Here is a 55521-nt window from a genome sequence, read left to right as displayed (position 1 = left end):
TCCTCGATCAGGTTGTCGAACGGAACATAGGTGAAGTAGCAGGCCGGCGTCGCGCCCGCGAAGCCGGGGAAGTTGCCGACCGCGGCGCAGTTGGCGTCCCGTTGCACGCCCGCCGTGGGCGTCGCGCCGTTGCGCGGCAGGAACGAGCCGGGCTGGCCCAGCACGGAATAGCCGGACGGATTGACCAGGTAGTCCTGATTGGCCCAGTCGCGCTCCGTCGTGCGCAGCTCCGATCGATGCTGGTAACCGGCGCTCAACAGAATGTCGGCCCGGTCCCCGGTCCAGCCGTAAAGCAGACTGGCCGTGTAATCGCCGTCCGATCCGTCGACGAACCGGTAGTCGGCCGCCACTTCGGCCCCGTCGAAGTTGCGGCGGGTGATGAAGTTGACCACGCCCCCGATGGCGTCGGAGCCGTAGGTCGCTGCGGCGCCGTCCTTCAGCACCTCCACCCGACCGATGGCGGCCACCGGCAGGAGGTTGGTGTCGACCCCGCCCGAGCCTGCGCCCGGGGAGGGCGTGGTCCGCCGGCCGTTCAGAAGCACAAGCGTGCGCAGCGAACCGATGCCGCGCAGGTTGACGGTGCCCGCGCCCACCTGACCTTGCGCCGTGGTCGAGAACTGGTTGCTGTCCCCCAGCACCGGTCCGCTGACCGGCAGGGACTTGATAAGGTCGACCGTGGTCGGCGAGCCGCGCCGGGCGAGTTCCTCGCTGGAGACCACCTCCACCGGCAGGGCAGCGTCCTCAGGGGTGCCGCGGATGAACGAGCCGGTGACCACGACCTCTTCCACGGTCGTCGACTGCTGGGCGTTCGCCTGGGCGGCGGACAGGGCGAGAACGACGGCCATGGCGCAGCCGCCGCAAAGATGGGCACGTGTCATTAGCATCCTCCCTTGCCGCCCGATCGGTACGCCGGACGGTCGTGTAACGGAGGTATAGGAACGTCGTTATCCGCCTCGGCCAAGGGGGCTGGAACTGAACGCTGTTCGAATTTCGCAAGACCGTGCGTGCGCGCAACACCTCAGGTCAGGGCGCGTCCCGCGGCACGTCCCTGGGCGTTGTGGGAGTTCAGGCTGCCTCGCGGCTGCGCGCAGCGATTTCCAGAGCTGCGAGCGCTTGGTCGATCACCTCGAGCCCCGCGCCCTTTCGGATGGCCTCGACGGTAAGGAGCCGGCGCCAGGCCCGCGCCCCGGGACGCCCGTGGAAGAGCCCCAGCATGTGCCGTGTCATCGCCGCCAGGGGCACACCCTCCGCCAGCCGCCGGGAGAGGTAGGGTCGGTAGCTCTCGACCGCCTCGAAAGGCCCCACCGCCTCCCCATCGCCGAACACCTGCGGATCCACGGCGCCGAGCACCTCGGGCGTATGATAGGCGGCCCGCCCGAGCATCACGCCGTCGACGTGCGCCAGGTGCTCCATCGCCGCGGGCAGGTCCGGCACGCCGCCGTTGATCGCGATGGTCAGGCCCGGCCGCTCCGCCTTCAGACGGTAGACCAGGGGATAGTCCAGCGGCGGGACGTCCCGGTTCTCCTTGGGCGACAGGCCCTTCAGCCAGGCCTTGCGCGCATGGACGATGAAGGTGTCGACCCCGGCCTTGGCGCAGAGATCGACCAGGGTGAAGAGGCTCTCCTCCGGATCCTGGTCGTCGACGCCGATGCGGCACTTCACGGTGGCCGGAACTTTCACCGCCGCGCCGATGGCGGCCATGCACTCGGCCACCAGGTCGGGCTCGCGCATCAGGCAGGCGCCGAAGCGTCCGCTCTGCACACGGTCGGACGGACAGCCGACGTTGAGGTTGATCTCGTCATAGCCTAAATCCTCGCCGATGCGCGCGGCGGCGGCGAGTTCGGCCGGATCGGAGCCGCCAAGCTGCAGGGCCACCGGATGCTCCACGGCGTCATAGCCCAGCAGCCGCTCGCGGTCTCCGTGCAGCACCGCGCCCGTCGTCACCATCTCGGTATAGAGCAGCGCCCGCCGCGACAGCGTCCGGTGGAAGGCGCGGCAATGCCGGTCCGTCCAGTCCATCATCGGAGCCACGGAGAAGCGGCCGGTGAAGGCTTGCGGCGGCGCGGTGTCGGATACGGCGTCCATCGGTTCCCGGGCGGTGGCGGAGCAGGCGTTGCGCCACTTATGCTCCGCGGGCGGTCACCGCAACCGCGTGCGCCCCTGGGCCGCGGCCGCCGTGTCGGTCCCCTAGGCCGGAACCTGCCCGCCCACGGCCTCGACGACCGGGGCCAGGCGGGCGTCGGCCTCGCCCTTGCGGACCTCGGCCTCGGCGAAGGAGGCGCTGGCGACGAGCGGCCGGCCGCAGAGCGATTGGATCTCACCGCCCACCCCGCCATAGGGCTGGCCGCTGCCCGAGACCCAGACCGCGGCCAGGGCCTTCGCCCTCTGGCCGGGGCCCCGGAGATAGGCCCGCATCGGGGCCGACAGGCGGCCGGCCCAGACCGGCCCCGCGACCACCAGGAGCCGATAGGCGGCAGGATCGCGGCCGGGCTCCAGGGCCGGGGTTCGCTTCAGCAGCGCGTGCCAGACCGCCTTCAGAGCGCCGCCGCCGCCGTTATAGGCCACCTTCGGCCGGATGGGCTCGAGGTCGGCGTTCAACTGCTCCGCCAGGCGGCGGGCCAGCAGTTCCGTCGCGCCGGAGCGCGAATAGTAGCTCACCAGCACATCGGCCACGGTCGATCTCCTCAAAGCCGCCGGCCCTCTCCTCGCACGGCCGGCGCGGCTCAGCGTTGACTTGGCGCAAGTCGCGCTCGCCGCCCTTAGCGAACGGGTCCGTGACGCCGGCGCCAGTGCAGGCCATGGGCGACGGCGAGCGCCAGGCCTCCGGACGTGTTGAGCACGATCTCCGCCTCGTGCGAGGGCCAGTGCAGGGCGGCCAGGACCATGGCGGCCAGCCCGGCCAGGGCGAGGCCGAGCAGGGGCCGGGCCGCCTTGCCGCGCAAGGCGAAGAGCGCCAGCGGCAGGGCCAGGGCGATCACCAGCAGATGGACCCATTCGGCCTCGGCCCAGGCGCCGAGGACGGGCAGGACGACGGAGAGCATCGGCAGGGCCAGGCAATGCACCAGGCACAGGCCGGAGAGCGTGATGGCGGCCGGGTCGGCCAGACGTGCGGTCGATTTCATCCAACGGGTCCTTCAGTCGGGCCCGACCTCTTGCATGTAATGTTATAATATAGCAACTCTCCCTCGGAGAACTCAGGAGGCTGCGTGACGCCCGATCGCCGCACTGCGCCCCGCCGGGCGCCGAAGAAATCCGCACTCCGGCCGGCGGCCCCGCCGACTCCCGCCCGGAGGCTTGACCGCAAGGGCGGCCGCGCCACGGATCGCAGCGTGTCTGTTGACCCCCATTCCGTCGAGCGCGCGGTCGCATGTTGATCCAGGTTGAGGCCCTGACCCACAGGATGGGCGGGCGGACGGTGCTCGACCTGCCCGCCTTCGCCATCGACCGCGGCGAGCACACCTTGCTGCTGGGCCCCTCCGGCAGCGGCAAGACCACCCTCATCAACATCCTGACCGGCCTGCGCACGCCCAGCGCCGGAGAGGTCCTGATCGACGGCCGGCCCATGTCGCGCCTGTCGGCCGCCGAGCGCGACGACCTGCGCCGCCGCACCATCGGCCTGGTCTTCCAGACCCTGCGCCTGGTCTCGGCCCTGACCGTCCGGCAGAACCTGTCGCTGGCCCAGCACCTGGCGCTTGGCCGGGACGACGCCGCCGAGGTGGAGCGCCTCATCGCCCGCGTCGGCCTCGCCCATCGCGCCGACGCGCGGCCGCGCCAGCTCAGCCAGGGAGAGGCGCAGCGGGCGGCCATCGCCCGCGCCCTGTGCGCCCGCCCCGCCCTGATCGTGGCCGACGAGCCGACCTCGGCCCTGGACGACGCCAACGCAGCGGCCATGGCCGACCTGCTGCTGGCCAGCGCGGAGTCCAATGGCGCGACCCTGCTGATCGCCACCCACGACAACCGGCTGCGCGGCCGCTTCCCCCGCACGCTGGAGCTCACGCCGCCGAAGGCCCTGGCCGCATGACGCTCGCCGGCCTCTCCCTCGCCTATCAGCGCGACCGGGCCCTGAACACGGCCCTGAACGTCCTGCTGCTGACGCTCGGCGTCGCCACCATGGTGATCCTGGTGCTGTTCTCGGCCCAGCTCGGCGAGCGGTTCGAGCGCGACGCCCGCGGCATCGACCTCGTCGTCGGGGCCAAGGGCTCGCCCCTGCAGCTCATCCTGTCGAGCATCTACCAGGTGGACGTTCCGACCGGGAACATCCCGCTCTCGACCGTGGAGACGCTGCGGTCCGATCCGACCATCGGCGCGGTCATACCGCTCGCCCAGGGCGACAGCTTCCGCGGCTTCCGCATCGTCGGGACCGAGCCCGCCTATGTCGAGCACTACGGCGGCGAGACGGCGCAGGGCCGCCTCTGGCAGGCGCCCTCCGAGGCGGTGCTGGGCGCGGAGGTGGCGCGACGCACGGGCGCGGGTCTGGGTCAGGCCTTCGTCGGCTCCCACGGCATGGCCGGCGACGGCCAGGCGCACCAGGAGACGCCCTTCCGCGTGGTCGGCGTCCTGGCGCCCACCGGGACGGTGCTCGACCGGCTGATCCTGACCTCGGTGGAGAGCGTCTGGGACGTCCACGGCATCGCCCACGCCGAGGCCGGCGGCCACGAGGAGGCGCACGAGCACGAGCATGCGGCGCCGGCGGCCAACGCCTCCATCCGCGGCGACCATGGCGAGGCCGAGGTCACGGCCATGCTGGTCAAGTACCGCTCGCCGCTCGCCGCGGTGCGCCTGCCCAACTTCATCAACCGCCAGACGGAGCTCCAGGCCGCCGCTCCGGCGGTCGAGACCGCCCGCCTGCTCTCGCTGGTGGGCGTCGGCGTCGACGCCGCCCGCGGCTTCGCCCTGCTGCTGATCCTGACCAGCGGCCTTTCCATCTTCGTGGCCCTCTACACCGCGCTTCGCCAGCGCGAGGCCGATATGGCGCTGCTGCGCGTCATGGGCGCGCGCCCCGTGGCGATCTTCGGCCAGATCCTCCTGGAGGGTCTCCTGCTGGCCGCCGCCGGCGCCTTGCTCGGGGTCGCCGTCGGCCACGGCGTGGTCGCCCTCGCCGCCGGCGCCTTCGACCAGCTCGGCGACCTCGGCCTGTCAGCCTTCGCCTTCGAGCCCGCGGAAGCCTGGATCGTCGCCGGCGCCCTCGCCATGGGCGCCCTCGCCGCCCTGATCCCGGCGGCCCGCGTCTTCGGCGTCGACATCGCCGACACCCTTCAACACGCAAGCTAGGGACCAAAGACGGGATGCGCCTCCTTCCCCTTCTCCTGACCGGCCTGACCCTCCTGGCCCTGGGCGGGCCGGCCGCCGCCCTGTCGCAGTCGACCCGGCCGGCCGCGCCGACCGAGAGCGTCTGGAAGCCGGCCGACACGCCCAAGGGCGGCGTGTCCTGGGCCACGCTCGAATCGACGAAGGAGATCACGCGCAAGGGCAAGGACGGCTACATCTATTCGAAGCCCGCCTTCTCGCCGGCCGTACAGGCTCTCCGCGGCAAGACGATCAAGGTCTCCGGCTACATGATGCCCCTGCAGAACGGAAAGGCGCAGACCCACTTCGTGCTGCTGGCTTATCCACCCGACTGCCCGTTTCACCTCAATCCTGCCCCGATGCAGTTCATCGAGGTGAAAACCAGCCGCCCCGTCGCTTTCGACTATGGCGTCAAGACGATCGAAGGCACCCTGCAGCTGGCGGGCGAGGACGAAGGCGGCGTCTTCTACCGGATCTATGACGGCCGCGCCCTCTAGGCCGGCCGGAGGAGGAATGACGATGCGCAGACTTCTGGTGATCACCCTTTCGGCGGCCGCGGTCGCCCCGACGGCGGCGCTGGCCTGCGCCGACTGCGACGGGGCCTCCTACGCGCCGAGCACCGCCTACATCCAGTACAGCGGCATGACCCCCGAACAGCAGCGCCAGGCCGACGCCGAGGCCCTGGCGGCCGACCAGGATCGGGCCATGGAGCAGGCGCGCCGCGCCTTCGTCACCCGTTTCGCCATCCAGGTGGAGCCTTCGCCCGAGGACCGGGCCGTCGACGCGCCCGGCGCCCTGACGCAGGTGGCCGAGGTCGCGCGGTAGGGCCGAGCCTCGCGCCGGCCGGGGCGGTCCCCGTCAGGCGGCTGCGGAGGCGGCGGCCGAAGCGCTCGCCTCGTTCTGCACGATGCAGCCGTACCAGCCGAGGCCCTTATAGGTTTCGTAGCCCGGCGTGAGGGCGTAGCCGACCGTGGCCGCCTCGGTCCGGTAGCTGCCCATGGCGCCGACGTCGCCCGGCAGGGCGAAGACCTCCGCCAGTTCTCCACGGCCATCCGACGCGGCCAGCACACGCCCGGCCGCATCCAGCAGCAGGACCCGCGAGCGCGCGCGTTCCTCCTCCGTCAGGCGCACCCCGTCGACCACGGCCTTCGCCTGGGGCCGCCAGTCGAAATGAATGCCGAGGACGCCCAGCACCTCGCCCTGCGCCTCGCCGCCCCGGCGGATGGCCGCGGCGTAGGTGGCCACGGGCGCGTTCGCCAGCAACTGTGAGCGCGCCACGTCGCAGGCCACGAACTCGTCCCCGGAGGCGGTCCGGCGCGCGCGCTCGAACCAGTCGACGCCCTTCACGGACGAACCGGACACCTGCGGGTAGGCCTGCGGACGGCCGTTGGCCACCACGCGTCCCTCCCGGTCGCAGATCCAGAGGTCGAGATAGACGGTGTAGGCGTCGAGGATGACCTTCAGCCGGTCGCTGGCGTGGCGGGAGGCCTCCGGCGAAGGATCGGCCACGCAGTCGACCACGGCCGAATCCGTCGCCCACCAGCGCACGTCGCAGGTGCGCTCATAGAGATTCCGGTCGATGATCTCGATGGCGTTGAGGGCCAGGTCGGCCAGTCTCTGTCCGCGCATGTGCGAGAGGATGGCGCCGCCCACGCCGGCCAGTTCGGCCAGGTCGGCCTGGACCTTGCTCTCCAGCGAGTGGGCCACCTCGTCGATTTCGGTCGAGATGCGCTTGAACTCCTCGGCGACGAGGGCGAACCCCTTGCCCGCCTCGCCCGCCCGCGCCGCGGTGATCAAGGCGTTGATCGCCAGCATCTTGGCCTCGCGGTTGATCAGCGAGATCTCGGCGATGCTGGCTCCGGCGACCTTCGAGAGCCGCTCGGAAAGCTCCAGGATCCGCTCGGGTACGAGCCCCTCTTGCCCGGACATCACGCGCCTCCCGAACGCGACTCACGACTTCCGCTGACGCGGTTCGCGATCATGACCGGTTTCAACTGCAACGACACCGAAAGACTGACCTCAACTTGGCGCCGTCCGGCGGGCGCCCCGGCCCGAGGCGTCCCGGCGCGGATTTGCGCAGACCCGCCGCGCCGTCTGCTCAGGAATCGCCCATGCGGACCGCGCCAAGGCGGCGCTCGATCAGCAGCAGGACGAGAATCACCGCGAAGCCGAAGGCGACCAGCAGTCCCGCCAGGGCGTGGGCCCGGCCCCATTCGAGGGATTCGACCAGGCGGTAGATCTCCGTGGAGACCACCGCCGTCTCTCCTGGAATGGCGCCCCCGATCATCAGCACCACGCCGAACTCGCCGACCGTGTGGGCGAAGGTCAGAATGGCGGCCGTGACATAGCCCGGGGCGGCGAGCGGCAGGGCGACGCGAAGGAACACAGAGACCGGTCCGGCCCCGAGGGTGCGGGCCGCCTCCAGAGGCTCGGCGCCGACGCCCATGAAGGCGTTGCGCAGGGGCTGCACGGCGAACGGCAGCGAATAGACCACCGAGCCGATCACCAGCCCCTCGAAGGTGAAGGCCAGCGTCCGCACGCCGAAGAGCTGCAACGGCGCCATCAGGGGACTGTCGGGCCCCATGGCGATCAGCAGGTAGAAGCCGAGCACGGTGGGCGGCAGCACGATGGGCAGGCCGACCAGGGCCCCGGCCACGCTGGCCCGCACCGAGCGGTCGCGCGCCAGCCACCAGGCGAGCGGCGTCGCCAGGACGAGCAGGACGATGGTGGTGAGCCCCGCCAGCCTGACGGTGAGCCAAAGAACCTCGGCCATGGTCCGCCGAGCTTAGCAAGCCGAGGCGGCGGCGGTCACCAGCGCAGAAGGCGCGCGCCGGCCAGGGCCCCCAGCAGGGCGGTCAGCAGCACGCCGGCCGTGTACCAGACCACCAGAAAGCTCACCGCCTGCTCGCCGCAGTGCAGGCCATAGGCGGTGGCCGCCAGGCCGCCGGCGAACAGGCCCGCCGCCGCGCCGGCCAGGGCGGGGCTGAGGGGGGCGAAGCGGCGCGCGGCCAGCAGGGCCGGGGGCAGCACCAGCAGGCCGAGGCCTGCGATGCGCCAGGGACAGACGCTGGCGGTGGAGCCCATCAGGGTTCCCATCCGCGCCTCCGCCGGCAGCGGGGCCAGTTCGAGGATCGCCGCCGCGACCGCCGCGAGCGCCAGGAGCGTCAGGGCGAGCGCCGGGGCGCGGACTGCCGCCCCGGGCCGACCCAGCCGGTCGAGCAGCCAGAACCCCACCGCGGCGAGCATCACGGTGTAGCCCGCCTTTCCTGCGAAGGAGGCGAGGCCCGTCGCTTCGGCGAGGTCCGGACGCGGGCCCATCAGCCAGAGCGTCGCGGCGACGGCGGCCGCCGTCCCGGCCAGGGCGAAGGCGAGCACGCGCCGGTCCGGCGCGGCGCGCGCCGCCGGCTCCAGCGCCAGGGCCTCGATCAGGTCGTCAGTCTTCATCGGCGGCCACCCGGGCGGTCAGGGACTTCATCGTTCGGTGCAGCGCGACCTTGGCCGCGCCTTCGCTGTAGCCATGGCGCTGCGCCGCTTCGGCCACGCTCATGCCCTTGAGCTTCACGTCCTCCAGCAGGGCCCTCTGGCGCGCCGGCAGAGGCGCCAGCAGCCGGTCGAGATCGCCGCGGGCGAGGCCCGCCTCGGGGTCCGCCTCGTCGAACAGCACGCCGGCTTCCTCGAGAGGCACGTGCCGGCGCACGCCGCGGCGGCGCAGATGGTCGATCAGTTTGTAGCGGGCGACGGCGTAGAGCCAGGGCGCGAAGGCCAGCCGGGCGTCGTAGGTTTCGCGCTTGGTATGAACCGCGATGAGCGTCTCCTGCACCAGATCCTCGGCTTCGGCCGGCTCGTGCAGGCGCCGGGCGAAGTACCGCCTCAGGCGCGGGGAGATCTCGGCCAACAGACGGCGATAGGCGCCGGCGTCGCCCGCCAGGGCCTGCGCCATCCACCGGTGCAGTTGCTGGTCGATCTCGTCCACGCCTCTCTCGCCCCGGGTTCGCGCGTGCGGCGGCAAGGGTTACATCGCCGCCCGGCCTGCGGTGCAGAAAAAATCCGCCGGCTTGGCCGTAACCGCTCCGCGCGCCGCTGCGAAAGGTTGAGGACCCGGCGTTCACGGCCGGGCCTCAAGAGAAGGATCGCCCCATGACCTCCACCAAGACCCTGGCCGCCGGCGCCGCCCTGCTCGCCGTCTCCGGCGCCGCCGCCCTGGCCCACGCCGAGGAAGGCAAGATGGCCAAGACCGACGGCGCCAAGGAGAAGTGCTACGGCGTCGCCCTGGCGGGCCAGAACGACTGCGCCGCCGGTCCCGGCACGAGCTGCGCCGGCACGTCCAAGGTCGACTATCAGGGGAACGCCTGGAAGCTGGTGCCCAAGGGCACCTGCACCTCCATCAAGACGCCCAAGGGCGAAGGCTCCCTGACGCCGAAGGCGGCCTGAGGCCATGGCCGCCCGCCCCGAGCTCTCCGCAGGCCTCGGCCTGAAGCCGCAGCACTTCGCCGAGGCCCTGGCGGCCGAGGCGCCGGGCCTGTGGTTCGAGGTCCATGCGGAGAACTACATGGTGGAGGGCGGCCCCCGCCTGGCCTGGCTGGAGGCGATCGCCGAGCGTCATCCGCTCTCGCTGCACGGGGTCGGTCTGTCGCTCGCCGGCGCAGAACCGCCGGACGCCGCGCACCTCGAACGGCTGCGCGCGCTTTGCGATCGCTTCGCCCCGGCCCTGGTCTCGGAGCACCTGGCCTGGTCGCGCGCCGGCGGCGCCTACATGCCCGATCTCCTGCCCTTCCCCCGGACGCGCGAAGCGCTGGCGATCGTCTGCGCTCATGTGGACCGGCTGCAGCAGGCGTTGGGGCGGAACGTGCTGATCGAGAACCCGGCCCTCTACGCGCCGCTCCCGGGCCACGAGCTCACCGAACCCGACTTCCTCGCCGAGCTTGTGGCGCGCACCGGCTGCGGCCTGCTGCTCGACCTGAACAACGTCCATGTTAGCGCCAGCAATCTCGGCTTCTCCGCGCGCGCCTATCTGGACGCCCTGCCGCTCGATGCGGTGGGAGAGATCCACCTGGCCGGCCATGCCGAGGACGCCGGGCGCTCGGGCCTGCTCATCGACGACCATGGCGCTCCGGTCTGCGAGGCGGTCTGGGCGCTCTGTTCCGCCCTTCTCGATCGCACGGGACCTCGGCCGACCCTGATCGAGCGCGACAACAATCCGCCGTCCTTCGCAGAGCTGATGGCCGAGCGCGATCGCGCCGCCCGGCTGCTGGACCAGGCGAAGCGCCCCCTCGCCGCCCATGTCTGACCTCGCCCGCTTCCAGGCGCGCTTCGCCCGCGCCCTGCTCGACCCCGAGGACGACGGCGCCGGGCTCGGTCTTGGACCGGCGCTGGCCGTCTATCGCAACAATGTCGCCGCCGCCGGCGTCGAGGCCCTGGCCGCCGCCTTCCCGACCGTGCGCCAGATGGTGGGCGAGGACTGGTTCGACGCCGCCGCCCTCGCCTTCCTGCGCGAGCGGCCGCCAGAAGACCCCCGCCTGAGCGCCTATGGCGGCGACTTCCCCGACTGGCTCGCCGCCTTCCCGCCGGCGCGGGACCTGCCCTATCTCGCCCCGGTGGCGCGGCTCGACCGCGCCTGGCTGGAGGCGCACCTGGCCGCAGGGCCGCAGAGCCCGCCCGCGGCCCTGCGGCCGCCGGCCGATCTCTCCGCCCATCGCGGAACGCTTCACCCGACGCTGCGCCTCTTTCGCTTCTCCACGAGCGTGCCAAGCCTCTGGCTGGCTCATCGGTTTCCGGCGGACACGCCTGGGGACCTGGCCTTCGTCGCCGCCGACGAGCCGCTCGCCATCTGGCGGCCGCAGCACGAAGTCCGCGCCCGCAAGCTCGATCCGCAGGCCTATGCCTTCCTGGCCGCCTGCCGCGACGGCCGATCCCTGGCGGCCGCTCGCGCCGCCGCGCTCGCCGCCGGACCGCCCGGCCCCGCCCTCGCCCTGGCCGAGACCCTCTCCGCCGAGGGGCTCCTCATCGGCTTCACCCCCCTGGATCCTCGCCCATGAGCCGCAATCGACTGAACCGCCTCACGGCCGGCCTCGCCCGGGCGCTGGAACGCCTCGCGCCGCTCGCGCTGCTGACGCTTGCGGCGCGGGTGTCGCTGGCGGCGATCTTCTTCCTATCCGGCCGGACCAAGGTTGACGGCCTCTTCACCATCAAGGACACGACCTACTACCTCTTCGCCGAGGAATACCGCCTGCCGCTCGTCCCCGCCGACATCGCCGCCGTGGCGGCGGCCGCGGCGGAACACGTCTTCCCGGTCCTGCTGATCCTGGGCCTGTTCACGCGGATCTCCGCCCTGGCCCTCCTGGGGATGACCCTGGTGATCCAGCTGTTCGTCTATCCCGACGCTTGGCCGACCCATCTGTCCTGGGCCACACTGATGCTCGTTCTGCTCCGCTTCGGAGCCGGACCCATATCGATCGACCGGCTCCTGGGCGTTCGCTGAGCCTGAGAGGGCCGGCGCCAGGGAGACCGACATGCGCGCCGCCGCACTCACCGTCCTCGCCGCCCTTTCGCTCGCCGCCTGTTCGCCCGGCAGTTCCTCGCCCCTGGTCGGCTTCGGCCAGGACCCCGAGTTGCCCGAGCCGGAGAAGGACCTGCTGCCGCGCGTGAACCCGGCCAAGGCGGTGGGCTGGCCGGACGGCGCCGCGCCCGTCGCGCCGGAAGGCTTCACCGTCACCCGCTTCGCCGGCGACCTCGCCCACCCGCGCTGGCTGCTCGTCCTGCCCAACGGCGACGTCCTGGTCTCGGAGGCCAGTTCAGAACCCAAAGAGCCGGAAGGCTTCATGGACTGGTTCGCCCAGAAGGTGCAGGCCCGCGCCGGCGCCCTGAAGCCCAGCCCCGATCAGATCGTGCTGCTGCGCGACGCCGACGGCGACGGCGTGGCCGAACTCCGCCAGGTGTTCGCCGAGGGGCTGAACCGGCCCCAGGGCATGGCCCTGATGGACGGCATGCTCTACATCGCCAACACCGACGCCCTGGTCCGCGCGCCCTATGCCGACGGGCAGATGCGCTTGGAGGGCGAGCCGGAAAAGGTCGTCGACCTGCCGGCTGGCCCCATCAACCACCACTGGGTGAAGAACGTCGTCGCCGACCCCGCCGGAGCACGGCTGTTCGTCACCAGCGGCTCCAACAGCAACATCGCCGAGAACGGCATGGAGGCCGAGGAGAACCGCGCCGCCATCCTCGCCGTGGACCCGGCCGCCAAGACCTACAGCCTCTACGCCTCAGGCCTGCGCAATCCGAACGGCATGGCCTTCGAACCCGTCACCGGCGCCCTTTGGACGGCGGTGAACGAGCGCGACATGCTGGGCGACGACCTGGTCCCCGACTACATGACGAGCGTGCGCCAGGGCGGCTTCTACGGCTGGCCCTACAGCTATTTCGGCGACCATGTGGACGAGCGGGTGAAGCCGCAGCGGCCTGACCTCGTCGCGACCGCCATCAAGCCGGACTATGCGCTGGGTCCCCACACCGCGTCGCTGGGCCTGACCTTCTACACCGCGCAGGCCTTCCCGGCGGCCTATCGCGGCGGCGCCTTCGTGGGCCAGCACGGGTCCTGGAACCGGGCGCCGCTGAACGGCTATCGCGTGGTCTTCGTGCCCTTCGCCGGCGGCAGGCCCAGCGGCGAGGCGCAGGTCTTCCTCGACGGCTTCCTGAACGCGGACGGAGAAGCCATGGGCCGGCCGGTCGACGTGCAGGTGGACCGGGCCGGCGCCCTGCTGGTCACCGACGACGCCGGCGGGGCGGTCTGGCGCGTCGCCGCCGCCCCGGCGGCTCAGGCCGCGGAGCGGTAGCCGCCGCGGGCCGCCGCGGCGGCCGCCGGCGCCTGGCCGGTGCGGAAGCGGGCGACCAGTGCGTTGAGCTGGTCGGTTTCCTTGCGAAGGGAATGGGCGGCGGCCGTGGCCTGCTCCACCATGGCGGCGTTGCGCTGCGTCACGCCGTCCATCTGGCCGACGGCGGAGTTCACCTCGCTGAGCGCCCGCGACTGCTCCTCGGCCGAGGCGGCGATCTCGGCCACGCTGCGGTCGATCTCCACGACGCGGTCGACGATGCGGCGCAGGGCGTCGCCCGTCTCGGCCACCAGGGCGACGCCGGACTGCACCTGACCAGCGCTCTGGGTGATCAGGTTGCGGATTTCCTTGGCGGCCTCCGACGAACGCTGGGCGAGGGCGCGCACTTCCGAGGCGACGACGGCGAAGCCGCGGCCGGCCTCGCCCGCGCGGGCGGCTTCGACGCCGGCGTTGAGCGCCAGCAGGTTGGTCTGGAAGGCGATCTCGTCGATCACGCCGATGATCTGGCCGATCTGCTTGGACGAGCCGTCGATCTCGCCCATGGCGGCCACGGCGCGGTCGACGACCTCGCCGGAACGCACCGCCTCGCCCTTGGCCGCATCGACCATGGAGGCGGTGTCCCGGGCGCCGCTGGCGGCCTTGCGGACGCTCTCGGTGAGTTCGTGCAGGGCCGCGGCGGTCTCTTCGAGGCTGGCCGCCTGCTGCTCGGTGCGGCGGGACAGGTCGTCGGAGGCGGCGGAGATCTCGTCGGCGCCCGTGCGGATGCCGCCGGTGGATTCCGCCACCGCCAGCATCGCCGTCCGCAGCCGCTCCACGGCGGTGTTGAAGTCGGACTTCACCCCTTCGAACTGGGGCGCCAGGGGCGCGCTCAGCGGCCGCGTCAGGTCGCCCTCGGCGAGCTGGCCGAGCGCCTCGGCCAGGGCCGTCATGGCGGCGGTCTGCTGCTCTTCGGTCTGACGGCGGGCCGCCTCGGCTTCCTGCCGCTGGGCCTCGAGCGTGTCGAGATAGATGGAGATGGCGAGGTCCATGTCGAGCATGGTCGCCTTCATCAGGGCCGAGAGCGCCTCGGACACCTCCTCGGGACGGGTGCGGCGCGTAAGCGTCGGCCACTGCTTGCGGACGGCCGCGTGGATCAGCTGCTCCAGGACGAGGGCGTAGCCGCCGATGTACCAGCGCGGCTCCAGACCGAGCCGGGCGTGAGTCTCGCCGATCGCGCGCACGCCGCGGGCGTATTCGTCGCCGAACTGGCCCTCGGAGATCACGCCCCAGTGGCGCGCCTGCCGGCTCTGGGCGCCGGACATGTGTCTGTCGTCCTTGAAGAACCGCTTCACTTCCGGGGTCTGGCGGACCTTGCCGTAGAAGACGTCGAGGGCCGGGCCGATGGCCTCGGAAACGAAGCCCCCCAGTCCGCGAAGGGTCTTGAGCGCCTTGGCGTCCAGGCCGATGAAATCCAGACGCTGCTGCATTTGTGAAGATTGATTGGCCATGGCGGGCTCCCCCCTGTCCATCTGGCCTATCACCGTTCGACGAAAGTTCGCGCAGCTGGCCGTTCGACCAGGGAAATGCTCCCGCCATCTCTAAAGATGGCTTAACCGTGTGGGGTTGCAGGCCACGCGCTATGGTGGCGGATTGTCGCAGGGGGCCTCCCGCCTCCGCGAAGGAGGCGGGAGGCCCGCCGCAGTCGTCCCGGTCCTACTGGAACCGGTAGGTGACGCCCAGGCCCCACATGCGCGGCGCGCCGGCGATGAAGGTCGGCAGGCCGAGCGAGTCGCCCGTATTGCCGGCGTCGATGATGTAGGTCTCGTCGGTGACGTTGGTGACGAAGGCCTCCAGCGTCAGCGGATAGGCGTCCGGCGTCCAGGAGGCGCGCAGGTTCAGCAGGCCATAGCCCTCCTGCACCTCGTCCTGGATGTTGTCGGCGACGAAGACCCGCGGCGGCTGCTGGAAGCCGGGCAGGTCGTTGCTGTCGTCGAAGAAGGTCTCCGACTGCCAGCTGTAGGACGGGTTGAAGGCGAAGACGCCGCCCGCCAGGCCGAACTCCCAGTTGGCCGAGAGGCTGACCTGGTGGTCCGGCGACAGACGGAAGCTGTTGCCGTCATAGGCGCCGCCGTCGAAGCGGGCGTGGCTGTAGGCGTAGGTGCCGTGCAGGGTCAGGCCGGGGGCGGCGGAAATCTCCGCCTGGCCTTCGAAGCCGTAGGCCTTGGCCTTGCCGGCGTTGGTGGTGACGAACAGCGTGCCCTGCTGCTCGATCGTCTGGAAGTTGTCGTAGTCGTAGTAGTAGACCGCGCCGTCGAGGCGCACGCGCCCGCCGATCGCCGTCTTGGCGCCGATTTCGTAGGAGTCGACCGTCTCGGCCTCCACCTCGGCGAAGCGCGGGGCGCCTTCCGGGGCGGCGGGGCCCGCCACGGCCAGCACCTCGGGCCGACGGCCGCGGGCGTAGCTGGCGTAGAGGTTGGCGTCGTCCGACAGGGCGTAGCGGCCGACGACCCGCCAGGTGAAGCCGTCATATTCCAGGTCCTGCTCCACGACGCCGCCGTTGCCGGCGGTCGGCTGGAAGGTCAGGCCGAAGAGCGGCAGGGCCGTGGAGGGCAGCTGCTGGACGATCGGCAGGGAGAGGCCGCCGATCAGCGCCTGGGCCTGGGCCATGCCCTGGGCCGTGCCGCTGCCGGCCAGGCCGGCGGCGCCCAGGACGCCGCCGAGCACGCTGCGGCCGCCGACGACGCGGGAGCCGAAGCCGGTGGTCTTCTCATCACGGGTGTAGCGCAGGCCCGCCGACAGCTCGAAGCGATCGGTGACGTCGAAGGTCACGTCGCCGAAGACGTCGTAGGAGGTCAGCTCGGACAGGTTGGTCACCTCCTCCACGTGATCGGCGCGGAGGTTGTTGGCGAGGGCCAGGGCCTGGGTCGGGGTCAGGATCAGGCGGTTGCCGCTCTGCGCAGCCACCAGGCCCGTCAGCAGCTGGCTGGTGAAGGCCGGATTGGTGAGCAGCGCCATGGGCGCCGGCGTCGTGGCCGGCAGGCCGGTGCGGGCCGCCGCCCCGTTCAGCTGCCCGGTGACGGTGGCGAGCGCCAGGCGTTCGTCGAACTGGATCGGCAGGCGAGCGCGGCCGTCCTCGTGGAAGACGCCGGCGCCGACGAAGCCGCGCATGCGGCCGCCATTGTCGAAGTTCAGGCGGAACTCCTGGCTGAACTGCTCGCCGATGGCGTCGTTCAGGCCGGTCAGGATCGGCAGGCCCAGACCATCGGGATCATACACTTCTTCGGAGTCGAAGCGGCGGGCGGCGGTGATCGAGTTCAGCGTCAGCGTGTCGGAAAGCTCGAAGGCGGCCAGGCCCGTGACGCTCCAGACCTTGCGGTCGACACCGAGATCCATGCCGTTCTGGAAGCTGGCCGGGGCGACCAGGGCCGCCGGATCCCACGGATCGCGCGAGGCGAGCACCTGGGCCGTCGCCGGATCGGTCGGGGAATAGCCGCCCGACTTGAAGGCCGTGCCCGCCGGGTGGTCTTCCTGATAGTTGACGATGAAGTCGAAGTTGAAGGCGTCGGTCGGGTTCAGGTTGAAGGCGATCCGGCCGGCGATCGTGTCCACCGACTGGAAGTCCTCGCCGCCCAGGGCGTTCTCCACATAGCCGTCGCGCTGGCGGACGCGGCCGGAGAAGCGGATGGCGGCCGCATCGGTGATCGGCAGGTTCAGGGCGGCCTCGCCCATGCGGTAGCCGTAGTCGCCGCCCTCCACCGTGACATAGCCGTCGACGGCGGCCGGATTGGCCTTCTTCTGGATGATGTTGACGCCGCCGATCAGGGCGCCGCGGCCGAACAGGGTCGATTGCGGGCCCTTGGCCACCTCCACCCGCTCCAGGTCGAACAGCTCCACATAGGAGCCCTGGGCCTTGGAGATCGACACGCCGTCCTGGAACACCGAGACGCGCGCCTCGGAGAAGGGATCGGTGGAGTCCGAGGTGATGCCGCGCATCACGAAGCCGGGATTGTTCGGGGACTGGTCCTGCACCAGGAAGCCGGGCGTGAAGTCGGACAGGTCGGCGAAGTCCTGCACGCCCAGCTCGTTCAGGCGCTCGTCGCCATAGGCGGTCAGGGACAGCGGCACGTCCAGCGACTGCTGCTCACGCTTCTGAGCGGTGACGACGATCTCTTCGAGAACGGTGGAGTCCTGCGCATGGGCGACGCCGGCGGCGGCCATGGCGAGGACGCTCGCAGCGGCGAGGAGCCGCGCAGCGCGATTGGTCATTGTCTATCCCCAGTGTCTTTGCACGGGCCGCGATGGGAGGATCGCGCCCAGCCTCCGCGCCTGCCCCGGTTACGCGACAGGACGATGAAGCTGCCCGCCGCCAGGGCGGCGAACCGTTACAAATTCAGGGGTTGTGGCCGGCGAGGCGCAGTTGCGCCGCTTTGCCGGGCGCCCGCCGCGCGCCTCCGAAACCGGCGCTATGCGAAGAGCGCCCTCACGACTCGATTTCGAAGTAGGCCCGCTCGCCGCCCTCGGTGTGGGCGACGACGATGATGCGGATGTCCGAACCCTCGGCCAGCTTCAAGGTGAGCCGTCCCTGGCGGAAGGCGTCGCGCAGCAGTTCGGCCGGTCCGGTCACCTCACCCTTGCCCACGCGCATCTTCTCGTCGCTGCGGAAGTCGTATCCCACCTTCTCGATCACACCGGGATAGATGAGCAGTCCGTCGTCGACGCTGGTGCGGGAAAGCTTCATGAGGTCTTGGTCTCCGGGTCGTTGAAACTGCGGCGTTCGAGGCCGGGGCGCGCCTTGTCGAGAAGCTGGACCACCCATTCCTCCTGCGGCACGCCGTCGGGCGGCGAGCGCAGAGCCGCCTCCAGCACGGCGCTGTGCACCAGGCCGTAGGCCTCGTTGAGGTCGTCCGACATCCTTTTCGCCCGCGCCAGCAGGCTGGGCTGAAGCGCCCAGATCACACGACGTTGCGAATACTCGTTCAGACTCATGGCTCGATCCCCGCTCGGGGAAGGGCGCGCACCGATCGGGGCCCGCGTCCTCGGACTCTGGCGCGCACGGCCGTTCTGGCCGCGCCCGGCGCCGGGCGGATGCGCGGCCAAGTCGCCGCGCCTGGAAATGGGCGCCTGAATCAGGAACGGCTGGAACGCTCATGCGTTCCGCGAAGCTTTGGTGAATTTCCGCCGGCCGTCAGACGCGGCCGGTCACCGGCACCAGGGCGCCGGTGACGGCGCGGGCGGATTCGGAGGCCAGGAACAGGATCACGGCCGCCAGGTCCGCCGGGGCGACCCAGGCCGCGAAATCCGCATCGGGCATGTCGGCGCGGTTGGCCGGCGTGTCGATGATCGAGGGCAGGACGGCGTTGACGGTGATCCCGTCCGCCTTGAGTTCTTCGGCCAGGCTTTCGGTCAGCTTGTGGACGGCGGCCTTCGAGGCGGCATAGGCCCCCATGCCGGCGGCAGCCTTCAGGGCCCCCGCGGCGCCCACATTGACGATCCGTCCGGCGGGGCTGGCCTTCAGCAGCGGCAGGGCCGCGCGGCTGGCGTTCAGCGCCGTCCTCAGGTTCATCGCGAAGAGGCGGTCCCACTGAGCGGGATCGCCCGCCTCCACCGTCTGCCAGCGGAAGCCACCGGCGATGTTGATCAGGGCGTCGAGGCCGCCGAAGCGGTCGGCCACCTGATCCATCGCCGACTGGGCCGCGGCCGGATCGGCCAGGTCGACCCCGGCCACCACCAGGGTCTGCGCGCCGCAGGCCTCCACGAGCCCCTCGGGGGGGCGCGGGGCGTGTTCGATCAGCGCCAGTCGGGCGCCCTGGGCGGCGGCGGCCGTGGCGACCACCTCTCCCAGGACCCCGAAGGCGCCGGTGACGGCGACGACTCGGCTCATGGAGCCGAACCTATCAGAGACGCTCCACGATCGTCACGTTGGCCATGCCGCCGCCTTCGCACATGGTCTGCAGGCCCCACTTCTTGTTGCGGGACTTCAGCGCATGGACGAGCGTGGTCATCAGCTTGGTGCCCGAGGCGCCGAGCGGGTGGCCGAGCGCGATGGCGCCGCCGTTGACGTTCATCCGCTCCGGATCGGCGCCCGTGCGCTGCAGCCAGGCCACCGGCACCGAGGCGAAGGCCTCGTTGACCTCGAACAGATCGATGTCGTCGATCTTCATCCCGGCCTTCTTCAGCGCCATCTCGGTGGCCGGCAGCGGAGCCTCCAGCATGATCACCGGGTCATGGCCCATGACCGACAGGTGGTGGATGCGCGCGAGCGGGGTCAGGCCGAGCTCCTTCAGCGCCTTTTCGGAGACGATCATCACGCCCGAGGCGCCGTCGCAGATCTGGCTGGAGGTGGCCGCCGTGATCGCCCCGCCCTCAGCCAGCAGCTTCACGCCCCGGATGCCGTCCAGGCTGGCGTCGAAGCGGATGCCTTCGTCGACCGTGTGGTCGCTCTCGGCGCCGGCCTCGTCCTTCACCTTCACCGAGACGATCTCGTCCTTGAAGGCGCCGGCCTGGGTCGCGGCGATGGCGCGCTGGTGGCTCTGATAGGCGTACTCGTCCAGCTGGTCCTTCGACAGGCCATACTTCTTGGCCATCATCTCGGCGCCCATGAACTGGGAGAACTGGATGTTGGGGTAGCGATCCTCCATCCGCGGGCTCTTGTACTGGCCCATGCCGGCCTTGGCGGCGAGCGCGGCCGAGGAGCCCATCGGCACCCGCGTCATGCTCTCCACGCCGGCGGCGATGACCACGTCCTGGGTGCCGCTCATCACCGCTTGCGCGGCGAACTGCAGCGCCTGCTGGGAGGAGCCGCACTGGCGGTCGATGGAGGTGCCGGGCACGCTCTCCGGCAGCTTGGAGGCCAGGACGGCGTTGCGCGCCACGTTGATGGCCTGTTCGCCCACCTGCATGACGCAGCCCATGACCACGTCCTCGACCCGGGCCGGGTCCACGCCCGTGCGATCCACCAGGTCGTTGAGCACCACCGCGCCCAGGTCGACCGGATGCCAGTCCTTCAGCTTGCCGCCCTTGCGGCCCCCGGCCGTGCGGGTGGCCGCCACGATATAGGCTTCGCCCATTGTTCCGCTCCCTTGCGAAGCGCGCCCGCCACAGGCGCGTCGCCGGGCACTCTAGGGAGGCGCCGCGAGGGAAGCCAACGGCCTCGCGAAGGCTTGTTCGGCCAGGCGCGAACCGGGCGTCGGACCGAACGCGCGCTGACCAAGAAACCAGATCGGGACGAAGCTAGACCGGAAGGACCACGCCCGGCTGGGCGGCGTCGAGCCTGAAGGTGGCCGGCAGGACGCGCTCGTTCGGCTTCTGCAGCTTCAGCGCCTTGGCCCCGCGGGCGACGGCCAGCTTGCCGATGTTGCCGGGGCCGAAGCCGGGCGCCAGCCGCGGCCGGAGGCCTGCGCGGCGACGCAGCACGCCGTTGGCGTAGATGACGTTGGCCCGCATCAGCGCCTGGGGCGTCATGAATTCCATGGACAACGAGACGTTCAGCATCGGCCCGTTGGTGATCCGGTGCGGCGCGTTCTGGGCCCAGGTGACCATGCGGCCGGGAACCAGCTCCACCGCCTGGGCGCCGGCGTCCCAGGCCGGATCGAAGGCGAACTGCTCGGCCGTCTCGCGCAGGACGATCTTCTCCAGCGCCTCCTCGCCGACGAACGGCGCCTTGGGCGGATAGACATAGACCTGCTTCACGCCGCGGATCTGCCAGAGCGACACGAGCGGCACATCCAGATGGTAGAAGACCTGGGCGTTGGCCGAGGAGATCAGCAGGCCGACGTCGCGCTTGAAGGTCTTCAGGCCCGGCGTCATCGCCTCCTTCTCGGCGAAGACCTCGTCGGCCAGGTCCGCATAGGGCTTCAGATAGAGATTGGCCTCGCGGAGGTTCAGCCAGATGCGGCCGGTCTTGGCGGCCTCGAGGAGCTGTTCGCCCGACAGCCCGTCGGCCGAGCCCTTGCGCCAGGTCGTCCAGTCGGTCGGATCCTCGCCCATGGTGAAGACGCCCAGGCGGGCGCGGGGATAGGCCTCCAGCGCCGCGGCCAGCCCTTCGTCAGTGAACAGCGGACGTTCGTGCAGGTCGTGCGCGAAGGAGAGGGTCTCCCTGCCGAAGGCCTTGGCCTTCTCGTCGGTCCAGTCCTTGAGGATCATGGGGTCTTCTTCGTCCCGTCAGGCGGCGCTTCGGCCGTAGAATTCGATCTTGAAGGGCCCCCACCACAGGGTCTTGCCGAGGCCGCGGGCGGCCCGGTCGAGGGTGAAGGCGAAGTCGGGGGCGCGGATCAGCCACTTGAGCCCCGCCAGCAGGCCGAAGACGCCGGCCTGGACGAGGCCCTGCCCCATCCAGAAGGCGAGGCCGAGCCTGTCGGGCGGGTCGGCCGCGGCGCAGGCGGCCGACGGCCCCTGGCCATAGGCGAAGGCGCGGCGGATCGTGTAGCCGAGGCTGAGCCGCGCCGGCACGGGATCCTCCCAGACCCAGGCCTCCGGCGCCCAGGCGAAGCGCGCGCCGTTCGCCTTCATCTGGCCGAACAGCAGGTCGTCCTCGCCGCCGATGTGGTTGCGGACGGCCGAGAAGGGCCGCTTCGGATCGGGCAGCGCCGCGCGCCGCAGCAGGCTGTCGCCGCAGCCGTAATAGTGGTCGATCAGCCCCGCCTCGGGCGGTCCCTGGCGGGAGAAGAAGGTCTCCAGATAGTCGCGATGGCGCGTCACCCCCGCCGGGGCGCGGCCGCGGACGGGGCCGAAGACCACGTCGGCGTCGAAGCGCGCCTGGGCCGCCAGCAGGGCCGCGAGCCAGCCGGCCGGGGCCTCTTCGTCGTCGTCCAGGAAGGCGATGAACTCGCCCCTCGCCTGTTCGAGCGCGGCGTTGCGGGCGTTGGCGACGCCGGGCTCCGGCTCGTGCACATAGACCACCGGAAACGGCGCCTCGGCGGCCAGGGCCGCCGCCATCGGTTGCGCGGACGGCGTCTTGTCGTTGTCGACGATCACCAGTTCGAGGTCGGCGAACGGCGCGCCCGTTTGCCCCAGGATGGACCGCGCCGCCGTCTCCAGGCCGGCGGTCCGCCGTTGGGTCGGAATGACGACGCTGATCCTCATGGCTCGGCTACCCCTCCCGTTGAGCTCCGCTGCGGGCCTTGGCCGCGACCGCCGCGGCCATGCCGCGCACGCGGCCTTGCAGGGTCTGTTCTAGGGCCGAGATGGTTTCGAAACGGCGCCTGACGCGGCCGACGATCGGACCGCCGCCCGCAGCGGCCAGCTTCCAGGCGCCGTCGCCCATGCGGGCGCCCAGGCCCGCGAAGCCCGCGGCGGACGCCGTGCCCTCGGCGATCTCGCGCCGCGAAAGGGCGAAGGGCGCCTTGTAGTGGGCGTGCCCGGGCCCGAGGTCGTAGGTGGTCAGCTTCAGGCCCGGCATGGCGGCGATGGCGCGCAGGAAGAAGAGCTGACCCGGCGACCAGGCGGCCATCTCCGGATCGGTCGAGGCGATCCAGGGGTGGAACACCGCCCCGAGCCTGACGCCGAACTGGCCGGCGATCAGACGCCCGCCGACCCGCAGCGTGATCATCAGCCCCTGGAAGTCGCCCTCGCGCGCTTCGAAGAGGTTGCGCAGCAGGGCCTGCGTCCAGGCGGGCGACAGGAAGTCGTGGGCGCCGGTGCGGACAAGCTGCTCGCGCTTCCAGGCGAGCAGCTGGTCGAAGGCCGCAGCGTCCCCGTCCGGCGCCGTGAGGCTCAGGGGGCCGACCTCGCGCTCGATCTTGTGCTCCAGCCGGCGGTAGTTCTTGAAGCGCTTGGGGCTGTCGGCGCGCAGGGCCTCGAGATAGTCCTCCGCGCTGCTGTCGAGGCGGATGACGAACGCCTCCTGCCCGGCCGTGACGTGGCGCTGGAACAGGCCCTGGGGATCGACCAGGCCGCTGAAGCGGAACGCGGGCAGCCCCGCGGCCGCCAGGGCTTCGGAGGGCCTCAGCGAACCGTCGCCGACCAGGCCGTGATAGTCCGACAGCGGCGCCCCGATGGGCCGCGCCGCCGCACCTGGCCGACGATGATGGGCGAGGAAGCCGACGGCCTGGCCGTCGCGGCGCCAGATCGCCACCCGCGCATCGCCCCGCACCGCGCCGACCGCGCGCGCGAAATCGGGGCCAAGCAGCGGCGAGCCGAAGGCCTCATGACGGGAGGCGAACCGCCGCCATCGGGCCTCGTCCTCAGGCGAGAGCTCGGCCGGGTGAATGATCTGCGTCGACAGCATGGGGCGTCCAAATCCGGGCCGTCCCACGAAGGGACCGGCGCCCGTCCGCCCTGCAAGCCTCAGGCCGCCTCAGACGCCGAAAAGCTCTGCCGCATAAGGGTTTGCAACCAGTGCGCGTCCGTCTCATCGAAGGCCGCCTTCTGGTCGGAATCGACGTCGAGCACGGCCATCAGCCGGCCCGCGGCGTCGAACACCGGAACCACGATCTCGCTGGCCGAACGGGCGTCGCAGGCGATGTGGCCGGGGAAGGCGTGGACGTCCTCCACCACCTGGACCTGTCCGGTCGCCGCCGCCGTCCCGCACACCCCGCGCCCGAAGGCGATGCGCAGGCAACCGAGCGAGCCCTGGTAGGGGCCGACCACCAGTTCGTCCGGCTTTTCCGGATCGACGACGTAGAAGCCCGTCCAGAAGAAGTGCTCGAAACTCGCCGCCAGCATCGAGGCCACGGTGGCCATGCGAGCGGTGAGATTGCGCTCGCCGTACAGGACGGCGGCGATCTCCTGGGCGAGCGCCTCGTAGCGGGCGGTCTTTTCTTCAGGAAGGATGAGGTCGTTGAACGCTTCGGCCATGGGCGGTCTCTAGCCCAGGCGCAGCCGGCGCGCGAGAGGTCACGCCGCGACGGCGGCGCGGGCGGCCCGCTTGCGCCGGATGAGGGACTCCAGCCCGCGGACGAGGCGGGCGGCGCCGGCGGCGTCATGCTCGTCGGCCTCCAGGATGCGGCTCAGCACGTTGAAGTGTTCGCCCACCACTTCGGCGTCGCAATGCTCCATGCCGCCCACCTCCTCGGCGTAGCGAAGCAGGGCGTCGGAGGCGCGCTCCAGCATGCGGTCGCGCACCTGGCGGGCGCGGAAGCGCGTGTGCTGCATCACCCGATAGGTCATCTGCAGGGTCGCGCGGTCCACGCCGCCGCGCGTGGCGATGAGCCGGCGCATGGCCTCCAGCTCGACGCTGATGGTTTCCCGCGCCGCCCGGCGTTCGACGATGTCGACCACTTCCTCGGGGTCGTTGGTCCGGCGCAGCGGGCCGCTGTAGCTGAGCTCGGTCCGCCGGCGGCGATCGGGGCCGATATAGGCGTTGGACACGATGAACGGCCGCGGCTGGCTCAGGACCAGCTGGATGCGCGACAGCAGGGCGGCCGGCGTGAAGGGCTTGATGACGAACTCGTTGACCCCGGCCTCGCGCGCCTCCTCAACCTCGCGGGCGCTGCGGTGGCCGGTCACCATGATGACCGGGACTTCGGGGTTCGGCACCGTCGGGTCGGGGCGGACGGCGGCCATCCGGATGAGGCGCGTCAGTTCCAGCCCGTCCATCAGCGGCATCCGCCAGTCGGTGAAGACGATGTCGGGCGCCCGGCGGGCAAGCTGCTCGCGGGCGGACAGCCCCTCGGGGGCCGAGAACACCTGGCCGACGCCGGCGGCGCGCAGCACGTCGCTCATCAGACGGACCGTGTTCGCGTGGTCGTCGACGACGAGCACCTTCAACGAGGCCAGGGCCTCGCCGGCAACCTCGGCGCTGGGTAGCTGTCGTTTGGTCATGGCCCCTTCCCGTGCGGGTCATGCTGCGCGGGAAGGGCTTGAAATGCGGTTTATGGTCTAGGTTAACGCCCCCGGTCAGGACGGGCGCACCTGCTTGCGGAATTCCTCTTCCGTGCGGTCGTAGCGGTCGGGGTGGCGATACTCCTCCCGCGTGGCCTGCTCGGTGAGGGCGTCGTTGCGGCGGTTGCGCGTGTAGTAGCGGAAGGCGCCGTACGCGATGGCCAGGCCCAGAAGCGCGGCCCCCACGACGAACAGGACTTCCCAACTGAAATAGGACATGTCGGCCTCCTTGCCCAACCAACGGTTGGTGGGGGGCCAAGTTCCGACGAAGGGCCCGGCTCAGGGCGATGCGAGCGGCAGCCGCACCTCGGCGCACAGCCCGCCTTCGTGCCGGTTGAACAGGATCAGGTCCCCGCCCTGAGCCTCGGCCAGGCCCCGCACGATGGCGAGACCGAGACCGGCGCCGCCGGTGGCGCGGTTTCGCGACGCCTCCAGCCGCTCGAAGGGCGCGCCGAGGCGCGACAGCTGGTCGCCGGGCACGCCGGGCCCCTCGTCGCACACGCTCAGCACCGCCCGGCCCCGCTCCGTCCGCAGGCCCAGCTCCGCCGAGCCCCCGTAGCGCACCGCATTGTCGATCAGATTGTTCGCCATCCGGCGGAAGGCCAGCGCCGGGACCAGCGCGCGGACGCCCTCGCCGGGCGTCAGGACGACGGCGTCGCCCAGCTCGCGCCGGACCTCGACGAGGGTCTCCAGCTCCGCCCGCAGATCGAGGGTCGCCGCCGGACCGCCCGCGCGCCTCAGCTGGGCGAACAGCAGGGTGTCGTCGATGAGCGCGCTCATCTCGTCCAGGTCGCGGACGGCCTTCTCCCGCTGTGCGTCGTCTCCGATGAATTCGGCCCGCAGGCGCAGCCGCGTCAGATAGGTCCGCAGGTCATGCGCGATGGCGGCCAGGAGCCGCGTGCGGTCGTCCACAAGCCCGCGGATGCGCCCCTTCATGGCGTTGAAGGCGAGCGCCAGCTCCCGCAGTTCGCGGGGCCCGCGCAGGGGAATGTCCTCGGCCTCCATCTCGTCGCCGAACCGGCGCACGGCGGCGGCGAGATCGGCCACCGGGCGCGTCGTCTGGCGGACGGCCAGCATAAGCGTGACCAGCATGAGCAGCGCCACCATCGCCATGGCCAGGGCGCCCCGGGCGAGCAGCCCCCGCGCCGCCTCCGCCGGCCGGCGCTGCATGACCAGGATCGAGCCGTCGTCCAGCTGCACCGACAGCCGGACAGCCGGGCGGCGGCGGGGCGCTTCGGGGCGCCAGTCCGCCAGGCGCTCGTCGATCTGGAACGCGCGCTCGCCGAGGGCCGCGGCGTAGCGCCGGTAGCGGTCGTCCTCGCGGACGACGAAGCGCGTCCCGGGCAGACCCTGGGGAAAGGTCTGCGACAGCCGCATGGCGATGACCGAGGTGTTGAGCGCCCGCACCACCCTGGGACGCGCCCGCGGATCGCTCGCCTCGACGGCTTCGACGATGGCGGCGGCCTCCTGCGGAAGCGGCAATTGGAAGAACCGGACCCCGCCGCCGGGCGCCGGCCAGGCGAGCGCGATGGCGACCACCAGCAGCACCGCGGCCGAGCCGCCCAGGAGGATGCGGGTGATGCGGCTCGAGAGGCTGTCGGCGATCAGCATCAGGCCATGTCCGGCTCGACCTGGGCGCTGAACAGATAGCCCCCGCCGCGCACCGTGCGGATCAGGCCCGAACCGTCGGCCGGGTCGTCCAGCTTGCGCCGCAGCCGGCTGAGCTGCACGTCGATCGTGCGGTCATAGGGGGCGGCGTTGCGGCCGCGGGTCCAATCCAGCAGCTGGTCGCGGCTGAGCACCCTCTGCGGATGGCGCAGGAAGCAGACCAGCAGGTCGAACTCGCCGCCGCTGAGCGAGACGTTGCGCCCGTCCGGCGCCGTCAGATCGCGGCTGCCCAGGTCGAGACGCCACCCCTGGAAGCTCATCACCTCGCGCGGCGTCCGGGCCGCCGCCGGCGGCGCGCCGCGCGTGCGGCGCAGGATGGCCCGGACGCGGGCCACCAGTTCGCGGGGATTGTAGGGCTTCGCGAGATAGTCGTCGGCCCCCACCTCCAGGCCCACCACGCGGTCGATGTCGTCGCCCTTGGCGGTGACCATCAGGACGGCCGTGTCGCCGGTGGCCCGCAGCCGCCGGCAGAGCGACAGGCCGTCCTCGCCCGGCAGCATGATGTCGAGAAGGACGAGGTCCACGCGGCGGCGTGCGACCAGGCGCTCGAAGACGGCCACGTTTTCGCATGGCGCGACCTCGTAGCCCTCCCGCGAGAGGAGGCCGACGGTCAGGTCGCGGATCTCGGGGTCGTCCTCGACGACGGCGATGAAGGTGTTGTCGACGGTCATGGCGTGTCGCCCGAAGCTGCCGCAGCGGGCGGCCGCCGGGAAGCCTCGCCGTGGCGGGCGATACACTTCGTTACAGACCGCAACGCCGCCGACATGGGCCCTTTTCGAAGCCGGCGTCCAATGCGGGCCATCGACGGCGCGCCGCCGACCCACCGGAGGACACGATATGACCGCCCGCAATCTCGCCCTGGCCGCCGGCGCCTGGGCCGCACTCTCCACCCTGATCGTCGCCCTGCCCGCCGAGGCCGGCGCCTGGGGCCGCACCGTCAACGTCCAGGGCCCCAACGGCCGGGGCTATGTGCAGTCCCAGAACGTCAGCCGGCAGGCCGGCGCCGTGAGCGCCAGCCGCAGCACCCAGACGAACTACGGCTATGGCTCGGCCCATGCCCGGGGCGCGACCTGGGGCGGCGGCGTCTATCAGGGCGGCGCCAGCCACAGCTACAACAGCGGCGCCTATGCGGGCCGCAGCACCACCGTCGTGGACAATGGCGACGGGACGGCCAGCTACGACTACTCGCGGACCGGCTTCAACGGCCAAACCACGACCGCTTCCGGCACGATCGATCGCGCCCGCTGAGCCGCAACTCTTCCCCAGCGACGCGGCCCTCCCGGCCCGTTCTTCGGGCCGCGCGGCCAGCCCCCGCCGCGCGGCCCCTTCTTTCGCAAGGATCACCGATGCAACGCCTCATCCTCGCCGCCGCAGCCGCCGCCGCCATCGCCGCGCCGGGCTGCGCGTCCGCCCGCCAGGGCCCCGACCTGTTCGCCGACGCCGACCTCAACCGGGACGGCGTCATCACCCTGGCCGAGTTCCAGGAGGCGCGGGGGGCGCGGTTCGACAAGCTCGACCGCAACCGGGACGGCGTCGTGCGGATGTCGGACTTCCCGTCCTTCATCCACGGTTCGCCCCGCGGCCAGCAGTTGCAGCGGATGATCGGCATGGCCGACGCCAATCAGGACGGCGCTCTGACCCGCAATGAGCTCCTGAAGTCCCCCGCCGTCGCCTTCACCGCCGCCGACGTCGATCGCGACGGACGGGTCACGGCGGCCGAGGCCGCCGCCGCGCGGGCCAAGACCGAGCAGATGCGCGCGGCCCGCTGAACCGGCCTCGGAGGAGAAGTCGATGTCACGCCTGATGCTTCTGGCCGCCGCGGCTTGCGCCCTGGCCGCCAGCCCGGCCCTCGCCCAGGACGGCAACCCGCCGGGACCTCGGGGCGGGCCCGGCACGAACTGGGAGAACCCGCCCGGCTGGCGCGGCGGGCCCGGGACCTCGCCCGACCGCCGCTTCGTCATCGACGGCCAGGTCTATGTCTTCGTCGCCAAGCCGGGCGGGTACTATTTCCACCCCCGCTATGGCTACTGGCACCCCGCCTATGGCTGGTGGAACCAGGCCCTGCGCTGCTGGGCCGATCTGGACGGCAACCCGCCCGGCCCACGGGGCGGACCCGCCACCAACTGGGAGAACCCGCCCGGCTGGCGCGGCGGCCCCGGCGCCTCCCCCGACCGCTACGGACGCTGCCGCTAGTCGCCTTCCGGCGGCAGGGCGTAGGCCACGACATAGTCGCCGATGGGCGTCTCCATGAAGTGGTGCCCGCCGGCCATCATGACCAGGAACTGCCGGCCCTCGACCTCGTAGGTCATGGGCGTGGCCTGGCCGCCGGCCGGCAGGGCGTCCTTCCAGACCGTCTCGCCGGTGCGCAGATCGATGGCGCGGATCAGGTCGTCGGTGGCCGCGGCCACGAAGGCCAGGCCGCCCGCGGTCACCACCGTCCCGCCGTTGTTGGGCGTGCCGATGGTCAGGGGCAGCATGGAGGGCACGCCGAACGGACCGTTCTTCCGCGCCTCGCCCAGGGGACGGTCCCAGAGGGTGCGGCCCGTGGCCAGGTCGATGGCCCGGATACCCCCATAGGGCGGCTCCTTGCACATCATCTTGGTGAAGGGCACGCGCCAGCCAGGATTGATGTCGATGGCGTAGGGGGTGCCCTCCTGCGGCACGCCGGCGCTGGGATCGCCGCCCGAGGCTTCCGGCGAGTCGATCGGGACCCAGCCGCGCGCCTTCGCCTCCTCGCGCGTGATCAGCTTATTGAAGTTGGGCATGTTGTTGTAGTTGGCCACGATCACGCCGCGCGTGGGATCGATGGCGATGCCGCCCCAGTCGGAGCCGCCGTTGTAGCCGGGATACTGGATGAACCGCTTGTGCAGGGTCGGAGGGGTGTAGAAGCCCTCATAGAAGGCCTGGCGGAACTGGATCCGGCACCACAGCTGGTCGATGGGCGACATGCCCCACATGTCCTTCTCGGTGAGGTCCGGGAAGCGCAGGTTGTGGAAGCCCGAATGCGGCTGGGTGCGCGACAGGTTCTGCGGCTCCACCCCGGCGATGGGGACGGGCCGCTCCTCGACCGGAGTCAGCGGCCGGCCGGTCCGCCGGTCCAGGACATAGATGTCGCCCTGCTTGCTCGACAGCACGATGGCCGGCACGTCGCCGCCGGCGGTGGGGAAGTCCACCAGCGTGCCCTGGGCGCCGAGGTCGTAGTCCCAGACGTCGTAGTGGACGGTCTGGAAGCGCCAGGCGGGACGCCCCGTCGTCACGTCGAGCGCGACGAGGGCCGTGGAATAGAGGTTCGACTCCGGCCGCCGGTCCGCGCCGTAATAGTCCACCGCCGCATTGCCCATGGGCAGGTAGACGAGACCCAGCTCGTCGTCGCCGGAGGTGGTGGTCCACATGTTGGGCGTGCCGCGCGTGTAGGTCTGGCCCTCGGGCGGCAGGCCGGTGATGGCGGGATTGGCCAGGTCCCATGCCCATTCCAGCTCGCCGGTCACGGCGTCGTAGCCGCGGATCACGCCGGAGGGGGCGTCGCGGCGCTGGCCGTCCAGCACCTGATGGCCCATGACGATCACGCCTCGGACGATGGTCGGCGGCGCGGTGACGGCGAAGAAGCCGGGCGTCGTGCGGCCGATGCCTTCCAGCAGGTCCACCTCGCCGCCCTGGCCGAAGTCGGCGCACGGCTGGCCGAGCTTGGCGTCGACGGCGATGATGCGGCCATCGAGGGTGCCTTCCACGATACGCGTCTTGCAGGCCGCGTCGTCGGGCAGATCGGGCGCCTCGTAATAGGCCACGCCGCGGCAGGAGGCGCTGTAGGGAATGGCGTCGTCGGGCACCTTGGGATCGAAGCGCCAGCGTTCGCGGCCGGTGGCCGGATCGACGGAGATCAGGATGTTCTTGGCCGAGCAGAGATACAGGCTGTCGCCCACCTTCAGCGGCGTCGTCTCGGCGGCGTACTTGCCCTTGGCCTGCTCGCTCGGCAGGTCGCCGGTGCGGTAGGTCCAGACCTTCTTCAGGTCGCCGACGTTCTCCGGCGTGAACTCGCTTAAGGGCGAATAGCGCTGGGCGGTATAGGCGCCGCCATAGGCGGGCCAGTCGGCGCCGACCTGGAGCCCGCCCGGCGACGGCGGCGGCTGCGGCGCGGCGGCGCGCAGTTCCGGCGGCTCGCCGTCCGGATAGGCCGGGGCGGTCTGGGACTGGACGAGCCCGACCCAGGCCACGGCGGCGAGGGCGGCGGCGCCCAGCGCCACGGGCGTCCAGATCCATGCTCTGCGGCGCCCGGTCAGGACCGGCAGGGCCAGCACCACGAGCATCAGAAGGACGGTCGGGGCGATCACCCGCGGCACGAGCGCCCAGCCGTTCAGACCCACTTCCCAGAGCGCCCAGAGCAGGGTCGCGACATAGACCCCCAGATAGATCCAGAAGCCCAGAACGCTGCGCAGGATCAGGAAGACGCCCGAGGCGATCAGGCCGATCCCGGCCAGCAGGTAGTAGGGCGAGCCGCCCAAGCCCAGAAGCCAGCCGCCGCCGAAGGTCAGGACGGCCCCGACGAGCGCGATCAAGGCGCCCAGAAGGATGACCGCCCAACGGGCGACGGGGTTGCTGTGATCTTGCCCTGGCATTCATCCCCACTCCTGTCCGACGGCGGACGCGTCCGCCCACCCGGTCGGCCAACGGCGCGGACGCCGAGTTGTTCCCGGCCGGCGACGGCGCCGTTCCCCTGTCACCGATTGCGCAAGATCAAGGCGGACCTTTCGGATAGGGTCGAGCTTCGGCGCGCCAGCGAACGGAGGCCTCCTCCATGTCCCTGCTTTCTCCTGCCGCGCGGATGCGTCAGGTTCTCGCCCTGCTCACCGCCGTCCTCGCCGTCTCCGCCGCGCCGCTCGCGGCCCAAGCGGTGGAGTTCCGCACCGGCCGACAGGTCGAGATCACTGGTCCCTTCGAGGACGTGCTCTTCGTTTCGGGCGATCGGATTCGGCTCGCGCCGCAGAGCGAGGACGACGTCTTCGCCGCCGCCGAGACGATCGCGTTCGACGGGGGCCGGGCCCTCAACCTGTTCCTCGCCGCCGGCCAGGTCCGGTTCCAGGAGGGTCAGGCGCGCGACGCCCTGCTGCTCGGCCGCGACATCGACTTCGAGGACGGCGTGGTGGCCGACGACGTCTACGCCGCCGGCCGCAATGTCCGCGTCGGCCCCGGCTTCGAGGTGGGGGGCACGGCCTTCCTGGCCGGACAGACGGTGACCACCGAAGGACCTATCGCCGGCGAACTCCGCACGGCGGGCGAAACCGTCCGCATCGAGGGATCGGTCAGCGGAGACGTGGTCGTCTACGCCCAGAGGCTCGAGATCGGCCCCGGCGCACGCATCGGCGGCGACCTCACCTATGAGGTCAGCGAGGTCGAGATCTCCCCAGAGGCGGTGATCAGCGGCCGCACGGTCGTGCAGGAACCGCGTGAGCCGAAGCGGCAGGCGGCGCCCTCCCCCTGGGCCGCCGTCCTTGGCGGCGTGTTCTGGAGCCTGGCGGTGGGCGTGGTCGGCGGCGGCCTTCTCACCTTCGCCCTGGCCATGCTCTTCCCGGGATTCATGACCGCCGCGGCGGGCCGGATCGCCGAGCGGCCGCTGCCGACCCTGGGGCTGGGCTTCCTCCTGGCCCTGATCGCCGTCCCGCTGATCGCCGTGCTGTTCGTGTCGGTGATCGGCATCCCGCTCGGCCTGCTGGTGATCGGCCTCTACCTCGTCGCCTGGCCTGCGGGTCTGGCCGCCTTCGCCTATGGCCTGGCCATGATGGTCCGGCGGCTGGCCGCCCGGGGCGTCGGGGCCGAGCCCCCCGGCCTCTGGGGGAAACTCGGCTGGTCGCTGGCCGCGACCGCGCTGATCTGCCTGGTGGGCGCCATTCCCATCGTCGGCGGCTTCGCCTGGCTGCTGGCCTGGATCCTGGGGCTGGGCGCCCTGGTCGCCGCGGGCCGCGAGGCCCTGGCGCGCGGCTGAGAGGATCGGCCAGAGCTTCGAGGCCGACCGTCGGCGCGCGCCCCGGCCTGAAGCCTACCAGTCGACGCCCGTGCGCAGCGTGACCAGGGTCTCGTCGACGTCGGGCCGGCCTTCCCGCTCGGTGCTTGCGCGGATGAGATTGGCCGAGATGCGCACCCGCGTGATCGGCAGCCAGTTCACCACGGCGCCGAAGGTGGTGAGTTCGCCGCCCGTGACGGCGTCGTCGGAGAGGTCGACCTGCGTCACCCGCAGCCCGGTCTCCAGCGCGCCGAAGCCCCCGTCCCCCAGGGGCCGGTCCGGGCGGATTCGGCCGAACACGCCGTCGGCGGCGTCGTAGGGCCGCGCCTCGCCGGTCCAGCGCCAGGCCGCCTGGGCCGACCAGCCGGCGAAACGGGGCGAGGCGAACGGCCCCTCATAGGCGATCGATCCCCCCTCCAGCTGCAGGGTCAGGGGACCGGCGCCGTAGCCGAGTTCGCCGCCCAGGAAGAGCGCTTCGTCGGCCAGGAAGCCGCCGGTGTCGATGATGCGCGGCGCGCGGCCCGTCTCCGGTCTCTGCGACAGGCGCACGTCGCCGTTGGCGTCCGAGGGCCGCAGGAAGTAGCTGGAAAGCGCCACGTGCAGGGCCGGCTCGCCCGGCAGGAGGTCGCGGTGTCCCCGCAGGGCGACCAGCCAGGCCTCGTCCCGCTCGCCGTCGAGGGCGGCGTCCTCCTGTTCGCCGAACGCGCCGCCGCGCAGGCCCCAGTCCTCGCCCGCATAGTTGAAGGCGAGCCCCAGGCGGCGTCCGGGCGCGAAGGTCCCGGCATAGGCCGAGCGCTCCAGGAAGACGGTGTAGGCGTCCGAGGTCAGCTCGTCGGCGGTGATCGGCGGCTTGAAGTGCCCGACGACAAGCTCGAGATCCGGCGTCGCCTGATAACTGAGGGCCACATCCTGCAGGCCCACCTCGGCCCCGCTGAAGTCGGCCTCGGCCACGTAGGCGAAGCCGTTCCCGAGCTTCCCCTGCGCGCCGAGGTAGAAGCGCCGCACCTCCGTTCCGGTGGCGCGCGAACCGTCGTCGTCATTGTAGACGAGGGCGTCGAACTGAGCCCGGCCGCGGATCCTCGGCGGCTCCGCGGCGGCCCGGACCTGCGTCTTCGCCGGCGCGGCCGGCGCGGGCGCCGGCGACGACGCCGCCAGGGCGACGGGGGGCGCGGCGGGAGCCGCCGGGCGCGCCGTCTCGCGGCCCGCGGTCGACGGCGCGCGAGCGGCCTCCAGCCGGAGCAGCCGCGCCTCCAGTTCCCGGATGCGGGCCTCCTGCGCCTCCAGGCGCGCGGCGACCTCGGGCGGAAGGTCGGTCTGGGCGGCGGCCGGCGCGGCGAAGGCGAGGCTCGCCGCGCCGGTCAGCAGCAGGGTCTGTGCGCGGGTGAGACGGTGGGCCATTCCTCCCTATACTGATCACCTGACGCCGGCGCCACACTCGGCGGGAAAGAACCGGGCGCGGGCGCCGGGCGCCGGTTGCGCCCGCCGGTCAAAGGGCCTAGTTGAAACCGGTTCTCAAATTCAGCCGCCCCCATTCCGCATGAACCGCAAGACCGTCCGCGCCTGGTCCTTCGCCCACAAGTGGACGAGCCTCGTCTCGACGGCCTTCGTGCTGATGCTCTGCCTCACCGGCCTCCCGCTCATCTTCCATCACGAGATCGACGACCTGCTGGGCGCGCATGGCGCATGGACGCCGCCGCCGGAAGGCGCCCCTCTGACCAGCCTCGATGCGGTCCTGGCCAGCGCCCTGGCCGAGCGCCCTGGGGAGGTTCCGATCTTCATGTCCTTCGACGAGGACCGCCCGGTGGTGAATGTCACCACAGGACCGAGCGCAGCCGCCGCCGAAGGCCAGATGCACTTCGCCTCCTACGACTGGACGAGCGCGGCGCCCCTGCCCCCGCATCCCGAGGGCGGGGTGATGGACGTGCTGCTGAAGCTGCACACCGACATGTTCCTGGGCCTGCCCGGAATGCTTTTCCTCGGCCTGATGGGCCTGCTGCTGTTCGCCGCCGTCGTGTCGGGCGTGGTGCTCTACGCCCCGTTCATGAAGAAGCTCGATTTCGGCGCTTTGCGGCTGTCCCGGTCCCGCCGGGTCAAGTGGCTCGACTACCACAACCTGCTGGGCGTGGTGACCGTGGCCTGGCTGTCGGTGGTGGGACTGACAGGCGTGATCAACACCTTGTCGACCCCCATCATCGCCTATTGGCAGGCCGACCAGCTGGCGCAGATGACGGCCCCCTATCGCGGCCTGCCGCCGGCGCGGGCCGAGGCCTCGATCCAGGCGGCCGTGGACGCGGCCAAGGCGGCGCGGCCCGGCGCCTGGGTGCAGTTCGTGGCCTTTCCGGGCGGATCGTATTCGACCGAGCACCACTACGCCGTCTTCATGCAGGGCGGCACGCCGCTGACCAAGCACCTGCTCACCCCGGCGCTGATCGACGCGCGGACGGGCGAGCTGACGGCGATCCGCTCCATGCCATGGTACGCCCAGGCCCTGCTGCTCTCGGGCCCCCTGCATTTCGGCGACTATGGCGGCCTGCCGCTCAAGATCCTGTGGGCCCTGCTCGACATCGTCACCATCGTGGTGCTGGGCAGCGGCGTCTATCTCTGGCTCAGCCGCCGCCGCGCGCCCGCCACCGATCCGGTCGTCGCCGAACTGGAGCCTCGCCCCGTCCTGGCGCCGGCGGAGTGACGCCGGTGCGCAGACGCTCGCCCCTGATGCGAATCTTCGCCGCGCCCCTGGTGATCGGCGTGGCGAGCGCCGTCGGCCTGGTGGCCGCGCTCACAGGCGACGGCGTCGCCGACTGGGTGTCCTGGATCGCCCTGACGGTCCCGCTGGCGGCGGTGATCTGGGCCCGCGCGCGGCGCGCGCGCTAGGCCTGCGACCGTTCGTCCGGCGTCGCTTAACGTATTGGAGTAACTCGGGTCGGTACATTGGCCGCAAGTGAGGCCGCCCATGATTGCACGCCTGTTCGACGCCGGGTTCGACGCCTCGGCCCGAGAATCCTTTCAGCGCAAGCCGATCCGGCTGGCGCTGGCCGTGGTCCTGGGGGCGATCTTCGGGCTGGGCCTCGGCTGGCGGCCGACGGCGATCTGGCTGGGCGTCGTGCTGGCGGTCGAGGGCTTGAGCTGGTGGCTGAACCGCCGGCGCCCCTATCCGGAGGTCGCCAGCCACCAACAGCGCCTGCGCCACAGCCTTTCCGTGCTGGTGATCGGCGCCCTCTGGATGGCGCCCGTGGCCATGATGTGGCTGAGCGGCGATCCGGCCCTGCAGACCGCGGCGGCCGTCCAGTGGATGGCGAACCTGTTCTACGCCCAGCTCTATGTGGGCCGGTCGCGGGGCTACACCCTCCTGATGGTCGCGCCGATCGTGTCCATCGCCCTGGTGCTGAGCGTCGGTTTCTCCCCGCACGTGGGCGTCACCTCCTGGACGGCCCAGCTCGTCGTGGTGCTGGCCCTGATCAACGCCCTTCTCGGCCTGGCCGACGTCATCAACCGGGCCGACCAGCTGCGGCAGGCCACCGCCAAGATTGAGCAGGAGCGCGCCGCGGCCGAGGCCGCCAACGCCGCCAAGTCGGCCTTCCTGGCCATGATGAGCCACGAGCTCCGCACGCCGATGAACGGCGTGCTCGGCATGGCCCACGCCCTGCGCGGGTCACGGCTCAGCGCGGCCCAGCGGGGTCAGGTCGACCTGATCCTGGAAAGCGGCGCCGGACTGATGACCGTCCTCAACGACGTGCTCGACCTGTCCAAGATCGAGGCCGGCCGGCTGGAGCTGCTCAGCGCCCCGGTCGATCCGCGCGAGCTGATCGAGCAAGGCTGCCGCGTCTGGCTCGACGCGGCGGCGGAAAAGGGCGTGACCCTCGCCTGGTCGGTGGACGAGGCCGTGCCGGCGGCCATCGAGGTGGACGCCACGCGCCTGCGCCAGATGCTGCACAACCTCGTCTCGAACGCGCTGAAGTTCACCAGCGAGGGCGGCGTCACCGTACGGCTGGAGCGGTCCGGCGGGCGGATGATCCTGTCGGTGACCGACACCGGACCCGGCATCCTGGAGGAGGTTCAGGCCCGTCTCTTCGAAGCCTTCACCCAGGCCGACGCCGGCATCAGCCACACCTATGGCGGCACGGGTCTCGGCCTGGCCATCACCAAGCGGCTGGCGGGACTGATGGGCGGCTCGGTCGGCCTCCGCAGCCAGGTGGGCCAGGGCTCGACCTTCTATGTCGATCTTCCGCTGATCGAGGCGAAGAGCCTGGCCGCCGCCCCTGAGGCGACTCCGGAGACCTGCGAAGAGGCCGCGGAGCCGCCGGCCGCGGGCCGGGCGATCCAGGTCCTGGGCGTCGACGACAACGCCACCAACCGCGCCGTCCTGGGCGCCCTGCTCAAGGCGCTGGGCGCCGAGGCAGTCCTGGCCGAGAGTGCGGTCGAGGCCCTGGAACGCATGGAAGGCCAGGCCTTCGACCTCGTCCTGATGGACATCCACATGCCCGGCATGAGCGGCGAAGACGCGCTCCAGGCGATCCGGGCCGGCCGCGGCGGCCAGCCGGAGGTTCCGGTCGTGGCGCTCACCGCCGACGCCATGGCGGGCGACCGGGAACGGTTCCTCAGGCTGGGCTTCGACGAGCACCTGGCCAAGCCGCTTTCGCCCCAGGCCCTGGCGGCCGTCCTGGCCGCCTGCCAAGGCCCGGGCCAGCCCCTCTCGGCCGCCGCCGTGGCTTGACCTGGGCGCCGGCCAGGGCCGAACCTGCGCCGACGGCGGAGCTTCGGAGGGCATGGCCATGGCGGGTGCGGCGATGAAGCGTCCGGCGGCGGACGTGGCCGACTATTTCGACCTCCAGCTCCGCTTCGCCGACCGCGTGGCCCGGGCCAGCGGCCGCCCCTTCGCCGAGCTGCTCGGCGAAACCACCAATCTGCACCGGCGCTTCGGCTTCGGGCGGCACGATCCGGCCGCGCCGGACCCGAAATGGCGGGACTTCGTCGCGGGCCTGAGCGCCAGGCCCGCCCCCGAGGACCGGCTGGCCTGGACCCTGGCGGCCTACGACGCGGCCCCGCCCGAGCCCCTGCCGCCGGACCAGACGGCCTTCGGCGTCTTCGCCTGCGAACGCGCCGACGAGAACGGGCAGATCCGCATCCATTTCCACAATCTGGGCGATGCGGAAGGCCCGGAGGGCCCGCTGGCCCACAGCCGCGCGCCGGCCCGTCGCGCGGAGCTGACCGCAATGTTCGCCCACATCGCAGCGACCCAGCCGGAGGCGCGGCGCCTGGCCGGCGCCTCCTGGCTCTACAATCTCGAAGCCTACCGCCGGCTCTTCCCGCCGGCCTATGCGGACTCCCGCACGCCCTGCCCCGAGCCGCATCGGCTGAGCGGCTCCTCCACCTGGGGCCAGGCCGTCGACCATCGCGGGGAGGTTCGGCCCGGCATGCGAGAGCGCCTGCTGGAGGGCCCCCTGGACCCCGACGCCCCCTGGCGCGCCTTTCCGCTGCAGGCCCTGATGACCAAGGCGCCGCTCGCCGTCTTCTACGACTTCTATGGGGTCCTTCGGCCCTAGTCGGTGAAGACGACCGTCTTCTTGCCGTTCAGCAGGACGCGGTCTTCCAGGTGCCAGCGCACGGCGCGGGCCAGCACCCGGCGCTCGATGTCGCGGCCCTTGCGGATCAGGGCCGAGGGCGTGTCGCGGTGGCTGATGCGCTCCACGTCCTGCTCGATGATCGGGCCCTCGTCGAGGTCGGCGGTGACATAGTGGGCCGTGGCCCCGATCACCTTCACCCCTCGGGCGTGCGCCTGATGGTAGGGCCGCGCGCCCTTGAAGCCGGGCAGGAAGGAATGGTGGATGTTGATGCAGCGCCCCTCCAGCTTGGCGGCCAGGCCGTCCGACAGGATCTGCATGTAGCGGGCGAGCACCACGAGCTCGGCGCCGGTCTGCTGGATCAGGGCCCAGAGGGCCGCCTCCTGCTCGAGCTTGGTCTCCCGATCCACCGGCAGGTGGTGGAAGGGCAGGCCCGAGAGATCGACGCTGGAATAGGTCTCCGCCGGATGGTTGGAGACGACGGCGCAGATATCCATGGGCAGCTCGCCGCGCCGCCAGCGCCAGACCAGGTCCGACAGGCAGTGATCGGTCTGGGACGCCAGGATCATCACCTTGCGGCGCACCTTGGGGTCGCGCAGCGTCCAGGTCATGGCGAAGGCGGACGCGATCGGCTCCAAGGCCGCCCGCAGATCGTCGGCGCCGGCCTCCCCCGCATCGAAGACCACGCGCATGAAGAAGCGGCCGGTCTCGTCGTCGCCGAACTGCTGGGCGTCGATGATGTTGGCGCCGCGATCGAAGAGGAGGTTGGCCACGGCGCGCACGATGCCGGGCCGGTCGGCGCAGGAGAGCGTCAGGATCATGGGGGCGGGACATACACAGTCCCGCCCGCCTTGAGAACGCCGGCGTCAGTCCTCGGCCGCCCCGCCGACCGGCTGGAAGTCCCGCACGAACCGCTCCAGCAGCCGGACGGTGAATCCGGCCGAGCCGGCGGGCTTCACCGCATCGGCCCCGCCATAGGCCATGCCCGCGATGTCGAGGTGGGCCCAGGGGATGTCGTCGTCGATGAACTCGCCGATGAAGTGGGCGCCCGTGCCGGCGCCGGCGCCCTCCCCGCCGCCGTTGCGGATGTCGGCGATGGTCGAGGCGATGTCCTCGCCGTAGCTGGGATGCAGGGGCAGGCGCCACAGGGGCTCGCCCGCCGCCTCGCCGGCGGCGACGAGCTGGTCGGCTAGGCCGTCATGGCGGGTGAACAGGCCGGCATAGTCGTCGCCGAGCGCGGTGCGCACCGAGCCGGTGAGCGTCGCCACGTCGACCACCGCAGCCGGCTCCAGATTGGCGTCGATCCAGGAAAGCGCGTCGGCGAGCACCAGCCGGCCTTCCGCGTCGGTGGAGACGATCTCGATGGTCTTGCCGTTCATGGCGGTCAGCACGTCGGCCGGCCGGATGGCCCCGCCGTCGGGCATGTTCTCGGCCAGGGCCGCCACGGCGACCACATTGACCGGCGCCCGCGCCTTGGCGAGCGCCAGGACTGCGCCGGTGACGCTGGCCGCCCCGGACATGTCCATCTTCATATTGCCCATGTTCGTGCTGGGCTTGATGGAGATGCCCCCGGAATCGAAGGTGATGCCCTTGCCGGCCAGGACGACCGGCGCCTCCGGCGCGCCGGCGCCGCGATAGCGCACGATCAGCATCCGCGGCGGGCGCTCCGACCCGCGGCCGACGCCGAGGATGGCGCCCATGCCCAGCCGCTCCATGGCGGGTGCGTCCAGCACCTGGATCGACACGCCCGGCAAGCCGGCGAAGGCGGCCTGGGCGCGGGCGACGAAGCTCTCCGGATAGACGATGTTGGCCGGCTCGTTCGAGACGTCGCGGGCCCAGGCCATGGCGGCGACCAGGGCCTCGCCGCGCGGACGGTAGGCGGCCTCCGCCGCGGCCGGGGCGTCGGTCACCAGGGTCAGGCCCTGCGGCGCCGCCCGCTCGCGCGCCTTGGCCTTGTGGAAGTCCGACCGGTATTCGCCCAGGCCGAAGCCGGTGACGAGCTCCGCGGCCAGGGCCGGCGCCGCGCCGCTGGCGAGCAGCACGACGGGGCCCGTCTCGTCGGCTGCGGCGCGCGCGGCGGCCCGGCCGGCGTCCTGCCAGGCGAGCGGCGTGGCCGTCTCTCCCAGCCCGGCGACGACCACCGCGTCCCAGGCGCCGAGGCCCCGCAGGACCAGCGTCTTGCGGCTGTCGAACTTGAAGTCGGCGCTGGCCAGCGCGCGCCCCACCGCCTCGCGAAGGGCGGGGTCGAGCCTGGCGAGTCGGGCCTCGTCGGCCGAAGCCAGCGGAAGCACGAGAACGCCCCCGCCCGAGGCGGGAACGGTCTCGGCGAAGGTCGCCGCCCGCCATTGGGCCGGGACGGCGACGCCGGGCCGCGCGGCGGCGGTCTGGGCCTGGCCCGTGACGGGCAGGCAGAGGCTGAGCGCCAGGGCGCCGAGCGCGGCGCCGGTGCGGAGGGAAAGCGGCATCGACAGGTCTCCAGTGTCGCATGGCCAGCCGAGGCCACGCTTTTCGCCCACTGAAGGCGCCTCGCCGCGCGAGGGCAAGACCGAAGGCGCGCGCCTCACCAGATGAGGCGCAGGCCGAGCGAAAACTGCCGGCCCACCGATCCCAGCTGCAGCAGTCGGTCTTCCGACCCGTCATAGGCAAGCTCGCGCGTGGCGGTGAGGTTGGAGCCGGTGACCACCAGTTCGGCCTGCTGCGACAGCGCCAGGCTGGCCTGGGCGTCCAGATAGCCGGCCTCGGCGACGATGAAGTCCGCGACCCCGCCGCCCTGCAGGTCCGCCTCCGAGCGGAACGACGAGCGCCAGGACCAGGACAGATTGAGCGCGAAGGGCCCGCGCTCCAGATAAGGGCTGACCGACCAGGCCCAGTCGGAGACGCCCGTCAGCCGACCTCCGCCGTCCAGGCGGCTGTCGGTCCAAGTGGCGCTCGCCCAGACGCCAAGGCCGCCGCCCAGGCGGTGATGCAGGCCGAGTTCGACGCCATCGACGATCGCGCGCCCCACATTCTGCGGCCGGGCCATCAGGACCTCGGCCTGGACCAGCGGGCCCGCCTGGGTCTCGAAGGTCAGCACCTCGGGCGCCTCGGCCGTCTGGATGAAGTCCTCGATCGACTTGTGGAAGTAGGCGACGCTGAAGCTCGTCCGCCGCCGCGTCACCTCGTAGGAGAGGTCGAGATTGGTGGAGAGGTAGGGGGTCAGGTCCGGATTGCCGCCGACCCCCTTGAAGATGACGCCGGGCGACGGATCGGCGACCGCGGCGGCGCCTCGCTCATAGATGCTGGCCACCAGGACGCTGGCCGGCACCGTGGCGGCCCTCAGGTCGGCGAGCGACGGACGTGTGATCGAGCGCGAGGCCGCAAAACGCAGGACGGAGGCCTCGTCCAGGTCCAGGGCGAGGTTCAGGCTGGGGAGGAGGACCTGGTGTTCGCCCTCGAAGCTCACCGCCCGCACCTCGGCGAGCCCCTCGTGGCTTTCCAGGCGTGCGCCCTCGACCTGCGTGCGCGTGGCCACGAGCCGCAGCCCCAGATTGCCGGACAGGGGCCTTCCGGCCGCCGCGCCGTCGAAGTCCAGCCGGACATAGGCGGCGGCCACGCGCTCCTGCACCGCATAGCCGTTCTGCTGGTCGGCGCCGGTCGGGACCAGATCGCCGGGCTGGAAGACCACGTCCGTCCGCTCGCCCGGCAACAGGAAGGCCTCCCTCAGACGGTCGAAGTCGGCAGTGGTCCAGGGGCCGGTGCGCGCGGCGACCAGATCGGCGAAGACGTCGACCGGGGCCACCCCCGCATAGAGGCCGGCGACACCCGCCTCCGGCGCGGCCAGGGCGGCGCGCCGGTCCCGCCTCTGATAGTCGCGGCTGCGATCGCTCACCTGCAGCCCCAGGCGGAGGCTCGAGAGCCGCGCGCGCTCGCCCCCGAAGTCGAGCCTGCGCTGCGCGTCCAGGACGGCCGTCACGTCCTCGTCCTGCGACTCCACCGCCCGGATGCCGAGCTGCGCCAGGGTGAGCCGGGTCGGGTCCGTGAGATCGAAGTCCGTGGTCAGGCGCGCCGACCGCCGCGTGTCGCCCGCATCCCCCAGGTCGAAGACATAGGCGACGCCCTCCGGCGACTGGGTCGAGAAGCGCTCCAGCGGAACATCCAGCACCGAATGGGCGCTGGAGGCGCTCAGCCGCGGGGTCAGCCGCCAGGCGCCCAGGCGCAGGTCCGCGCCCAGGGAGGCCACCAGGTTCACATGCGACTGGTCCGAGAACTCGGTGTTGTTGTCGATCTGGCCGTCGGCGATCTGCGCGGCCGTCACCACGCCGTTCTCGATGCGCAGGATCGCGCCGGGGGCGGCCAGCCGCTCGCCCAGTCCGAAGACCAGTCGGTCCTCGCGTATGGCGTTGTCGAAGGTGGAGACGAGGCCGTCGAAATCGAGGGCGAGGTCGGGCGAGACCCGCCAGTCGGCCCCGAGGAACAGGCTGCGGCGGCGGCGGGCCTCCTGCTCGACGGTGGTGCGCACGTCGTTCGGGGTGGCGACCCTCCGCCCGTCGATGACCGTCTCGCCGTAGCGCATGATCTGGAAGCGATCGTAGCGGACCGACCGCGACTCCTGGGACAGGCCTGCGATCAGGCCGAGGTCGCCGTCGTGGGAGACGAGCCGGCCGGCCAGGGCCAGATCCCCGCTGAGCTCGCCGGTGCGCGGCTCCGTCTCTCCGCCGAGGCGGAGGGAGACGAACGGATCGCCGTCCAGTCCGCCGGCGGTCCTGATGTCGATATTGGAGCCGATGCCCCCGTCCACGAGGTCGGGCGTCGACGTCTTGGTCAGGCGCGCTCCGGAGAGCAGGTCCACCGACAGGGCCCGGAAGCGGAACTGCCGCCCGCTCTGGGTGGAGTTGCGGATGTTCTCGTTGAAGGCCACGGGCGCGCCGTTCAGCGTCACCGACTGGAAGAGCGGGCCCAGGCCCCGGACGCTGACGAACTGCCCCTCCCCCACCTCCCGCTCGATCGCCACCCCGGGCACGCGCTGTAGCGCCTCGGCCAGGTTCGCGGCGGGCAGGTCGCCGATCCGTTCGGCCGAGAGGCCGTCGGAGATCACATCGGCGGCGCGCTTCTCGGCCAGGGCCTCGTCGATCTGGTCGGAGAGGCGGCCGATGACGATCAGTTCCCCCACCTCCGCAACGGCGGCGGGCGGCGGGCGGCTGACAGCCCGCGGTTCCGACCAGATGCGGACGCCGCGTTCGCCGACGAAGCGATAGCCGAGCCCCGTGCCGTCCAGCATGCGTGAAACGGCCGTGCGCCAGCCCATGCGCCCGCGGACGGCGCGGGTGCGGACCGCCTGGCCGGACGGGGCGGTGAAGGCCAGTTCGCAGTCGGCCTGAAGGCAAAGCTGCACGAGGGCCGAGGACGCCGCCTGGGCCGGGATGTCGAAGGTGTGGACGCGCTCGGCCGCCCCGGCCGAGCCGGCGGCGGCGGCCGTTGTGAGCGCAGCCACGAGGGCGGCCAGGGCGCGGCGCGCTCCGGCCGTCATGCATGCCGCGATCAGGTTCAACGCCCAGGGCCCCCCGAGACCATGGATGGGGGCCTAACGCAGGCTCATGACAGCTCTGCGATGGCGACTACTGCGCGCGCACCAGGATGCGGCCGTCCGGCGCCCGCGCCGTCTCGATGGGCAGGAGCGCGGCCATGCGATCCGCCAGCGCCCCTTCCCCTTCCAGCGGCAGGACCACGGTGACGCGAACCTGGTCGAGGGCGGGGTCGGCCGGAACCAGCGGGTGATCGGAATAGCGGGCGGCCGCGACGATCACCTGCGACAGCGGCGCGTCCTGGAACACCAGCCGCCGCCGGCGCCAGGCCGTGGCGGTCTCGACATCGGCCTGGGCCTTGCGGATCACCGGCTCGCCCGCACGGAAGACGGCCCGCTCCCCGGGGGCCACCGGCAGGGCGCCGTCGAGGGCGCGGGGCTCGGCGGCGTCGCGCCGCCCCACGGCCACACGGCCCTGCAGGACCGAGATCTCGGCGGCGTCGCCGGTCAGGGCGGTGACGAAACGGGTGCCGGTGACGATCACCTGGCGGTCGGCGACGCTCACCTGAAACGGATGATCCGCATCGTGGGCGACGTCGAAATAGGCGCCGCCGCGCTCCAGCCTCACCCGGCGGACGTCGCCGCCGATCGCCGCCGAGACGGCCGAGCCTGCGTCAAGCGTAACCCTGGTGCCGTCCTCCAGCGTCACGTCCAGGATCTGGCCCGGGGCGCTCTCATAGAGTCGAGCCTCGGGCGCGGGCGCGAGCATGGGCGGCAGGGCCACCACCGCGGCGAGCCCGGCCGCCGCCAGGCCGCCGGCCAGGATCAGACGCCGCGAGGCGCGCGCCGGCCGCGGCTCGCGGCGGCGCAGGCGGGCGAGGTCGAGCGCGAACTCGCCCCGCAGGCTCGCAAGCTCGGCCTGAAAGGCCTTGGCGTCCTCGTACTGGCGCAGGTGGTCGGGATCGGATTCCAGCCAGGCCTGGAAGGCCGTCCGGTCGGCCGCGCGCACGTCCGGGCGCCCCATGCGGGCGAGCCAGGCCTCGGCCGTCTGGGGCCGGTCGGCGAGCAGGGCGGATAGGCGTTGCAGCATCAGCGCGGTGAGTCCCTGAGGGGAGAGCGGCGACCGTCGCCGACCGCGTCACAAATCACAACGATCCACACGGCGAACACCTCAACCGCCCCGGGCCGACTTCAACTGCCGCAGCGCCTCGGCGATGTGCTTTTCGACCATGCTGACCGAGATTCCCAGGCGGGCGGCGATCTGCCGGTAGGTGAGAGCCTCGAAGCGATGCAGCAGGAAGGCGTCCCGCGTCTTGGGCGGCAGGGCGCGGATGGCGTCGGCCGCCGCGATCAGGTCCTGGCGGCCGATCAGGCGCTGGTCGGCCGAAGGCGCCTCGCTGGCCAGCGCCCGCGGGCCCGCGTCCAGGTCGTGGATGTCGTCGGGGCTGCGCCGCGCCGCCTCGCGCGCCGCAGACTTCCAGCGGTCGAGCTGCAGGTTGCGCGCGATCACGAACAGAAGCGGCCGGGCGTCGGGGGCGGCTAGGTCGTGGCCGGCGCGATGGAAGCGCACAAAGGCCTCCTGGGCCAGGTCCTCGGCCTCGTCGCCGCCCCGCCCCTTGCGCTGGAGATAGGCGACGAGATCGCGCCGCAGGCGGTTGAGGTCGCCCTCAGCGGACATGGGGCCGCCCCGCGCGCCGGCCGGGCGCGCGAAGACGCCCCCTCCGAGGGAGGGGGCGTCGCATGCGGTCGGGCGCGAGGGGATCATCCGCCCGACCGACAGGCTCGGTCCAAGTCGCGTCCACCTTTGGCGGTCACCACTCCATGCGCAGGCCGAGCGTGAAGCGGCGTCCCGACAGCTCGTACATGGTCGGGAAGGACGGGTGCATCGTGTAGCCCTTGGTCTCTTCGTCGGTGATGTTGATCCCTTCCAGGCTGAGCTGGAAGCGGTCGGTCAGGTCATAGCTGACCGAGACGTCGGTCTGGCCATAGGCGTCACGATAGATCGGGTACATTTCGTAGCCGATGCCTTCCACGTACTTGTCCTTGTAGTTGTAGGACGCACGCGCCTGGAAGCGATCCCGCTCGTAGTAGAGCGTGACGTTGTAGGTCTTGTCGGCCAGCCCCACCGGCGGGGTCGGGATGCCGAGGTCGGACTCGCCCGTCAGCGAGCTGTCGAGCAGGGTGTAGTTGGCGTTGATCCCGAAGCCCTGCAGCGGGGCGTAGATCAGGCCGAGCGGCACCAGGGCCACCAGCTCCACGCCGCTGACCTCATAGGAGCCGTCGGCGTTGACCGGCTGGTAGACGTCGAAGTCGTAGACGCCGTCGATCGTGCCGTTGGCGTTGTACTTGGTCACGTTCGGCACCGTGCCGGTGAGCTCGCTGCGCACGACGCCCTCGATCTCCTTCCAGAAGTAGGAGACCGCCAGCAGGCCGCCCTGGTCGAGATACTTCTCGAGGCCCAGCTCCCACTGCTTGGCGTAGGTGGGGGCGAGGTTCGGGTTGCCGTCGGTGAAGCGGAACGAGTTCCAGCTGGCCGTACGCTTGTAGGCGAGGTCGGTGAGCGCCGGCCGGATCAGGGTCTTCGAGGCCGCGCCGCGCAGGATGATGCTGTCGGTCAGCTCGGCGTTGAAGTTCAGGCTCGGCAGGACCTTGTCGTAACCGCCCTCGCTGGTGACCGGCGCCGGCGTATAGCCGGTGGAGCCGTCCGGGTTCTGGATCTGGTGGAAGCCGGACGAGGTGGTGGTGGTGTCGACATAGCGGGCGCCGGCGTTCACGAAGACCGGCACGCGGGCGATCTCGAAGTCGAAATCGGCCATGGCGTAGAGGCTGTAGGTCTCCTCCGACACCTCGTAGTACTGGCCGTCGTCGAACGGCGTGTAGAAGCCGTCATAGCGGAAGAAGTCCCGCGCATAGGCGTTCGAAACCTGGCTCCAGGTGATGTCGCGGGCGCTGTAGTCGCCGCCGGGCACGAGGTCGCTGATCGGGGTCAGCGGGCTATCGGCGAGCGTGCGGGTGTTGGCCCAGGAGGAGTCGCCCGGGCCGGGGCCCTGGATGTTCAGCGAGCCGTACTGCCGCTCCTTGGACTTGTCGGTGTAGCGGGCGCCCACCTGGATGCTGGAGAGCGCGGGGAAGAAGCCGAGGTCGAAGTGCTTCGTGAAGTCCGCCTGGGCGGCGTACTTGTCGTCGCTGATGGCCTCGTAGTTCGTCTCATAGGCCTCGAAGAGGTACTTCGAGGGCGCATTGTACATGTCGATGGTGGCCGGGTTGGCGCTCGGGATGGTTTCGCCGCCGTCGGCCGTCCAGCGGGTGCGCGAGGGCGCATAGGCCACGTGCTTGAGGTTGGCGTGGTCCAGCGTCTTCTCGGCGCCCGAATAGCCGGCCAGGGCGTTGAATTCCCAGCTGTCGCCGCTCCAGTTCAGCTCGCCGCCGAACTGCATGTAGTCGGTCTTGTTGATGCGCTCCTTGCTCAGGAACTCGTGCTGCGTGGCCGTGTAGGAGACGTCGCGCAGGATCACCATGCCGTAGTCGGCGAGCGTGGTGTCGTCGTACTCGTGGATCGTCTCGAAGGTCGAGCGGCTGGAAGCCGAATAGGCCGCCGCATCATACTCGTCCTCGGTGGCGTCATAGCCGCCGACCATCGCGTCGAAGGACAGGCTGAGGTTCGAGGACGGGCGGTACTGCAGGGCGAGCGTGGCGCCCCACTGATCCTGTTCGTTCAGATAGACGCGGTCGCCGACCTTGTCCTGAAAGATGATGCGGCCGGTCTCGTCGCGGTCGCGGCGGTCCTGCACGACCACGCCGGCGTCGCGGGCCAGGACGGCCGCAGCCTGGGTTCCGCGCGTGCCCGAGGCTTCCAGGAAACGGAAGGCGGGGCGGAAGTTGATGCCGGAGTTGGAGTCGGTGCGGTTCGTCCGCTTGGCGGTCGAGACGGAGAAGAGCGCGCCGAAGTCGCCCCAGGTGTTGCTGGCCAGGAAGGAGAGCTTGGGGTCGATCTCCTCGGAGATCGAGTTGTAGGCGCCCTCGACCGTGCCCACCAGGCGCGCGCCGGAATAGTCGAACGGCCGGGCCGTGCGGATGTTGATCGAGCCGGCGATGCCGCCTTCCTCGTCGGCGGCCGTCGGCGACTTCTGGACGGTGACCTGCTGGATGATCTCCGAGGCGAAGATGTCGAACTCGACGTCGCGGCCGCCGCTGCCCGAGGCGGTGGCCAGGTCGTTGATGGTGACGAAGGTGAACTCGCTCGGCAGGCCGCGGACCATGACGCGGGTGCCCAGGCCCTTGTTCCGCTCGATGGTCACGCCGGGCATGCGCTGCAGCGCCTCGGCCAGGTTCTGTTCGGGGAAGTTGGCCACGTCGGTGGCGACGATGGAGTCGGAGAAGCCGACGTTCTCGCGCTTCAGTTCGACGGCCTGCTGCAGGCTGCGCTCATAGCTGCCGGTGACGACGATCTCGTCCACCTCGGTGGCCTGGTCCTGCGCCTGGGCGGCCGTGGCCCCTATCAGGGCGACGGCGGCGCAGCTGGTCATCAGCCAGGCCGACTGGCGCGCGCGGCCGGCGCCGCCGTTTTGGTTCTGTCCGAACACTTCGAATTCTCCGCGGGTCGATGTTGCGACGGCGGGAGACCGGATTCTGACGCCCGGCCCTTGCCCCCATCGCCCTCAACGACGCGGCCGGACAGGCCCTCAAAATGTGACGGCGGTTTTCATTCAATCTTCACGACGTCGTCACGTTCGGCCGTGGCGGAGAGTTGACCAGCCCGAACAAAATGCGAACCTTGGCCGTGGAGGAGAATTCCGATGTCCCTGTTCGGTTGGCTGTTCGGGAAGCGTAGGGCCGCGCCTCAAGTCGCATCGCTCTCGGCGACGGAGGTGCTGACCAAACTCAAGGGCGCCGCTCTCCCCTGTCTTCGCTTGCGCGCGGGCGACGGCGGGCGATCCTGGCTGGGAGGCCGTCCGCAGATGGCCTCGCCCTGGCCGAGATTTCAGGGCCGCCCCCTCTCGCTGGTCGCCCAGATCGATCTTGCACAGGCGCGCGCGGCGGGCGGGCCGAACTGGCTGCCGTCTGAGGGGCAGTTGCTCTTCTTCTATGATCTCGAGACCGGCGGCTGGGGCATGGAAGCCGAGGAGGCAGGCAGTTCGGTGGTCATCTATGAGCCGAGACGTGCGGAGGTCGCGCCCCCACCCGACGATTTGCCCGAAGACGCCCGTTTCGATCAGCGGCCCCTGCGTTTCGACCTCGACGTCTCTATGCCGGACGATCCCGAACGGCTCGGCCTGAACCTGAAGGACATGAGCTCGACCGAGTGCCGGCGGCTGGAGGCTGAGTTGGAGGCGATGGCGCCAGCGTCGCCAGCCCATCAGATCGGCGGGTATCCCACCCCCGTTCAGTGGGACGACATGGAGCGGACCTGCGAAAGGGTCGCGCCGCGCGAGGGCCGCCGCCCCGGCGCGGGCGTCGACGAGTGGCGCCTGCTGCTGCAGGTCGATTCCGACGACGACGCCGGCATGATGTGGTGCGATGTCGGCCAGCTCTACTTCTGGGTCCGCGAGGTGGACGCCCGCGCCGGCGACTTCTCGAGAACCTGGACCATTCTGCAGTCACACTGACGCCGCGGCGCTGGAGCCCCGAGCCTACCCGTCGTACCCCGGCATCTGGCGGTCGAGGCGTCGCAGGCATCCGGGCCAGGCGAGCTTGCCCCCGATGCCGCGGGCGACCTGGGCCTTGACCTCGTTCTGCGAGGCTTCCGGCGCGAAGAGGACGTTGTCGCGGCCGGCCGAGAGCGCCATCACCTGCTGCTTGCAGGCCCGCTCCAGATAGAACATGCCGACCCAGCAGTCGGCCGCGGTCTCGCCCACCGACAGGGTCCCGTGATTGCGCAGCAGCATCAGCGTCTTGTCGCCGATGTCGGCCACCAGCCGCTCGCGCTCGTCCAGGTTCAGGGCGATGCCCTCATAGTCGTGATAGGCCAGACGCGGCAGCACGATCAGGGCGTGCTGCGAAAGCGGCAGCAGCCCCTCCTTCTGGGCGGCGACCGCGACCCCCTGGTCCGAATGCAGGTGCATCACGAACCTGGCGTCCTCGCGCGCGTCGTGGATCGCCGAGTGGATGGTGAAGCCCGCCGGATTGATGAAGTAGGGCGTCTCCTGGAGGATGTTCCCCTCAAGGTCGATCTTCACCAGCGACGAGGCCGTGATCTCCTCGAACAGCATGCCGTACGGGTTGATCAGGAAGTGGTGCTCAGGCCCCGGAATGCGCGCCGAGATGTGGGTGTAGATCAGATCGTCCCACCCGTGCAGCGCCACCAGACGGTAAAGCGCCGCCAGATCCACCCGCGCCTGCCACTCCTCGGCGCTCACCTTGCCCTTCAGGGACGTCAACTTCGCGGCTGAATCGTCAGGCATTTCGAACCTCCTGTTTCGCGGGAAGACCGTCGAGGGGTCACGACGGGATGAGGATCGCCCCGGTGGCCATGGCGGCCAGGGTGGCGAAGAGAGAAAGCAGGATCGCCCAGGGCAGGCCGAAGCGCTGCAACTGGCCGACATCGGCGCGGATCAGGCTGGCCACCAGATAGATGGGCGCGATGAAGGGGCTGAGCGCGTGCAGCGGCATGCCCATGAGCGCCGCGCGGCCGATGACCTCCGGCGGCACGCCATAGGCCGCACCCGTGGCGCCCAGCACCGGCACGACGCCGAAGTAGAAGGCGTCGTTGGACATGAACATCAGGAGCGGCATGCTCAGCAGGGCCGTGATCGGTCCCATGTAGGGGCCCAGCGGCTCGGGGATGGTGGAGACCAGGCTCTGAGCCATGGCGTCGATCATGCCGGTCCCGCTGAGGATGCCGGTGAAGGCGCCGGCGCCGAAAATGAGCGAGACCATCATCAGGATCGTCTCGCCGTGGGCGGCGAGCGCGGCCTTCTGCTCCGAGAGCCTGGGGAAGTTCAGGGTCACGGCGATGGCGAAGCCGCCCATGACCACGGCCGGCAGGGGCGCGATCCCGCTCAGCATCCCGCCGATCAGGCCCAGGGTGAGCAGCAGGTTGAGCCAGAGGTTGCGGGTCTCCTTCGGCGCCACGGTCACCGTCGCGGCGGCTTCGGCCTCCGCCGGCGCCGGCCCGCCGTCCCGCGCCAGACGCCGGCGCTCCAGGCGTCCCAGGAAGAAGGCCAGTCCCAGCACCGCCGCCAGCGACAGGCCGAGCGCCGGCAGGAGGGGGCCGACGATGTCCATGATGTCGACCCGCAGGGCGAGGGCGGCGCGCGCCGCCGGCCCGCCCCAGGGCAGCCAGTTCATCAGCGTGTTGCTGAGCCCCAGGAGCACGGCGAGGATCAGCGGGTTGAGGCCCAGCCGGCGATAGACCGGATACATGGCCGAGATGGTGACGATGGCGCTGGTCGCCCCGTCTCCGTCGAGGGAGACGAGCATGGCCAGGACCGCGCTGCCGACCACCACGCGCACCGGATCGTCGCCCGTCACCTGCAGGATCTTGCGCACCAGCGGCTCGAAGAGCCCGGCCTCGATCATCACGGCGAAGTAGAGCAGCGCGAAGATCAGCATGAGCGCGGTGGGCGCCACCTCGACCACGCCCTCGAGCATCATGTCGCCCAGGCCTGAGCCGAAGCCCGCGATCAGCCCGAAGACGATGGGCACCAGGATCAGGGCGGCCACCGCCGACAGCCGCCGCGTAAGCACGAGCGCCATGAAGACGGCGAGCGCGGAAAACCCGAGCAGGGAAAGGTTCATCAGGCGCCCCCGAGCGCGACCGCGCGCGGCGTCCGCCGAGGACGCCGCGCGCCAGGATCAGTAGGTCCAGTTGAGGCTGAGGCCGTAGGTGCGCGGCGGGTTGTAGGCGCCGAAGTTCGCCCCGAGGAACAGCGTCTGGTGCGTCCGCGTGAGCTCGTCCGTCAGGTTCTTGCCCCACAGGGACAGCGTCCAGCGGCGGGACGGATCGGTGAAGACCACCCGCGCATCGACGAAGTGGGTCGGGTCGCGGATTTCGGGCGGCTCGTTCGAGTTGTCGTCGAAGATCCGGCTCTCATAGGCGTAGTCGACGGCGAAGCGCAGGTCCGCGCCGCTGGCCAGGCCCAGCGTATAGGCGGGCGAGACCACGAGCTTGTGCTCCGGGGTCCGCGAGATGCGGTTGCCGGCGTAGTCGAGCCCCGGCTCCGGCTCGAACTGGTCGAAGGCGGCGTCGGTATAGGCGTAGCTGGTCACCAGGCTGGCGCCGGTGAACGGCCGCCAACGAAGGTAGGTCTCGTAGCCCTTGATGGTCGCCTCGCCGGCGTTGTCGGTGACGACCGACAGGTTGGGCAGGGTCCGGCGCGTCTGCAGGTCCTCGTACTTCATGATGAAGAGGGTGTTGTTCCAGATGAGCGACCCGCCGAGGAACACGCTCTTCTGGCCCAGCTCGTACTGGGTGGCGAATTCCGGCTCATAGCCGTCGGCGGCGTCCGCGGCCGTGGACGGGGTGTCCTGAAAGCCGCCGCTTTTAAAGCCGCGCGAGATCATGCCGTAGAGCATGTGGTCGTCGAGCGGCTGCCAGGTCAGGCCCGCGCGCCAGGTCACCGCCTCATAGGTGTCGCCGACCGTCACGTCGAAGCGCTCGCCGGCGCGGAAGATGGCCGAGCCTTCCAGATTGTCGATGCGGTAGTCCTTGTCGTCGCGGGTGTAGCGGACGCCGGCCACGGCGGAGAGCTGGTCCGTCACCGGGGCGGTGACGTCGGCGAAGACGGCGTAGCTTAAGAGTTCGGCGGCCTGGGTATACACCTCCCGCCCCGCATCGCCGGCGATGTCCAGGTCGAGGATGTCGCGCCGGTCGGTGTCGCTCTGGAAGAGATAGGCGCCGGCGACCCACTGGACCTCGCTCTCCGGCAGGGCGCTCAGGCGCAGTTCGTGGCTGGAGAAGGACGTCTGCTCGTCATTGCCGCCTGAGATGTCGATCAGGTTGGCGGACGGGTTGCCGCCGTCGAAGTCGTAGGCCGCCGCATAGTCCAGGTCGCGATAGGAGCCGATGTAGCTCAGCGTCGCGAAGGCCAGGTCCCGCTCGATCTGCAGGCGCATGCCCCAGGTGTCGCGGTCCTGATAGCCGTTGTACGCGCCGGCCGTCTCGTCCCGGTCCCGGTCGACGGTCCAGAAGGCGCTCAGCGGATCGCCCTCGTCCAGGTCGAGCACGTGCTGGGCCGGCCCCGTCTCGCGGCTGCGGGTCGCGTCGATGGTGGCCAGGATTCGCAGGTCCGTCTCCGGCTCCGCCCGCAGGGAGATGCGGCCGCTGCGGGTGTCCTGGTCCTCCATCCGGTCGCCGGTGAAGGTGTTGCGGACATAGCCGTCGTGGGTGCGCCAGGCGCCGCTGAACCGCACGGCGGCGTTGCCTTGCGCGAAGGGGGCGTTGACCATGGCCGCGCCTTCCAGCCGTTCATAGTTGCCGACGGTGACCTCGGCGCCGGCGTCGAAGGCCCCGAGCTGCGGGCGCGCGGTGACGATGTTGATCGCCCCGCCGACCACGTTGCGGCCGAACAGCGTGCCCTGCGGTCCTTTCAGGACCTCGATCCGCTCCACGTCGAACGCGTCGAAGGCCACGGCTGCGGGCCGGCCGATATAGATCTCGTCGAGGAAGACCGCGGCGCTGGGGTCGCCGGCCGCGCCCCGGTCGGACGAGCCGATGCCGCGGATGGCCACCCGGGGCTGCGAGGATGGGAAGGCGTCGAACTGCAGGCCCGGCGTCAGCCCCGCCACATCGGCCACCTGGCGGATGCGCGCCTCCTCGACCTGCTCGGCGCCGAAGGCGGTCACCGTCACGGGCACGTCCTGCAGGCTTTCGCTGCGCCGCTGGGCGGTGACCACCACCTCCTCGAGCACGCTCGCCTGGCTCCCCTGAGCCTCCTGCGCCGCCGCCGGCTGCGCGCTCAGCAGGGCGGTCGCCGCCGCCCCGCAAACCCACAAGGTCCGATGATCCCGCATGTTCCACTCCCCTCTTGTTCTGTCTGGCTCGCAGCCTTGAGAGGGTGCTTACTGGCCTTGGACGCATCACGTCAACATTTTGGATCCATTTTGTTGACGTGGTGAATTCGATACCGCTAAGGCTCGGCGCGCATGAAAACGGATCGATCGGGTTAGGGATGGAAGACGGACCAATCAGAATACTGGTGCCCGTCGGCTCGCTGGGGGCTGGCGTGCGGGAAGAGGAGCTCCGCTACGGGCTCGAAAGAGGGGCGCAGGCGATCGCCACCGACGCCGGCTCCACCGACAGCGGGGCGGCCTATCTGGCGCTCGGAAAGTCGAAGAACGACCGTGGGTCGGTGAAGCGCGATCTGAAGCTCCTGATGAAGGCGGGCGCCGAGGCGGGCATCCCGGTCATCGTCGGCACCTGCGGCCAGGCCGGCGGCGACCTGAACCTCGACTGGACCCGCGACATCGCCCTGGAAATCGCCGAAGAACTGGGGCTGAAGCCGAAGATCGCCCTGCTCTATTCCGAGCAGGACAAGGCGGTGCTGAAGGCCAGAAACGCCGCCGGCAGGATCCGTCCCCTGCCCCCGCTCGGTCCCCTCGACGACGCGACGATCGAGGCCTGCGACCACATCGTCGCGGCCATGGGCGCCGAGCCCTATGTCGCGGCGCTGAAGGCTGGCGCCGACCTGATCCTGGGCGGCCGCACCACCGACACCGCGGTCATCGGCGCCTTCGCCCTGATGCGCGGCGCCCATGTGGGCGCCTCCTGGCACGCGGCCAAGGTCGCCGAATGCGGCGCCCAGTGCACGGTGAACACCGGCGAGGGCGCCGGGGTGCTGATCTCTGTCGGGGCCGACGGATTCGAGGTGGAGCCGCTCAGCCCGTCCAACCGCTGCAGCCCGCACAGCGTCTCGGCCCACATGCTCTACGAGAACAGCAATCCCTTCCGGCTGACCGAACCGGGCGGCGTTCTGGACGTCACCGAGGCCCGCTACGATCCCGTCGACGAGCGGACGGTGCGGGTGACAGGTTCACGATGGGAGCCGCAGCCCTACACGATGAAGCTGGAGGGCGCCGCCGCCGGCCGCTTTCAGACCATCATGCTGATCGGCGTCCAGGACCCGGAGATCCTCTCCCGCCTGGACGAGTTCCACGACAAGATGCTGCACGCCCTCTATCAGCGCGCCCGCCGCGCGCTGGGCGAGGCGGCCGGCGACTTCCACATCTCGCTGCGCCTCTATGGCTGGAACGCGGTGTCGGGCGACCGGCCTGCGCCCGACACGCCGCCGCCGCGGGAGGTGGGCGTGTTGTTCATCGCCACCGCCGACACCCAGGAACTGGCGACCCAGATCGCCAACGCCTGCAACGCCTACTTCTTCCATTTCCCGCTGGTGCGGGACAAGGAGCTGCCGAGCTACGGCTTCGCCTTCACGCCGGCGGAGGTCCCGCGCGGCCCCGTCTACGAATTCAAGCTGAACCACGTGGTCGAGGTGGACGATCCGCTCGAGCTCGTCCGCACGGTCTGGATCGACCTGGCCGAGAAAGGGGGCGCCCATGCCCAAGGTTAAGGACGTCTGCCGCCACGTGCGGTCCAAGAACGCCGGCCCCTTCTGGGTGACCTTCGATCTCTTCTTCGACGGGGCGGAGAACTTCCGGAAGTACGCCGAGAGCCCGGCCCTGGGGCCGCCGCTGTTCGAGCGCCTGTTCGGGGCCGATCCGGCCTTCGTGCAGCGCTATCCGGTGGAGAGCCTGAACATGGTCAAGATCTCCTACGCCCGGACCGAACCCCAGGGCGGCATGGTGGAGCGCGACATGCACCGGGGCCAGCAGTACGTCCGGCTGCTCGACGTCGAGCTCGACTAGGTTCTGAACCCATAAAGCTTGCTGGTTGAGGGCGACGCTGATTCAAGGCTTCCGAAAGGAGCTTGAGATGGCGCGCTACGACCTGAG

Annotated in this window: 53 protein-coding genes (1 of these 53 only partly in view); 20 read left to right on the top strand and 33 right to left on the bottom strand. The window is 71.1% G+C overall.

Features of this window, described 5'->3' with window-relative positions:
- The 4 genes from H2041_RS14875 to H2041_RS14860 all read right to left on the bottom strand — a co-directional run.
- Nucleotides 1-878: the beginning of a TonB-dependent siderophore receptor gene (locus tag H2041_RS14875; protein ID WP_293413950.1), read on the bottom strand. It extends 2020 nt beyond the left edge of the window; the window shows 878 of its 2898 coding nt (coding positions 1-878); its start codon is at nt 876-878; its stop codon lies beyond the left edge, outside the window.
- Between the two features lie 187 nt (nt 879-1065).
- Entirely contained in the window at nt 1066-2085 is a 1020-nt protein-coding gene (gene dusA, locus H2041_RS14870; protein WP_293413948.1) for a tRNA dihydrouridine(20/20a) synthase DusA, read from the bottom strand.
- A 102-nt stretch (nt 2086-2187) separates the two neighbouring features.
- Nucleotides 2188-2673 (bottom strand): hypothetical protein, encoded by a 486-nt coding sequence (locus tag H2041_RS14865; protein WP_293413946.1) that lies wholly within the window; start codon nt 2671-2673, stop codon nt 2188-2190.
- Between the two features lie 86 nt (nt 2674-2759).
- Nucleotides 2760-3122: a MerC domain-containing protein gene (locus H2041_RS14860; RefSeq protein ID WP_293413944.1), complete on the bottom strand. Its 363-nt coding sequence runs from the start codon at nt 3120-3122 to the stop codon at nt 2760-2762.
- Nucleotides 3123-3367: 245 nt separating this feature from the next.
- On the opposite strand from H2041_RS14860, the gene H2041_RS14855 reads away from it, so the two are divergent.
- The 4 genes from H2041_RS14855 to H2041_RS14840 are packed head-to-tail and all read left to right on the top strand — an operon-like array spanning nt 3368 to nt 6111.
- Nucleotides 3368-4021 carry an ABC transporter ATP-binding protein gene (locus H2041_RS14855; protein WP_293413942.1) on the top strand — a complete coding sequence of 218 codons (654 nt, stop codon included), beginning with the start codon at nt 3368-3370 and terminating at the stop codon, nt 4019-4021.
- Entirely contained in the window at nt 4018-5271 is a 1254-nt protein-coding gene (locus tag H2041_RS14850; RefSeq protein ID WP_293413940.1) for an ABC transporter permease, read from the top strand. Before H2041_RS14855 ends, H2041_RS14850 begins: the two co-directional genes overlap by 4 nt.
- 14 nt (nt 5272-5285) lie before the next feature.
- Entirely contained in the window at nt 5286-5783 is a 498-nt protein-coding gene (locus tag H2041_RS14845) for a DUF3299 domain-containing protein (RefSeq protein ID WP_293413938.1), read from the top strand.
- Nucleotides 5784-5805: 22 nt separating this feature from the next.
- Nucleotides 5806-6111: a hypothetical protein gene (locus H2041_RS14840; RefSeq protein WP_293413936.1), complete on the top strand. Its 306-nt coding sequence runs from the start codon at nt 5806-5808 to the stop codon at nt 6109-6111.
- A 33-nt stretch (nt 6112-6144) separates the two neighbouring features.
- On the opposite strand, the gene H2041_RS14835 is transcribed toward H2041_RS14840, so the two are convergent.
- From H2041_RS14835 to H2041_RS14820, 4 genes are all read right to left on the bottom strand, one after another.
- On the bottom strand, nt 6145-7215 hold the full coding sequence (locus H2041_RS14835; RefSeq protein ID WP_293413934.1) for a methyl-accepting chemotaxis protein: 1071 nt from the start codon (nt 7213-7215) through the stop codon (nt 6145-6147).
- A 169-nt stretch (nt 7216-7384) separates the two neighbouring features.
- On the bottom strand, nt 7385-8059 hold the full coding sequence (gene modB, locus H2041_RS14830; RefSeq protein ID WP_293413932.1) for a molybdate ABC transporter permease subunit: 675 nt from the start codon (nt 8057-8059) through the stop codon (nt 7385-7387).
- A gap of 35 nt (nt 8060-8094) precedes the next feature.
- Entirely contained in the window at nt 8095-8730 is a 636-nt protein-coding gene (locus H2041_RS14825) for an NrsF family protein (RefSeq protein ID WP_293413930.1), read from the bottom strand.
- On the bottom strand, nt 8720-9259 hold the full coding sequence (locus H2041_RS14820) for a sigma-70 family RNA polymerase sigma factor (protein ID WP_293413928.1): 540 nt from the start codon (nt 9257-9259) through the stop codon (nt 8720-8722). Before H2041_RS14820 ends, H2041_RS14825 begins: the two co-directional genes overlap by 11 nt.
- Nucleotides 9260-9423: 164 nt before the next feature.
- Here H2041_RS14820 and H2041_RS14815 point away from each other — a divergent pair, with 164 nt between their 5' ends.
- The 5 genes from H2041_RS14815 to H2041_RS14795 are packed head-to-tail and all read left to right on the top strand — an operon-like array spanning nt 9424 to nt 13115.
- Nucleotides 9424-9717: a DUF2282 domain-containing protein gene (locus H2041_RS14815; RefSeq protein ID WP_293413926.1), complete on the top strand. Its 294-nt coding sequence runs from the start codon at nt 9424-9426 to the stop codon at nt 9715-9717.
- 4 nt (nt 9718-9721) lie between these two features.
- Nucleotides 9722-10573: a DUF692 domain-containing protein gene (locus tag H2041_RS14810; protein ID WP_293413924.1), complete on the top strand. Its 852-nt coding sequence runs from the start codon at nt 9722-9724 to the stop codon at nt 10571-10573.
- A complete protein-coding gene (locus H2041_RS14805; protein ID WP_293413922.1) occupies nt 10566-11321 on the top strand; it encodes a putative DNA-binding domain-containing protein in 756 nt (251 codons plus the stop codon). Before H2041_RS14810 ends, H2041_RS14805 begins: the two co-directional genes overlap by 8 nt.
- A complete protein-coding gene (locus tag H2041_RS14800) occupies nt 11318-11764 on the top strand; it encodes a DoxX family protein (RefSeq protein WP_293413920.1) in 447 nt (148 codons plus the stop codon). The genes H2041_RS14805 and H2041_RS14800 overlap by 4 nt, the downstream gene beginning before the upstream one ends.
- A 31-nt stretch (nt 11765-11795) precedes the next feature.
- Nucleotides 11796-13115 carry a sorbosone dehydrogenase family protein gene (locus tag H2041_RS14795; protein ID WP_293413918.1) on the top strand — a complete coding sequence of 440 codons (1320 nt, stop codon included), beginning with the start codon at nt 11796-11798 and terminating at the stop codon, nt 13113-13115.
- Here H2041_RS14795 and H2041_RS14790 read toward each other — a convergent pair.
- From H2041_RS14790 to H2041_RS14725, 14 genes are all read right to left on the bottom strand, one after another.
- On the bottom strand, nt 13097-14599 hold the full coding sequence (locus H2041_RS14790) for a globin-coupled sensor protein (protein WP_293413916.1): 1503 nt from the start codon (nt 14597-14599) through the stop codon (nt 13097-13099). The two genes, H2041_RS14795 and H2041_RS14790, sit on opposite strands and share 19 nt — an antisense overlap.
- A 205-nt stretch (nt 14600-14804) precedes the next feature.
- Nucleotides 14805-17357, bottom strand: coding sequence for a TonB-dependent receptor (locus H2041_RS14785; RefSeq protein ID WP_293413914.1), 2553 nt, complete (start codon nt 17355-17357; stop codon nt 14805-14807).
- Nucleotides 17358-17571: 214 nt separating this feature from the next.
- A complete protein-coding gene (locus tag H2041_RS14780; RefSeq protein WP_293413912.1) occupies nt 17572-17829 on the bottom strand; it encodes a hypothetical protein in 258 nt (85 codons plus the stop codon).
- Nucleotides 17826-18077 (bottom strand): hypothetical protein, encoded by a 252-nt coding sequence (locus H2041_RS14775; RefSeq protein ID WP_293413910.1) that lies wholly within the window; start codon nt 18075-18077, stop codon nt 17826-17828. Before H2041_RS14775 ends, H2041_RS14780 begins: the two co-directional genes overlap by 4 nt.
- Before the next feature lie 199 nt (nt 18078-18276).
- Nucleotides 18277-18972 (bottom strand): SDR family NAD(P)-dependent oxidoreductase, encoded by a 696-nt coding sequence (locus H2041_RS14770; protein WP_293413908.1) that lies wholly within the window; start codon nt 18970-18972, stop codon nt 18277-18279.
- Nucleotides 18973-18985: 13 nt separating this feature from the next.
- Nucleotides 18986-20158, bottom strand: a complete 1173-nt coding sequence (locus H2041_RS14765) for an acetyl-CoA C-acetyltransferase (protein ID WP_293413906.1) — start codon at nt 20156-20158, stop codon at nt 18986-18988.
- A gap of 163 nt (nt 20159-20321) precedes the next feature.
- Entirely contained in the window at nt 20322-21233 is a 912-nt protein-coding gene (locus H2041_RS14760) for a hypothetical protein (protein ID WP_293413904.1), read from the bottom strand.
- 18 nt (nt 21234-21251) lie between these two features.
- Entirely contained in the window at nt 21252-22172 is a 921-nt protein-coding gene (locus H2041_RS14755; RefSeq protein WP_293413902.1) for a glycosyltransferase family 2 protein, read from the bottom strand.
- 7 nt (nt 22173-22179) lie between these two features.
- Nucleotides 22180-23316: a GNAT family N-acetyltransferase gene (locus H2041_RS14750; protein WP_293413900.1), complete on the bottom strand. Its 1137-nt coding sequence runs from the start codon at nt 23314-23316 to the stop codon at nt 22180-22182.
- Between the two features lie 59 nt (nt 23317-23375).
- The gene (locus H2041_RS14745; RefSeq protein WP_293413898.1) at nt 23376-23885 is read right to left on the bottom strand and encodes a GAF domain-containing protein; all 510 of its coding nucleotides are present in this window, start codon (nt 23883-23885) and stop codon (nt 23376-23378) included.
- Between the two features lie 39 nt (nt 23886-23924).
- A complete protein-coding gene (locus H2041_RS14740; RefSeq protein ID WP_293413896.1) occupies nt 23925-24851 on the bottom strand; it encodes a response regulator in 927 nt (308 codons plus the stop codon).
- Between the two features lie 75 nt (nt 24852-24926).
- The gene (locus H2041_RS14735; RefSeq protein WP_293413894.1) at nt 24927-25130 is read right to left on the bottom strand and encodes a hypothetical protein; all 204 of its coding nucleotides are present in this window, start codon (nt 25128-25130) and stop codon (nt 24927-24929) included.
- Between the two features lie 60 nt (nt 25131-25190).
- Nucleotides 25191-26522 carry an ATP-binding protein gene (locus H2041_RS14730; protein ID WP_293413892.1) on the bottom strand — a complete coding sequence of 444 codons (1332 nt, stop codon included), beginning with the start codon at nt 26520-26522 and terminating at the stop codon, nt 25191-25193.
- Complete coding sequence (locus tag H2041_RS14725) at nt 26522-27250, bottom strand: response regulator (RefSeq protein WP_293413890.1); 729 nt, start codon at nt 27248-27250, stop codon at nt 26522-26524. The genes H2041_RS14730 and H2041_RS14725 overlap by 1 nt, the downstream gene beginning before the upstream one ends.
- Before the next feature lie 166 nt (nt 27251-27416).
- Between H2041_RS14725 and H2041_RS14720 the strand changes: the two genes are divergently transcribed.
- The 3 genes from H2041_RS14720 to H2041_RS14710 all read left to right on the top strand — a co-directional run bounded on the left by H2041_RS14720 (nt 27417) and on the right by H2041_RS14710 (nt 28772).
- Nucleotides 27417-27827 carry a hypothetical protein gene (locus H2041_RS14720; protein WP_293413888.1) on the top strand — a complete coding sequence of 137 codons (411 nt, stop codon included), beginning with the start codon at nt 27417-27419 and terminating at the stop codon, nt 27825-27827.
- 98 nt (nt 27828-27925) lie between these two features.
- Entirely contained in the window at nt 27926-28348 is a 423-nt protein-coding gene (locus H2041_RS14715; protein ID WP_293413886.1) for an EF-hand domain-containing protein, read from the top strand.
- 22 nt (nt 28349-28370) lie between these two features.
- Complete coding sequence (locus H2041_RS14710) at nt 28371-28772, top strand: hypothetical protein (protein WP_293413884.1); 402 nt, start codon at nt 28371-28373, stop codon at nt 28770-28772.
- Here H2041_RS14710 and H2041_RS14705 read toward each other — a convergent pair.
- Nucleotides 28769-31192: a membrane-bound PQQ-dependent dehydrogenase, glucose/quinate/shikimate family gene (locus H2041_RS14705; protein ID WP_293413882.1), complete on the bottom strand. Its 2424-nt coding sequence runs from the start codon at nt 31190-31192 to the stop codon at nt 28769-28771. The two genes, H2041_RS14710 and H2041_RS14705, sit on opposite strands and share 4 nt — an antisense overlap.
- 179 nt (nt 31193-31371) lie before the next feature.
- On the opposite strand from H2041_RS14705, the gene H2041_RS14700 reads away from it, so the two are divergent.
- Entirely contained in the window at nt 31372-32556 is a 1185-nt protein-coding gene (locus H2041_RS14700; protein WP_293413880.1) for a hypothetical protein, read from the top strand.
- Nucleotides 32557-32610: 54 nt separating this feature from the next.
- On the opposite strand, the gene H2041_RS14695 is transcribed toward H2041_RS14700, so the two are convergent.
- Nucleotides 32611-33972, bottom strand: a complete 1362-nt coding sequence (locus H2041_RS14695) for a porin (RefSeq protein WP_293413878.1) — start codon at nt 33970-33972, stop codon at nt 32611-32613.
- Between the two features lie 139 nt (nt 33973-34111).
- Between H2041_RS14695 and H2041_RS14690 the strand changes: the two genes are divergently transcribed.
- From H2041_RS14690 to H2041_RS14675, 4 genes are all read left to right on the top strand, one after another.
- The gene (locus H2041_RS14690) at nt 34112-35260 is read left to right on the top strand and encodes a PepSY domain-containing protein (protein ID WP_293413876.1); all 1149 of its coding nucleotides are present in this window, start codon (nt 34112-34114) and stop codon (nt 35258-35260) included.
- Between the two features lie 5 nt (nt 35261-35265).
- Nucleotides 35266-35445, top strand: a complete 180-nt coding sequence (locus tag H2041_RS14685) for a hypothetical protein (protein ID WP_293413874.1) — start codon at nt 35266-35268, stop codon at nt 35443-35445.
- Between the two features lie 79 nt (nt 35446-35524).
- Entirely contained in the window at nt 35525-37285 is a 1761-nt protein-coding gene (locus H2041_RS14680) for an ATP-binding protein (RefSeq protein WP_293413872.1), read from the top strand.
- 52 nt (nt 37286-37337) lie between these two features.
- Nucleotides 37338-38114 carry a hypothetical protein gene (locus H2041_RS14675; protein WP_293413870.1) on the top strand — a complete coding sequence of 259 codons (777 nt, stop codon included), beginning with the start codon at nt 37338-37340 and terminating at the stop codon, nt 38112-38114.
- On the opposite strand, the gene purU is transcribed toward H2041_RS14675, so the two are convergent.
- The 6 genes from purU to H2041_RS14645 all read right to left on the bottom strand — a co-directional run bounded on the left by purU (nt 38111) and on the right by H2041_RS14645 (nt 48215).
- Nucleotides 38111-38953, bottom strand: coding sequence for a formyltetrahydrofolate deformylase (gene purU / locus H2041_RS14670; RefSeq protein WP_293413868.1), 843 nt, complete (start codon nt 38951-38953; stop codon nt 38111-38113). The two genes, H2041_RS14675 and purU, sit on opposite strands and share 4 nt — an antisense overlap.
- A 45-nt stretch (nt 38954-38998) precedes the next feature.
- Nucleotides 38999-40597, bottom strand: coding sequence for a M17 family metallopeptidase (locus H2041_RS14665; RefSeq protein ID WP_293413866.1), 1599 nt, complete (start codon nt 40595-40597; stop codon nt 38999-39001).
- Between the two features lie 95 nt (nt 40598-40692).
- Nucleotides 40693-43638, bottom strand: a complete 2946-nt coding sequence (locus H2041_RS14660) for a TonB-dependent receptor (protein WP_293413865.1) — start codon at nt 43636-43638, stop codon at nt 40693-40695.
- An 88-nt stretch (nt 43639-43726) separates the two neighbouring features.
- A complete protein-coding gene (locus tag H2041_RS14655) occupies nt 43727-44722 on the bottom strand; it encodes a FecR domain-containing protein (RefSeq protein ID WP_293413863.1) in 996 nt (331 codons plus the stop codon).
- An 81-nt stretch (nt 44723-44803) separates the two neighbouring features.
- Nucleotides 44804-45310 (bottom strand): RNA polymerase sigma factor, encoded by a 507-nt coding sequence (locus H2041_RS14650; protein WP_293413861.1) that lies wholly within the window; start codon nt 45308-45310, stop codon nt 44804-44806.
- Nucleotides 45311-45443: 133 nt separating this feature from the next.
- The gene (locus H2041_RS14645) at nt 45444-48215 is read right to left on the bottom strand and encodes a TonB-dependent receptor (protein ID WP_293413859.1); all 2772 of its coding nucleotides are present in this window, start codon (nt 48213-48215) and stop codon (nt 45444-45446) included.
- 213 nt (nt 48216-48428) lie between these two features.
- Here H2041_RS14645 and H2041_RS14640 point away from each other — a divergent pair, with 213 nt between their 5' ends.
- Nucleotides 48429-49238, top strand: a complete 810-nt coding sequence (locus tag H2041_RS14640; protein WP_293413857.1) for a YwqG family protein — start codon at nt 48429-48431, stop codon at nt 49236-49238.
- A gap of 24 nt (nt 49239-49262) precedes the next feature.
- On the opposite strand, the gene H2041_RS14635 is transcribed toward H2041_RS14640, so the two are convergent.
- Genes H2041_RS14635 through H2041_RS14625 form a run of 3 tightly spaced genes read right to left on the bottom strand, consistent with a single transcriptional unit; the run spans nt 49263 to nt 53583 of the window.
- Nucleotides 49263-50033 (bottom strand): class II aldolase/adducin family protein, encoded by a 771-nt coding sequence (locus tag H2041_RS14635; RefSeq protein ID WP_293413855.1) that lies wholly within the window; start codon nt 50031-50033, stop codon nt 49263-49265.
- Between the two features lie 37 nt (nt 50034-50070).
- Nucleotides 50071-51369 carry a citrate:proton symporter gene (locus tag H2041_RS14630; protein WP_293413853.1) on the bottom strand — a complete coding sequence of 433 codons (1299 nt, stop codon included), beginning with the start codon at nt 51367-51369 and terminating at the stop codon, nt 50071-50073.
- Nucleotides 51370-51426: 57 nt separating this feature from the next.
- Nucleotides 51427-53583, bottom strand: coding sequence for a TonB-dependent receptor (locus H2041_RS14625; protein WP_293413851.1), 2157 nt, complete (start codon nt 53581-53583; stop codon nt 51427-51429).
- Nucleotides 53584-53741: 158 nt separating this feature from the next.
- Here H2041_RS14625 and H2041_RS14620 point away from each other — a divergent pair, with 158 nt between their 5' ends.
- The gene (locus H2041_RS14620) at nt 53742-55139 is read left to right on the top strand and encodes an acyclic terpene utilization AtuA family protein (RefSeq protein WP_293413849.1); all 1398 of its coding nucleotides are present in this window, start codon (nt 53742-53744) and stop codon (nt 55137-55139) included.
- Nucleotides 55126-55434 carry a DUF4387 domain-containing protein gene (locus H2041_RS14615; RefSeq protein ID WP_293413847.1) on the top strand — a complete coding sequence of 103 codons (309 nt, stop codon included), beginning with the start codon at nt 55126-55128 and terminating at the stop codon, nt 55432-55434. The genes H2041_RS14620 and H2041_RS14615 overlap by 14 nt, the downstream gene beginning before the upstream one ends.
- Nucleotides 55435-55521 lie beyond the last annotated feature (87 nt).

The sequence above is a fragment of the Phenylobacterium sp. genome, from assembly GCF_013911965.1.
Taxonomy (GTDB): domain Bacteria; phylum Pseudomonadota; class Alphaproteobacteria; order Caulobacterales; family Caulobacteraceae; genus Phenylobacterium.
This window is presented reverse-complemented; position numbering and strand designations above follow the sequence as displayed.

What these genes read in the sequence shown, in the direction of transcription:
- H2041_RS14765 (WP_293413906.1), bottom strand. Translation starts at nt 20,158, where the DNA reads ATGGGCGAAGCCTATATCGTGGCGGCCACCCGCACGGCCGGGGGCCGC.
- dusA (WP_293413948.1), bottom strand. Translation starts at nt 2,085, where the DNA reads ATGGACGCCGTATCCGACACCGCGCCGCCGCAAGCCTTCACCGGCCGC.
- H2041_RS14845 (WP_293413938.1), top strand. Translation starts at nt 5,286, where the DNA reads ATGCGCCTCCTTCCCCTTCTCCTGACCGGCCTGACCCTCCTGGCCCTG.
- H2041_RS14715 (WP_293413886.1), top strand. Translation starts at nt 27,926, where the DNA reads ATGCAACGCCTCATCCTCGCCGCCGCAGCCGCCGCCGCCATCGCCGCG.
- H2041_RS14745 (WP_293413898.1), bottom strand. Translation starts at nt 23,885, where the DNA reads ATGGCCGAAGCGTTCAACGACCTCATCCTTCCTGAAGAAAAGACCGCC.
- H2041_RS14805 (WP_293413922.1), top strand. Translation starts at nt 10,566, where the DNA reads ATGTCTGACCTCGCCCGCTTCCAGGCGCGCTTCGCCCGCGCCCTGCTC.
- H2041_RS14840 (WP_293413936.1), top strand. Translation starts at nt 5,806, where the DNA reads ATGCGCAGACTTCTGGTGATCACCCTTTCGGCGGCCGCGGTCGCCCCG.
- H2041_RS14740 (WP_293413896.1), bottom strand. Translation starts at nt 24,851, where the DNA reads ATGACCAAACGACAGCTACCCAGCGCCGAGGTTGCCGGCGAGGCCCTG.
- H2041_RS14775 (WP_293413910.1), bottom strand. Translation starts at nt 18,077, where the DNA reads ATGAGTCTGAACGAGTATTCGCAACGTCGTGTGATCTGGGCGCTTCAG.
- H2041_RS14795 (WP_293413918.1), top strand. Translation starts at nt 11,796, where the DNA reads ATGCGCGCCGCCGCACTCACCGTCCTCGCCGCCCTTTCGCTCGCCGCC.
- H2041_RS14800 (WP_293413920.1), top strand. Translation starts at nt 11,318, where the DNA reads ATGAGCCGCAATCGACTGAACCGCCTCACGGCCGGCCTCGCCCGGGCG.
- H2041_RS14835 (WP_293413934.1), bottom strand. Translation starts at nt 7,215, where the DNA reads ATGTCCGGGCAAGAGGGGCTCGTACCCGAGCGGATCCTGGAGCTTTCC.
- H2041_RS14770 (WP_293413908.1), bottom strand. Translation starts at nt 18,972, where the DNA reads ATGAGCCGAGTCGTCGCCGTCACCGGCGCCTTCGGGGTCCTGGGAGAG.
- H2041_RS14675 (WP_293413870.1), top strand. Translation starts at nt 37,338, where the DNA reads ATGGCCATGGCGGGTGCGGCGATGAAGCGTCCGGCGGCGGACGTGGCC.
- H2041_RS14855 (WP_293413942.1), top strand. Translation starts at nt 3,368, where the DNA reads ATGTTGATCCAGGTTGAGGCCCTGACCCACAGGATGGGCGGGCGGACG.
- H2041_RS14785 (WP_293413914.1), bottom strand. Translation starts at nt 17,357, where the DNA reads ATGACCAATCGCGCTGCGCGGCTCCTCGCCGCTGCGAGCGTCCTCGCC.
- H2041_RS14815 (WP_293413926.1), top strand. Translation starts at nt 9,424, where the DNA reads ATGACCTCCACCAAGACCCTGGCCGCCGGCGCCGCCCTGCTCGCCGTC.
- H2041_RS14705 (WP_293413882.1), bottom strand. Translation starts at nt 31,192, where the DNA reads ATGCCAGGGCAAGATCACAGCAACCCCGTCGCCCGTTGGGCGGTCATC.
- H2041_RS14655 (WP_293413863.1), bottom strand. Translation starts at nt 44,722, where the DNA reads ATGCTGCAACGCCTATCCGCCCTGCTCGCCGACCGGCCCCAGACGGCC.
- H2041_RS14690 (WP_293413876.1), top strand. Translation starts at nt 34,112, where the DNA reads ATGAACCGCAAGACCGTCCGCGCCTGGTCCTTCGCCCACAAGTGGACG.
- H2041_RS14790 (WP_293413916.1), bottom strand. Translation starts at nt 14,599, where the DNA reads ATGGCCAATCAATCTTCACAAATGCAGCAGCGTCTGGATTTCATCGGC.
- H2041_RS14665 (WP_293413866.1), bottom strand. Translation starts at nt 40,597, where the DNA reads ATGCCGCTTTCCCTCCGCACCGGCGCCGCGCTCGGCGCCCTGGCGCTC.
- H2041_RS14755 (WP_293413902.1), bottom strand. Translation starts at nt 22,172, where the DNA reads ATGAGGATCAGCGTCGTCATTCCGACCCAACGGCGGACCGCCGGCCTG.
- H2041_RS14760 (WP_293413904.1), bottom strand. Translation starts at nt 21,233, where the DNA reads ATGATCCTCAAGGACTGGACCGACGAGAAGGCCAAGGCCTTCGGCAGG.
- H2041_RS14780 (WP_293413912.1), bottom strand. Translation starts at nt 17,829, where the DNA reads ATGAAGCTTTCCCGCACCAGCGTCGACGACGGACTGCTCATCTATCCC.
- H2041_RS14720 (WP_293413888.1), top strand. Translation starts at nt 27,417, where the DNA reads ATGACCGCCCGCAATCTCGCCCTGGCCGCCGGCGCCTGGGCCGCACTC.
- H2041_RS14730 (WP_293413892.1), bottom strand. Translation starts at nt 26,522, where the DNA reads ATGCTGATCGCCGACAGCCTCTCGAGCCGCATCACCCGCATCCTCCTG.
- H2041_RS14630 (WP_293413853.1), bottom strand. Translation starts at nt 51,369, where the DNA reads ATGAACCTTTCCCTGCTCGGGTTTTCCGCGCTCGCCGTCTTCATGGCG.
- H2041_RS14700 (WP_293413880.1), top strand. Translation starts at nt 31,372, where the DNA reads ATGTCCCTGCTTTCTCCTGCCGCGCGGATGCGTCAGGTTCTCGCCCTG.
- H2041_RS14660 (WP_293413865.1), bottom strand. Translation starts at nt 43,638, where the DNA reads ATGACGGCCGGAGCGCGCCGCGCCCTGGCCGCCCTCGTGGCTGCGCTC.
- H2041_RS14810 (WP_293413924.1), top strand. Translation starts at nt 9,722, where the DNA reads ATGGCCGCCCGCCCCGAGCTCTCCGCAGGCCTCGGCCTGAAGCCGCAG.
- H2041_RS14615 (WP_293413847.1), top strand. Translation starts at nt 55,126, where the DNA reads ATGCCCAAGGTTAAGGACGTCTGCCGCCACGTGCGGTCCAAGAACGCC.
- H2041_RS14750 (WP_293413900.1), bottom strand. Translation starts at nt 23,316, where the DNA reads ATGCTGTCGACGCAGATCATTCACCCGGCCGAGCTCTCGCCTGAGGAC.
- H2041_RS14825 (WP_293413930.1), bottom strand. Translation starts at nt 8,730, where the DNA reads ATGAAGACTGACGACCTGATCGAGGCCCTGGCGCTGGAGCCGGCGGCG.
- modB (WP_293413932.1), bottom strand. Translation starts at nt 8,059, where the DNA reads ATGGCCGAGGTTCTTTGGCTCACCGTCAGGCTGGCGGGGCTCACCACC.
- H2041_RS14850 (WP_293413940.1), top strand. Translation starts at nt 4,018, where the DNA reads ATGACGCTCGCCGGCCTCTCCCTCGCCTATCAGCGCGACCGGGCCCTG.
- H2041_RS14695 (WP_293413878.1), bottom strand. Translation starts at nt 33,972, where the DNA reads ATGGCCCACCGTCTCACCCGCGCACAGACCCTGCTGCTGACCGGCGCG.
- H2041_RS14680 (WP_293413872.1), top strand. Translation starts at nt 35,525, where the DNA reads ATGATTGCACGCCTGTTCGACGCCGGGTTCGACGCCTCGGCCCGAGAA.
- H2041_RS14620 (WP_293413849.1), top strand. Translation starts at nt 53,742, where the DNA reads ATGGAAGACGGACCAATCAGAATACTGGTGCCCGTCGGCTCGCTGGGG.
- H2041_RS14860 (WP_293413944.1), bottom strand. Translation starts at nt 3,122, where the DNA reads ATGAAATCGACCGCACGTCTGGCCGACCCGGCCGCCATCACGCTCTCC.
- H2041_RS14640 (WP_293413857.1), top strand. Translation starts at nt 48,429, where the DNA reads ATGTCCCTGTTCGGTTGGCTGTTCGGGAAGCGTAGGGCCGCGCCTCAA.
- purU (WP_293413868.1), bottom strand. Translation starts at nt 38,953, where the DNA reads ATGATCCTGACGCTCTCCTGCGCCGACCGGCCCGGCATCGTGCGCGCC.
- H2041_RS14710 (WP_293413884.1), top strand. Translation starts at nt 28,371, where the DNA reads ATGTCACGCCTGATGCTTCTGGCCGCCGCGGCTTGCGCCCTGGCCGCC.
- H2041_RS14650 (WP_293413861.1), bottom strand. Translation starts at nt 45,310, where the DNA reads ATGTCCGCTGAGGGCGACCTCAACCGCCTGCGGCGCGATCTCGTCGCC.
- H2041_RS14635 (WP_293413855.1), bottom strand. Translation starts at nt 50,033, where the DNA reads ATGCCTGACGATTCAGCCGCGAAGTTGACGTCCCTGAAGGGCAAGGTG.
- H2041_RS14625 (WP_293413851.1), bottom strand. Translation starts at nt 53,583, where the DNA reads ATGCGGGATCATCGGACCTTGTGGGTTTGCGGGGCGGCGGCGACCGCC.
- H2041_RS14725 (WP_293413890.1), bottom strand. Translation starts at nt 27,250, where the DNA reads ATGACCGTCGACAACACCTTCATCGCCGTCGTCGAGGACGACCCCGAG.
- H2041_RS14735 (WP_293413894.1), bottom strand. Translation starts at nt 25,130, where the DNA reads ATGTCCTATTTCAGTTGGGAAGTCCTGTTCGTCGTGGGGGCCGCGCTT.